The 56,103-nt window shown below is 66.7% G+C and carries 55 protein-coding genes, 1 tRNA gene and 1 pseudogene (1 of these 57 only partly in view); 20 read left to right on the top strand and 37 right to left on the bottom strand.

All coding sequences use genetic code 11. The features are described 5' to 3' along the window. Nucleotides 1-153: the 3' portion of a hypothetical protein gene (locus ACT3UE_RS07100; protein ID WP_444553554.1), read on the top strand. 21 nt of this gene lie to the left of the window's left edge; only the last 153 of its 174 coding nucleotides appear in the window; its start codon lies beyond the left edge, outside the window; the stop codon is at nt 151-153. 33 nt (nt 154-186) lie between these two features. Here ACT3UE_RS07100 and ACT3UE_RS07095 read toward each other — a convergent pair whose 3' ends face one another. After that, nucleotides 187-1,317, bottom strand: a complete 1,131-nt coding sequence (locus ACT3UE_RS07095) for an FAD-dependent monooxygenase (protein ID WP_444553555.1) — start codon at nt 1,315-1,317, stop codon at nt 187-189. 301 nt (nt 1,318-1,618) lie between these two features. Continuing rightward, entirely contained in the window at nt 1,619-3,289 is a 1,671-nt protein-coding gene (locus tag ACT3UE_RS07090; protein ID WP_444553556.1) for an APC family permease, read from the bottom strand. A 250-nt stretch (nt 3,290-3,539) separates the two neighbouring features. Here ACT3UE_RS07090 and ACT3UE_RS07085 point away from each other — a divergent pair. Next, nucleotides 3,540-3,941 (top strand): annotated as a pseudogene (locus tag ACT3UE_RS07085) (mycothiol transferase); the annotation flags it as partial. Nucleotides 3,942-4,037: 96 nt separating this feature from the next. Here ACT3UE_RS07085 and ACT3UE_RS07080 read toward each other — a convergent pair. The 7 genes from ACT3UE_RS07080 to ACT3UE_RS07050 all read right to left on the bottom strand — a co-directional run bounded on the left by ACT3UE_RS07080 (nt 4,038) and on the right by ACT3UE_RS07050 (nt 12,012). Further along, nucleotides 4,038-4,499 carry an NUDIX hydrolase gene (locus ACT3UE_RS07080; protein ID WP_444553557.1) on the bottom strand — a complete coding sequence of 154 codons (462 nt, stop codon included), beginning with the start codon at nt 4,497-4,499 and terminating at the stop codon, nt 4,038-4,040. Nucleotides 4,500-4,546: 47 nt separating this feature from the next. Continuing rightward, entirely contained in the window at nt 4,547-6,298 is a 1,752-nt protein-coding gene (locus ACT3UE_RS07075) for a DEAD/DEAH box helicase (protein ID WP_444553611.1), read from the bottom strand. Nucleotides 6,299-6,514: 216 nt separating this feature from the next. Next, nucleotides 6,515-6,826, bottom strand: a complete 312-nt coding sequence (locus tag ACT3UE_RS07070) for a DUF3039 domain-containing protein (RefSeq protein WP_444553558.1) — start codon at nt 6,824-6,826, stop codon at nt 6,515-6,517. Between the two features lie 28 nt (nt 6,827-6,854). Next, entirely contained in the window at nt 6,855-8,429 is a 1,575-nt protein-coding gene (locus ACT3UE_RS07065; protein ID WP_444561565.1) for a transporter, read from the bottom strand. After that, the gene (locus ACT3UE_RS07060) at nt 8,411-9,190 is read right to left on the bottom strand and encodes an ABC transporter ATP-binding protein (RefSeq protein WP_444553560.1); all 780 of its coding nucleotides are present in this window, start codon (nt 9,188-9,190) and stop codon (nt 8,411-8,413) included. Before ACT3UE_RS07060 ends, ACT3UE_RS07065 begins: the two co-directional genes overlap by 19 nt. Before the next feature lie 113 nt (nt 9,191-9,303). Continuing rightward, the gene (locus ACT3UE_RS07055) at nt 9,304-10,260 is read right to left on the bottom strand and encodes a co-chaperone YbbN (RefSeq protein WP_444553561.1); all 957 of its coding nucleotides are present in this window, start codon (nt 10,258-10,260) and stop codon (nt 9,304-9,306) included. A gap of 60 nt (nt 10,261-10,320) precedes the next feature. Beyond that, the gene (locus ACT3UE_RS07050) at nt 10,321-12,012 is read right to left on the bottom strand and encodes a hypothetical protein (protein ID WP_444553562.1); all 1,692 of its coding nucleotides are present in this window, start codon (nt 12,010-12,012) and stop codon (nt 10,321-10,323) included. Between the two features lie 197 nt (nt 12,013-12,209). Here ACT3UE_RS07050 and ACT3UE_RS07045 point away from each other — a divergent pair, with 197 nt between their 5' ends. Further along, nucleotides 12,210-13,487 (top strand): AI-2E family transporter, encoded by a 1,278-nt coding sequence (locus ACT3UE_RS07045; RefSeq protein WP_444553612.1) that lies wholly within the window; start codon nt 12,210-12,212, stop codon nt 13,485-13,487. Nucleotides 13,488-13,523: 36 nt separating this feature from the next. Here ACT3UE_RS07045 and ACT3UE_RS07040 read toward each other — a convergent pair whose 3' ends face one another. Next, nucleotides 13,524-13,868, bottom strand: a complete 345-nt coding sequence (locus ACT3UE_RS07040; protein WP_444566477.1) for a hypothetical protein — start codon at nt 13,866-13,868, stop codon at nt 13,524-13,526. A gap of 74 nt (nt 13,869-13,942) precedes the next feature. Between ACT3UE_RS07040 and nucS the strand changes: the two genes are divergently transcribed. The 3 genes from nucS to ACT3UE_RS07025 all read left to right on the top strand — a co-directional run bounded on the left by nucS (nt 13,943) and on the right by ACT3UE_RS07025 (nt 16,362). Beyond that, a complete protein-coding gene (gene nucS / locus ACT3UE_RS07035) occupies nt 13,943-14,638 on the top strand; it encodes an endonuclease NucS (protein WP_444553564.1) in 696 nt (231 codons plus the stop codon). A gap of 77 nt (nt 14,639-14,715) precedes the next feature. Continuing rightward, nucleotides 14,716-15,951, top strand: a complete 1,236-nt coding sequence (locus tag ACT3UE_RS07030) for an N-acetylglucosamine-6-phosphate deacetylase (protein ID WP_444566476.1) — start codon at nt 14,716-14,718, stop codon at nt 15,949-15,951. Nucleotides 15,952-16,158: 207 nt separating this feature from the next. Continuing rightward, nucleotides 16,159-16,362: a cold-shock protein gene (locus ACT3UE_RS07025; protein WP_086998333.1), complete on the top strand. Its 204-nt coding sequence runs from the start codon at nt 16,159-16,161 to the stop codon at nt 16,360-16,362. Nucleotides 16,363-16,464: 102 nt separating this feature from the next. Here the strand turns inward: ACT3UE_RS07025 and ACT3UE_RS07020 are convergent, their stop codons facing one another. The 21 genes from ACT3UE_RS07020 to argS form a co-directional block, all read right to left on the bottom strand. Then, nucleotides 16,465-16,896: a DUF2550 domain-containing protein gene (locus ACT3UE_RS07020; protein ID WP_444553566.1), complete on the bottom strand. Its 432-nt coding sequence runs from the start codon at nt 16,894-16,896 to the stop codon at nt 16,465-16,467. Nucleotides 16,897-16,903: 7 nt separating this feature from the next. Then, entirely contained in the window at nt 16,904-17,188 is a 285-nt protein-coding gene (locus tag ACT3UE_RS07015; protein ID WP_444553567.1) for a F0F1 ATP synthase subunit epsilon, read from the bottom strand. A 2-nt stretch (nt 17,189-17,190) separates the two neighbouring features. Continuing rightward, nucleotides 17,191-18,651: a F0F1 ATP synthase subunit beta gene (gene atpD / locus ACT3UE_RS07010; RefSeq protein WP_444553568.1), complete on the bottom strand. Its 1,461-nt coding sequence runs from the start codon at nt 18,649-18,651 to the stop codon at nt 17,191-17,193. Nucleotides 18,652-18,708: 57 nt separating this feature from the next. Continuing rightward, nucleotides 18,709-19,599, bottom strand: a complete 891-nt coding sequence (locus ACT3UE_RS07005) for a F0F1 ATP synthase subunit gamma (protein WP_444553569.1) — start codon at nt 19,597-19,599, stop codon at nt 18,709-18,711. Nucleotides 19,600-19,669: 70 nt separating this feature from the next. Then, nucleotides 19,670-21,304, bottom strand: coding sequence for a F0F1 ATP synthase subunit alpha (gene atpA, locus ACT3UE_RS07000; RefSeq protein WP_444553570.1), 1,635 nt, complete (start codon nt 21,302-21,304; stop codon nt 19,670-19,672). Between the two features lie 112 nt (nt 21,305-21,416). Continuing rightward, nucleotides 21,417-22,232 (bottom strand): F0F1 ATP synthase subunit delta, encoded by an 816-nt coding sequence (locus ACT3UE_RS06995; RefSeq protein ID WP_444553571.1) that lies wholly within the window; start codon nt 22,230-22,232, stop codon nt 21,417-21,419. After that, nucleotides 22,232-22,783 (bottom strand): F0F1 ATP synthase subunit B, encoded by a 552-nt coding sequence (locus ACT3UE_RS06990; RefSeq protein ID WP_444561566.1) that lies wholly within the window; start codon nt 22,781-22,783, stop codon nt 22,232-22,234. The genes ACT3UE_RS06995 and ACT3UE_RS06990 overlap by 1 nt, the downstream gene beginning before the upstream one ends. A 55-nt stretch (nt 22,784-22,838) precedes the next feature. After that, nucleotides 22,839-23,057: an ATP synthase F0 subunit C gene (gene atpE / locus ACT3UE_RS06985; RefSeq protein ID WP_086998932.1), complete on the bottom strand. Its 219-nt coding sequence runs from the start codon at nt 23,055-23,057 to the stop codon at nt 22,839-22,841. A 69-nt stretch (nt 23,058-23,126) separates the two neighbouring features. Continuing rightward, nucleotides 23,127-23,933: a F0F1 ATP synthase subunit A gene (gene atpB / locus ACT3UE_RS06980; protein WP_444553573.1), complete on the bottom strand. Its 807-nt coding sequence runs from the start codon at nt 23,931-23,933 to the stop codon at nt 23,127-23,129. Between the two features lie 327 nt (nt 23,934-24,260). Further along, nucleotides 24,261-24,743: a hypothetical protein gene (locus tag ACT3UE_RS06975; protein WP_444553574.1), complete on the bottom strand. Its 483-nt coding sequence runs from the start codon at nt 24,741-24,743 to the stop codon at nt 24,261-24,263. Nucleotides 24,744-24,887: 144 nt separating this feature from the next. Beyond that, nucleotides 24,888-25,895: a UDP-phosphate glycosyltransferase gene (locus ACT3UE_RS06970; protein WP_444553575.1), complete on the bottom strand. Its 1,008-nt coding sequence runs from the start codon at nt 25,893-25,895 to the stop codon at nt 24,888-24,890. Continuing rightward, nucleotides 25,895-27,715, bottom strand: coding sequence for a polysaccharide biosynthesis protein (locus ACT3UE_RS06965; RefSeq protein WP_444566475.1), 1,821 nt, complete (start codon nt 27,713-27,715; stop codon nt 25,895-25,897). The genes ACT3UE_RS06970 and ACT3UE_RS06965 overlap by 1 nt, the downstream gene beginning before the upstream one ends. A 112-nt stretch (nt 27,716-27,827) precedes the next feature. Further along, complete coding sequence (locus tag ACT3UE_RS06960) at nt 27,828-28,661, bottom strand: L-threonylcarbamoyladenylate synthase (protein WP_444553577.1); 834 nt, start codon at nt 28,659-28,661, stop codon at nt 27,828-27,830. After that, on the bottom strand, nt 28,645-29,550 hold the full coding sequence (gene prmC, locus ACT3UE_RS06955; protein WP_444553578.1) for a peptide chain release factor N(5)-glutamine methyltransferase: 906 nt from the start codon (nt 29,548-29,550) through the stop codon (nt 28,645-28,647). Before prmC ends, ACT3UE_RS06960 begins: the two co-directional genes overlap by 17 nt. Before the next feature lie 7 nt (nt 29,551-29,557). After that, on the bottom strand, nt 29,558-30,640 hold the full coding sequence (gene prfA, locus ACT3UE_RS06950; protein ID WP_444553579.1) for a peptide chain release factor 1: 1,083 nt from the start codon (nt 30,638-30,640) through the stop codon (nt 29,558-29,560). Between the two features lie 151 nt (nt 30,641-30,791). Beyond that, nucleotides 30,792-32,948, bottom strand: coding sequence for a transcription termination factor Rho (gene rho, locus ACT3UE_RS06945; protein WP_444553580.1), 2,157 nt, complete (start codon nt 32,946-32,948; stop codon nt 30,792-30,794). Nucleotides 32,949-33,263: 315 nt separating this feature from the next. After that, nucleotides 33,264-34,280, bottom strand: a complete 1,017-nt coding sequence (thrB, locus tag ACT3UE_RS06940; RefSeq protein WP_444553581.1) for a homoserine kinase — start codon at nt 34,278-34,280, stop codon at nt 33,264-33,266. A gap of 3 nt (nt 34,281-34,283) precedes the next feature. Further along, complete coding sequence (thrC, locus tag ACT3UE_RS06935) at nt 34,284-35,384, bottom strand: threonine synthase (protein WP_444561567.1); 1,101 nt, start codon at nt 35,382-35,384, stop codon at nt 34,284-34,286. Next, nucleotides 35,385-36,692 carry a homoserine dehydrogenase gene (locus tag ACT3UE_RS06930; RefSeq protein ID WP_444553583.1) on the bottom strand — a complete coding sequence of 436 codons (1,308 nt, stop codon included), beginning with the start codon at nt 36,690-36,692 and terminating at the stop codon, nt 35,385-35,387. It abuts the gene before it with no gap. 7 nt (nt 36,693-36,699) lie between these two features. Next, entirely contained in the window at nt 36,700-38,118 is a 1,419-nt protein-coding gene (gene lysA / locus ACT3UE_RS06925; protein WP_444553584.1) for a diaminopimelate decarboxylase, read from the bottom strand. 2 nt (nt 38,119-38,120) lie between these two features. Beyond that, nucleotides 38,121-39,764, bottom strand: a complete 1,644-nt coding sequence (gene argS, locus ACT3UE_RS06920) for an arginine--tRNA ligase (RefSeq protein ID WP_444553585.1) — start codon at nt 39,762-39,764, stop codon at nt 38,121-38,123. A 116-nt stretch (nt 39,765-39,880) separates the two neighbouring features. Between argS and ACT3UE_RS06915 the strand changes: the two genes are divergently transcribed. From ACT3UE_RS06915 to ACT3UE_RS06885, 7 genes are all read left to right on the top strand, one after another. Beyond that, nucleotides 39,881-40,651: a DUF4129 domain-containing protein gene (locus ACT3UE_RS06915; RefSeq protein ID WP_444553586.1), complete on the top strand. Its 771-nt coding sequence runs from the start codon at nt 39,881-39,883 to the stop codon at nt 40,649-40,651. Then, a complete protein-coding gene (locus tag ACT3UE_RS06910) occupies nt 40,648-41,145 on the top strand; it encodes a hypothetical protein (protein WP_444553587.1) in 498 nt (165 codons plus the stop codon). Before ACT3UE_RS06915 ends, ACT3UE_RS06910 begins: the two co-directional genes overlap by 4 nt. Next, on the top strand, nt 41,142-42,146 hold the full coding sequence (locus ACT3UE_RS06905) for an AAA family ATPase (protein ID WP_444553588.1): 1,005 nt from the start codon (nt 41,142-41,144) through the stop codon (nt 42,144-42,146). The genes ACT3UE_RS06910 and ACT3UE_RS06905 overlap by 4 nt, the downstream gene beginning before the upstream one ends. After that, a complete protein-coding gene (locus tag ACT3UE_RS06900) occupies nt 42,143-43,528 on the top strand; it encodes a DUF58 domain-containing protein (RefSeq protein WP_444566474.1) in 1,386 nt (461 codons plus the stop codon). The genes ACT3UE_RS06905 and ACT3UE_RS06900 overlap by 4 nt, the downstream gene beginning before the upstream one ends. Then, nucleotides 43,525-44,124, top strand: coding sequence for a hypothetical protein (locus ACT3UE_RS06895; RefSeq protein ID WP_444553590.1), 600 nt, complete (start codon nt 43,525-43,527; stop codon nt 44,122-44,124). Before ACT3UE_RS06900 ends, ACT3UE_RS06895 begins: the two co-directional genes overlap by 4 nt. An 86-nt stretch (nt 44,125-44,210) precedes the next feature. Then, nucleotides 44,211-44,283, top strand: a tRNA-Arg gene (locus tag ACT3UE_RS06890). A gap of 217 nt (nt 44,284-44,500) precedes the next feature. Then, entirely contained in the window at nt 44,501-45,307 is an 807-nt protein-coding gene (locus ACT3UE_RS06885; RefSeq protein WP_444553591.1) for a hypothetical protein, read from the top strand. A gap of 100 nt (nt 45,308-45,407) precedes the next feature. Here ACT3UE_RS06885 and ACT3UE_RS06880 read toward each other — a convergent pair whose 3' ends face one another. Beyond that, entirely contained in the window at nt 45,408-45,863 is a 456-nt protein-coding gene (locus tag ACT3UE_RS06880; RefSeq protein WP_444553592.1) for a universal stress protein, read from the bottom strand. A gap of 228 nt (nt 45,864-46,091) precedes the next feature. Further along, entirely contained in the window at nt 46,092-46,982 is an 891-nt protein-coding gene (locus ACT3UE_RS06875; RefSeq protein WP_444553593.1) for a LysR family transcriptional regulator, read from the bottom strand. A gap of 70 nt (nt 46,983-47,052) precedes the next feature. Between ACT3UE_RS06875 and ACT3UE_RS06870 the strand changes: the two genes are divergently transcribed. Then, nucleotides 47,053-48,093, top strand: a complete 1,041-nt coding sequence (locus ACT3UE_RS06870) for a YeiH family protein (RefSeq protein ID WP_444561568.1) — start codon at nt 47,053-47,055, stop codon at nt 48,091-48,093. Nucleotides 48,094-48,166: 73 nt separating this feature from the next. Here ACT3UE_RS06870 and ACT3UE_RS06865 read toward each other — a convergent pair whose 3' ends face one another. Beyond that, nucleotides 48,167-49,171 (bottom strand): ABC transporter substrate-binding protein, encoded by a 1,005-nt coding sequence (locus ACT3UE_RS06865; protein ID WP_444553595.1) that lies wholly within the window; start codon nt 49,169-49,171, stop codon nt 48,167-48,169. 364 nt (nt 49,172-49,535) lie between these two features. On the opposite strand from ACT3UE_RS06865, the gene ACT3UE_RS06860 reads away from it, so the two are divergent. From ACT3UE_RS06860 to ACT3UE_RS06840, 5 genes are all read left to right on the top strand, one after another. Continuing rightward, on the top strand, nt 49,536-50,171 hold the full coding sequence (locus tag ACT3UE_RS06860) for a biotin transporter BioY (protein ID WP_444553596.1): 636 nt from the start codon (nt 49,536-49,538) through the stop codon (nt 50,169-50,171). 61 nt (nt 50,172-50,232) lie between these two features. Continuing rightward, nucleotides 50,233-50,919 (top strand): energy-coupling factor ABC transporter ATP-binding protein, encoded by a 687-nt coding sequence (locus ACT3UE_RS06855; RefSeq protein WP_444561569.1) that lies wholly within the window; start codon nt 50,233-50,235, stop codon nt 50,917-50,919. Beyond that, the gene (locus ACT3UE_RS06850; protein ID WP_444553598.1) at nt 50,913-51,509 is read left to right on the top strand and encodes an energy-coupling factor transporter transmembrane component T family protein; all 597 of its coding nucleotides are present in this window, start codon (nt 50,913-50,915) and stop codon (nt 51,507-51,509) included. The genes ACT3UE_RS06855 and ACT3UE_RS06850 overlap by 7 nt, the downstream gene beginning before the upstream one ends. Next, nucleotides 51,506-51,835, top strand: coding sequence for a CHY zinc finger protein (locus ACT3UE_RS06845; RefSeq protein ID WP_444553599.1), 330 nt, complete (start codon nt 51,506-51,508; stop codon nt 51,833-51,835). Before ACT3UE_RS06850 ends, ACT3UE_RS06845 begins: the two co-directional genes overlap by 4 nt. A gap of 62 nt (nt 51,836-51,897) precedes the next feature. After that, nucleotides 51,898-52,596 carry a DJ-1/PfpI family protein gene (locus ACT3UE_RS06840; RefSeq protein ID WP_444553600.1) on the top strand — a complete coding sequence of 233 codons (699 nt, stop codon included), beginning with the start codon at nt 51,898-51,900 and terminating at the stop codon, nt 52,594-52,596. A 28-nt stretch (nt 52,597-52,624) separates the two neighbouring features. Here the strand turns inward: ACT3UE_RS06840 and ACT3UE_RS06835 are convergent, their stop codons facing one another. Continuing rightward, nucleotides 52,625-53,056, bottom strand: coding sequence for a VOC family protein (locus ACT3UE_RS06835; protein WP_444553601.1), 432 nt, complete (start codon nt 53,054-53,056; stop codon nt 52,625-52,627). A gap of 91 nt (nt 53,057-53,147) precedes the next feature. Continuing rightward, complete coding sequence (locus ACT3UE_RS06830; protein WP_444561570.1) at nt 53,148-54,362, bottom strand: amidohydrolase family protein; 1,215 nt, start codon at nt 54,360-54,362, stop codon at nt 53,148-53,150. A 326-nt stretch (nt 54,363-54,688) separates the two neighbouring features. On the opposite strand from ACT3UE_RS06830, the gene ACT3UE_RS06825 reads away from it, so the two are divergent. Further along, the gene (locus tag ACT3UE_RS06825; RefSeq protein WP_444553603.1) at nt 54,689-55,087 is read left to right on the top strand and encodes a hypothetical protein; all 399 of its coding nucleotides are present in this window, start codon (nt 54,689-54,691) and stop codon (nt 55,085-55,087) included. A gap of 410 nt (nt 55,088-55,497) precedes the next feature. Here the strand turns inward: ACT3UE_RS06825 and ACT3UE_RS06820 are convergent, their stop codons facing one another. Beyond that, nucleotides 55,498-56,040: a GNAT family N-acetyltransferase gene (locus ACT3UE_RS06820; RefSeq protein ID WP_444566473.1), complete on the bottom strand. Its 543-nt coding sequence runs from the start codon at nt 56,038-56,040 to the stop codon at nt 55,498-55,500. Between the last annotated feature and the right edge of the window lie 63 nt (nt 56,041-56,103).

Genomic DNA, 56,103 nt, shown 5'->3' with positions numbered 1-56,103 from the left:
CCGGTTTCCGGGGCGAAGAACGATCAGACCGCTCGTATGTTCCTGAAGTACCTGCGGGACCAGGATCCCGACCACGCATCGACCCAGCGCCGCAGGAAGCGGCAGCGGCAGCGTTTCTACCGCAGGGTCAAGGGGTGGTTCACTTCCGACTGAATTCCTGGGATCCATTCGAAGGCTTGGTCCGGGTCAGCCGGTCGTCCGTTCCAGCAGACTCCGGCCAAATCCCTGGCCGGACCTGACCATCCGTTGGGCGGTCCCGAGTCGCTGTTTTTCATAGGCGTTCAGGACCTTCCTGCCCCGTGGACCCACCACACCGCGTTGGGTGAGTGCGCCCAGGGTCTCGGCATCCGCCAACCCGGTATCGAAGCCTGCCCCGGTCATGGGTGAAGGCACATGCGCCGCGTCCCCGATGATCGCGATCCGTCCATGCATCAGTCGTCGGGGAACATATTCGGCGATCGGTGTGGCGATGATCCTGCGTTGCTTCACGCTATGGCGAACGATCCGGCCCCATGGCTCCGGCCAATGCGCGGACCGCTCGTGGATGTCCTGGTACTTCGAGGCCGCGATCCGCTCATTGACCAGTGAGTACTGGGAGACGTCGTCCACCAGGGCTCCGGTCTCACGCAAGTAGTCGTTGCTGGTGGGGTCGTACCACTGCCAGAAATATCTCCGGGGTTCGCCGTTGGTCTTCGTCTCCCCGACGATCATGACCCCGTCCCCGTGGGGCAGGGTAATCATGTCCATGTGGTTGCGGCCTTCGGCCCACCCGGGAGCCGCGTCGTAGGGGGCCTTTCCGGTCCAGATCATGTAGCCGGCATAGCTGGCATCGGGGTGTGCCGGGTCGACGCTGCGGCGTACCAGGCTGCGGTGCCCGTCAGCCCCCAGGAGAATATCCGCCACATGGACCTTGCCGTTGGCATCCGAAGCCCACGCGGTTTCGGCGTCTTGGCCGATATCGACGACTTCGCTCTCATAGTGGATTGATACCCCCGGTTCCAAGGCAGCAGCATCTGCCAACCTGCGCCGGACGGTCGCCCAGCCCTCGGGTCCAGGGGCACCTGCCGAGGCGATCGAGGCAATGGAGGGCATCGCTGTCCCCGATCCGTCGCGCCGCCGGCTGGTTTCCCCCATCCCGCCCCAGAGACGGAGCCCGGTGCCACCCTGACGTTCCTCTTCGGCCCGTTCGAGGACGTCCACCGCCAGCCCCGATCGGGCCAGTGAGATGGCCAGCGCCAATCCGGCCAATGAGGCCCCCACGACCAGGGCCGTCCCACGTGCAGGGATCGGTCCGGGAATGGTCTGTGCTTGACTCACGGTCCCTCCTCCCTTCCCCAGGAATGTCACTGGGCCCTCAACACCGCCGTGACGTCCGGAAGGTCCCTTCCACATCGGGGGCCGGTGATGGGCACAACACCTTGGATTCGACTAGTCTATGCCGCCCTACCATCGCCATCGAGGGGGTTCGCAACGGGCGCATCCCGCCACTACCGGCTGGACGGAACCCGCTGTTTGGCCTACTCCGGAGGCCAAGGCGGTCGAATGCGGCAACCCCGCCCGGGTGGACTGTCAAGCAGGTCCGCGCAGATCTACTCGTGTGCGAGGCATAGCGCGGGATTCAGCCGCTCGTCGTCTTTTCGTTGCCGTCCTCGGGGTCCTCGAGGTGCGTGCGGTAGACGTTGTCCACGACTTCCTGGGGTGACAAGCGCCGCGTCACGGCTACCCAGAACACGATCGCCGTCAGCACCAGGGCTCCGAGTTCCCCCCACCCGAAGGTCAGCAGATCCAGCGAACCGTCCCCGTAGTGCCCGATCCAGCTCAGCAACGCCAGTCCGGCCATCCACAACAGCATCCACCCTCCGGATTTCATCTGCAGTGGCGGGATCTTGCTGCGATCGCTGAATACGTAGTGCAGGACCAGGACGATGTAGCCGATCAGCACCGCCACGAAGAGCTTCCAGTTCGTATCCCAGCCCGTCCAGTACACGATCAGGTTCGCGCAGAGGAATCCGAGGAACGGGAGCACGTCCCCTCCTGGAAGGCGGTAGGGACGCTCCTGGTCAGGGAGTTGACGGGGCAGGGCCGCCACGGTGACCGGACCGCTGCCGAAGGACAGCACCGTTCCGGTCGTGATGAAACCGACCAGCTTCGCCCAGGAAGGGAACGGGAGGAACATGAAGCAAGCGACGACGAACATCACGATGAGCCCGACCCAGGGAACCCCCCGCTTATTGAGCTTTTGCAAGCCCGACGGGGCATTGCCTGCCCGGGCCTGGGAGTAGGAAAGACGCGGCGACAGTGCCGTGTAGATCAGGCCCGTGTCGGCAGGAGAGACCACCGCATCGACGTAGAGGATGACGCCGAGCCACATCGCTCCCAGGACGATTGCGATTTGCGCCCAGGGGCCCGCGTCGTTGGTGAATGACAGGCCCGACCAGCCGTTGTCGAGCAGGCTGTCCGGCACGGCCCCGATGAAGGCGATCTGCAGCAGCACGTAGATGATGCCGGTGATCACGATCGAACCGATCAGTGCAAAGGGGACGTTCTTTTGCGGATTCGTCGTTTCGCCGGCGAATTCGACCCCTTGCCGGAATCCCAGGTAGGAAAACACGATGCCGGCGGCAGGAAGTGCCGCGAAGATCGGCCCCACCCCTTCGGGCATGAAGCCACCGAACCGGGCTTCGTGGAAATGTCCCGGGTGGAAGGCCAGGATGCCGAGCACGACAATGACCAGCAGGATCACGGCGAGCTTCCACCAGACGAGGATGTTGTTGAACCGGGCGAAGAGTTTGACGCCGAACATGTTGATGACACAGAACAAGGCCACCAATACGACGCTGACAGCGATGCCGCCGCCGGTGAGCACGAGGGTCCCCTCCACATCGTGCATGAGCCATGGCAGATAGCTGGAGGCGTATTGAACCGCCGCCAGGACCTCGATCGGAACCGTGGCCGCAACCGCCAGCCAGGTGATCCACCCGCTGGTGTAGCTGGCGAAGGAACCGAAGGAGTAATGCGGGAATCGGATGACACCGCCGGCGACCGGGAACATGACGCCGAGCTCTGCATAGTTCAGGGCGACGATGATGATCATGATGGCCCCGAGGATCCACGAGATGATCGCCGCCGGGCCGACCAAAGATGCCGCCTCGAAGGCACCGAACAACCATCCGGAACCGATGATGGAACCAACCCCGGTGAAGAGCAGACCGATCTTGCCGATATCTGGTTTCAGGCCCCGGTCCAGTTCGACCTTGACCTTGGTGGGAGGTGACGTTGGTGAAGACATCTTCGGCTTCTTCTGTCGAGCACGATCTACATCATGCGGTCAAATGGCTCGGTGAGGCGGGTCACTTTCGTAGTATCTGCCTACTGATTTCGGGTGTCAACAACAACCGTGGGGAACGTTCGCTTTTCTTGTGATGACACGGTCCGCGTGTTTCCGGCGGTGAGTGTAACGTCGAGGCACGGACCAGGTTCCCCCTCTCGACGTTCCCGAACGCACCGATCCGCCCTTCGCTGACACCGAGCGAAGTGCCGTGGAAGTGTGGCTGGATTTCCATCGAGCGACCTCGAAGACCGAATGCGCCGGGCTCAGCGCGAAGCAGCTGGGACGGCAAGCCGTTGCGCCCTCGCCCTTGAGCCTGCGTGGTCTGCTGCGCCATCTCACGGAGGTCGAGCGGTATTGGTTCGCCGAGGTCTTCTCCGGCCACGAATCCGCGGATCTCCACTGCACCGGGGACGACCCCGACGGGGACCACCACGGCTTCGATCCGCTGGCGGAGAACGCGGACGAGGAAGTCCGCCGCGAAGTCTCCCACCTGGACGACGCCATCACGACCAGCCGTGAGATCGCGCGGGCCCACGAATCCCTGGATGAGGTCTCGGTTCGTCGCCGGGATGGCCAGCCCGTGACACTGCGCTGGATCTTCCTGCATCTCATCGAGGAATACGCCCGACATAACGGACACGCCGACCTGCTCCGTGAGTGCCTGGATGGGGCCACCGGGGAATGGAGCGCATCCTCGGTACGTCTCTCAGGGCGTATCGAAGCCGAACGTCGTCAGGGCCGGCAGACCCGCCGCCAGGCGTTCAAAGACGTACCGTTCATGGGGAACGACTGGATGTGGAAGGTCGTCGAGAGAGAACCAGCACAGATCGGCGGCCTTGTCCGGCTCCATCAGCCGGGGTCTTCCCTGCCATTGCTCGCAACCGAAGAAGAAATCCACCCGTGGTTCCTCCGCCACCCCGGGTCCAGGCCCGCGGTGCATCGTGGTCAGCGGAACCAGTTGCCCGGAGTCGAGGGAGACCCCCAGTTCCTCGCGGGCTTCGCGCACTGCCGCCTGGACGGCGGATTCCCCCGCTTCGACATGACCGGCAGCAGCGGCGGCCCAGCATCCGTCCATGTATCCGGTACCTTGCCGCAACTGCAGCAAGACCTGATCGGCACGACGAAAAACAACGTAGCTGGCAGGGACCAGACGAGGACCTTCAGACATCGAAGTTTTTCTCCTGACCAAAGCGCCCGTGGAACCTTGCGTGTCTCTCAGCGTTTGCCGACGAACCAGCCCTGCAACTTATCCAGCCGACGGTTGAGCTGGTCCGCGTTGGCTTGGGCCACTGCCGGCCCGCCACACACTTCCCGCAGCTTGTTGTGGACCACCCCGTGGGGTGTTCCGGTGCGGGCCGCCCACGCGGAGACGTTCTTGGAGAGCTGGCTGCGCAGTTCGGTCAGTCGACGGTGGTCGGTGACCGAGGGATCCTCGACCGGGGCGGCGGGCGCCCCTTGTTTGCGACCGCGCCGGGTCACTTGTTCCTGCTGGCGTTGGCGCAACAGCGCCCCGACCTGTTCGGCGTCCAGCAGCCCGGGGATCCCCAGGAAGTCCTGTTCGTCCTCGGAGCCGAGCATGGCCCCGGTCCCGAATTCGCCTCCGTCGTAGAGGACACGATCGAAGGAGGCATGGGAGTCCAGTGCCTCGAACTTCTGTTTATTCAGTTCATCGGAGGCTTTTTCCTCGCGGTTGGCCTCGTCCATGAGGTCGTCCTCGGGAATGAAGTCCGGGTCATCCACATGCTTTTCGGGTCGGTCCAGGGCGTGGTCCCGTTCGAGCTCCATCTGGTTGGCCAGCGCCATCAGGATCGGAACGGACGGCAGGAACATCGAGGCCACTTCCCCGCGCTTGCGCGAACGGACATAACGTCCCACCGCCTGGGCGAAGAACAGCGGGGTCGAGGTGGAGGTGGCGTAGACCCCCACGGCCAGCCGCGGGACGTCGACGCCCTCGGAGACCATGCGCACCGCGACCATCCACCGGTCGTTGCTTTCGGTGAAGTCCTCGATCTTGGCGGAGGCCTTCGCGTCATCGGAGAGGATCGTGGTGACCTTTTCCCCGGTGATCTTCTTCAGCTGCGCGGCATAGGCCTTGGCATCGGCGTGGTCGGTGGCGATGACCAGTCCGCCGGCGTCGGGGACGGTATGGCGTACTTCGGTCAGCCGGCGGTCGGCTGCGGCGAGGACCGAGGGGATCCATTCGCCTTCGGGGTTCAGTGCCGTCCGCCAGGCGTGCGCGGTGACGTCCTTGGTGAACCCCTCCCCCAGCTGGGCCTCCATTTCCTCCCCCGCCGAGGTGCGCCAACGCATCTGGCCGGAATAGGCCATGAAGATGACCGGTCGAACCACGTGGTCCTTCAGCGCGTCGCCGTACCCGTAGGTGTAGTCGGCCTTGGAGCGGCGGATGCCCTCGGCGTCCTCGATGTACTCGACGAAGGGGATGGCCGCCGTATCGGAGCGGAAGGGGGTTCCGGTCAACGCCAGCCGGCGGGCCGCCGGTTCAAAGGCCTCACGGATGCCGTCGCCCCAGCTCAGGGCGTCGCCGCCGTGGTGGATTTCGTCGAGGATCACCAGGGTGCGGGCCGCCTCGGTCTTGGCCCTATGCAGCAGCGGCTTGCTGGCCACCTGGGCGTAGGTGACGACCACCCCGATGAAGTCGGCGCCATGCCGGCCGTCGGCATTCTTGAAGTTCGGGTCCAGGGCCAGCCCGATCCGGGCGGCGGCATCGGCCCACTGGCTCTTGAGGTGCTCGGTCGGGGCGACGACCGTGATCCGGTTGATCGTTCCGGCTTCGACCAGCATCGCCGCCACACGCAGGGCGAAGGTCGTCTTGCCGGCCCCGGGGGTGGCGACGGCGAGGAAGTCCTTGCTCGTGGTGGCGAAGTACTTCTCCAGCGCTTCGGCCTGCCATTGGCGCAGCTTCGTGGCCGTTCCCCATGCCGCCCGCTCCGGATACGCCGGTGGCATGGACTCGCCCAGACTGAACAGGGCATCGCCCACGGCCAACCTCCTCAAGTGCTCGGTGGCAGGTGAAATCGGCCGCGATCGGCCGAAAAGAAAAAACCATCTTATGGCGGGCGGCTCCCGGGCCGTCCCACCGACACGGGAGCCCACCTGATCGGTGCGTCACCATGCCTTGCCGTCACCTGCCGAGGGCAGGCGCGGGCTTCACGCGGCGAAGGACTACTTCTTGTCGTCCTTGCCGCCGCCGTCCTTCGGGGCACGGATGCCTTCGTAGACTTCCTTGCACTCCGGGCAGACCGGAAACTTATTCGGGTCCCGTCCCGGGACCCAGACCTTGCCACACAGGGCGATCACCGGTTCGCCGGTCAGCGCCGACTCCATGATCTTTTCCTTCCGCACATAGTGCGCGAAACGCTCGCTGTCACCGGGCTCGAGGTGCTCACGCAGCTCTTCGCGCTCGATGGTCGCGGTGCCGCCGCCCTGGCCCGGGTCGTTGGGGTCGTTTTCAAACGGGTCTGCAGGCATCGTCATGCCCCCAGTCTACCAACTCCTTGCGGGCCTAACGGTTCAGTACGGTCGCCTGCATCAGTTCCGGGGTCCTGGAATCGAACCAGCGTCCACCGATCCGTAGTCCCCCCATCAGCATCAGGGCCCCGAAAACGACGCCGGTGACCAGCACGAGCCAGGCGTAGAGCTCCTGCCCGGTGACCAGGAAGACGATATGCAGAATGATTTCGGGCAGCATCAGCACGATCGTGGACCCGAACGTCGCCAGCTGGGTGACGGCCATGCGGGCCCCGGTGCCCGGGGGCGTCTTCATCGGGTTGTCCCCGGGCAGCGGGACCGCATAGGTGTAGCGGGCGGAGGCGATGCTCGAGACCGCCCAGCCGGTTCCCAGGGCCCCGAGCGAGAGCCCGAGGATGGCGGGCAGCAGTTCCGTTTCCCCCAGCAGCGCCGCCGGCAGGATCGCCGCGAGCAGCACGGTCGGCACGGCGAAGACCGCCGAGGCGGCCACCCGTCCCAGCCGATCGTCGAATCCGCGCAGTCCGGTGAGCACATGCAGTGAGAACGCGGTGTTGTCATAGGAGATATCCGCCGAAATGCTGAAGGCCAACAGCACGGCGATGATCGGTGCCAGATAAAGCATGGCGGTGTAGTCGCCGCCCTGGGAGGACCAGAACCAGATCAGCAACGGGACCAGCGGAACGAAGATGATGCTCATCGCATAGCGGGGGTCCTTCATCCAGTAGGTCAGGCACCGTGAGGCCACGGCACCCCACGGGGTGGCCGGGAACAGCCGGAAGGCGACACCGAGCCCGGAGACGGCGCGGCTCCCGCCCGATTGTTGCGGCGGGGTTTCCAGGGCCCGGAAGAGTACTGATTTCCAGGCCAGGATGATCACCACCAGATAGACCAGCGAGAGCACCAGCCTGGCGGCCGCCAGCCCCCAGGCCCCAACGGCCACGTCCCCCGGGACGGCGGCGAAGGAACCCAACGGCGTCCAGGCCAGCACCGCTGAGATGTCGGGCAGCCAGCCCAGTCCCGCCTCGAGCCCCTCGGTCGCCGTCTGGAGGATGGGCCCGAGCATGATCAGCGGCACGAACAGCAGGATCATTCCCAGCTCGCGGAATCGCCGGTTGGACGTCAGCGCCGTGGCGGCGGTGACGGCCAGCCGGGAGAGGGCCAGCGCATTCAGCGCCGCCAGGACGCCGCAGAGGATGCCGACCAGGGCCAGTCCTGCATTGGCCCGCCAGGCCAGCCCCTGACCGGCGAAGAGCAGCAGCATCACCAGGCCGGGGACCCCGATGAAACCGCTCAGCAGCAGGCCGATCACCAGTTGCCGCGGCGGGATGGGGTAGACCGAGAACCGTGAGGGATCAAGCGTCAGGTCGACTCCCGAGAGCAGTACCGGGATGACCGCCCACCCCAGGGTGATCAACGAGACGGCCAGCACCACGACGGTGGTGATCAGTTCGGCGGGCTGGTCGCCCAGGGCGAACATCCCCACGAAGAGCAGCACCGCCAGCCCGAGGCCGTAGATCCCCCCGATGATGACGCCCACGAGTTGCCACGGGCTGCGTTTGAAACCGTTGCGCAGCAGCGCCAACTTCAGTTTCAGGAGGTGTGCAACCACGAGAGCCCACCTCCTTCGGCCCGGCCACCGACCATGTTCACGAAAGTGTCCTCGAGGCTTCCCTCGCCGCGGACCTCGTCCACGGTTCCTGCGGCGAGCAAGTTGCCATCGGAGATGATCGCGACATGGGAGCACATGCGCTGGACCAGGTCCATCACATGGCTGGAGACCACGACGGTCCCTCCGTGCCCGACATAGTCGGCGAGGATGTCCCGAATATTTGCCGCCGATACCGGGTCGACGGCTTCAAAGGGTTCGTCAAGGACCAGCACTCGCGGTGAATGAATCAGCGCGGTGGCAAGGGCAATCTTTTTGGTCATGCCCGCCGAGTAGTCCACCACAAGTTTTCCGCCGGCGTCGGACAGGTCCAAGACCCGCAATAAGTCATCGGTTCGTTCGTCCACCGTGGCAGCATCCATACCGCGGAGCAGACCGGCATAGGTCACCAGCTGGCGCCCGCTGAGCCGGTCAAAGAGCCGCACCCCGTCCGCCAGAACACCGAGCAGTGATTTGGCGCGGCGCGTATCTTTCCAGACGTCCACCCCGTGGACCCATGCTTGTCCTGCATCGGGGCGCAGCATGCCGGTGGCCATGGAGAGCGCGGTCGTCTTCCCGGCGCCGTTAGGCCCGACGAGTCCGTAGAAGGAGCCGGAGGGCACGTCGAGGCTGATCCCGTTCACGGCGATCTTCTGGCCATAGCGCTTGCCCAGGCCACGCAAGCTGATGGCAGGGGCCGTCGACTGATGGAGTTCGGTGTTCATGCTCCGAACCTAACAGTGGGCCCGGGCCAAAGGCATCATCCTCATGGCTGAATCCGCTTCTCAGCCTTCAGGGGGAGGCACGCTTGCCCCGGCCCGGGGGCGGACCAAGCCGGTTAGAACAGGACGCGCGCCAGTTTCTGCCGTGACTTCACGACGCGTTCGTCCTGGGCCCCGACGACGGCATAGAGCGAGACCAGCCGGGCCCTGACGCGTTCGCGGTCTTCCGCGGCAGTGCGCCCCACCAGCGATACGAGCCGGGCGAAGGCATCCTCGACATGGCCGCCGAGGACATCCAGGTCGGCCACGGCGAGCTGTTCGTCGATGCCGTCGGGATGATCGGCGGCCGCCTTGCGGGCCGAATCCAGGTCGGAGAACGCCGTGCGCTGGAGCAGCTCTACATGCTGTAGCCCGGTCTGGGCCTCGTCGTCGTTGGGTTTCTCGGCCAGGGCCTTGCGGTAGGCGGTCACGGCCCCGGCATAATCGCCGGCGTCGATGGCGTCCATCGCCTCCTGGTGCAGCGGCGGGACCGGCTGCTCGGCCTCCGGGGCCCCGAAAGGCGGCACGGTCCCGGTCACCCCGTGCTGGACCCCGAGCTGGAGGAGCTCCTCCAGCAGCGACGCGATCTGCTCGGGGGCCGCATCGCCTTGGAACATGGGGACGGGCTGTCCATTGAGCAGGGCCACCACGGAGGGGACCTGCTGGACCCTGAAGGCCTGGGCGATCGCCGGTTCGCGGTCGGTATCGACCAACGCCAGGACGAGGCGTCCGGCATGGCCGTCGATGATCCTGCGGAGTTTTTCATCCAACTGCACCGAGGCCGCGGAGGACCCGGTGCCCAACGAGACCACGACCGGTGCCGTGTTGGAGACCTGGACCAGCTGGGTGAACTCCTGCTGGTTCACCGCCGCGGTCCACGTCGCCCCCTCGGTGGCCGCCGGTGATGGCCCGGCCGGCGGGGCCGGCATCTGGGCCGGCCCCGGGGCGGACGCGGCCTGCGGGTCCTGGGCGCCGAGTCCTGACAGATCGACGGCGCCACGGCTGGAAGCTGCTGCTGGTTCGGTATTGCTCATGCCCCTACCTTATGGTCTGCCTCGGGTGGGTGCCCAATGGATGGGCGTGGTCCCCGAGGACTACTTCACTTTGGCGGACTGCAGGACGATCTCCCCCGCAATCAGGCGGATCTTGTCCTTGCTGTCGGCGCCGGGGATGTAAAAGACGACGGGTTCGGCCGATTTGGTGACCACACCCTTCTTGGTGCTCTTGGCGTCGGCGAGCTTGGCGCTGGCGTCATCGAGCTTCACCGTGCCGCCCTCTTCCTTCGGGGTGGCCGTCATGGTGCTGTTCAACAGCCCGCTGACCAGGGCCCCGCCATTGGGGGTGGAGAGCACTTCGAGGGATTTCTGATCGACCTTGTGCTCATACTTGATCTTGGCGTTCTTATTGTCCTTGATCTCCTTGGCCTGTCCCTCATGGGTGGCCGAGATGAAGGCGCTTTCGGCGAACTGCCCCTTCTTCTTGGACTTGGAATCGCTGAGGTAGGCCGCCAGGTCCTTGGCGGCCGTGGCCGGAGCGGTCTTCACCGAATCGTCCTTGTTATCCAGGGTCCGCACCGAGGTGTCCCCCACGGCCAGCCCGGGGAACTCCGATCCGGGGAGCATGGAGACCTCGTTGATGAGTTTGTAGTTCGCGCGGGGGTCCTCCTGCTTGAGCACCAGCACCCGGGGGATCTTCGCGTCCTTGGCCTGCGTGACGATCATCGAGGTCCGCGGCCATTTCGTGGTGGTGGTCACTGCTGCCGAACGGACCGGCGCGGCAGCCACGGTCCCGGGGGCGGGGATCTTCAATCCGTCGTTGCGCTGCGAATAATTTGTCTTGCGCAGGGACAGGGCGTCCCCACCGACCCGGGACTTGAGCTTCTTGGCATCCTGGGCCTTGTCGCCGCTGGAGACGGTATCCGCCACGGATTCCAGGATCCGGTCCAACTGGTCCTCCTGCAGCACGGCATGGACATCATCGCCGTCCTGGTCCTGCTCCGTGCTGGATGCCGAAGGGGATGCGGTGGCGGATCCGGTGGCAGCGGAGGCGGGCAGGGCCGGCACCAGGACCAGGGCGGCCGCGGCGACGACCGTCGCGGTGCGCTGGAGCGTCGAGGCGCCGCTTCCGGAGCCGGCGGCCGGGGTCGTTGACCCGCCACCGGTCGGTGCCGAGGCCTCCGGGCCCTTGCCTCGTCCGCCGCGTCCAACCAGGACGGAGGCCAGACCGAAGAGGATCAGCAGTGATCCCACGATGATCAGCGGGATGGAGAACGGTGCGGTGGCGTCGTTCTCCCAGGAAACGGTGATGTCGGTGGGTGCGGCCTTCGTCCCATCGGTGGCCAGCAGCAGCGACCAGTCGCCCTCGTCGGGTGCGGTCCAGCGGTGGACCATATGTGAATCGGCTGATTCGGAGGCAACCCAGAGATCGGAGTTCTTGGGGTTCGGGACCTTGGCCTCGCCCTTCGAGTGCTCGGCCGTCAGCGTCATTGCTTCGTCATCGATCCCCGAAATCGTGTTGTGGGCGGCCTTGCCGACCCAGGCGTCGACGTCGGAACTGCGTCCGAGAGCGGCGGTGAATTCGCCATCGGCTTCGACGGTGACATCGACGGGCCGGTCCTCGATCTCCGCGACGCCGGGCTCGACCACGGTCAGCGGGGCGTCCTTCAGCTCGGTCTGCACGGTCGCCGTCACGGTCTCGGGCGGCGCCCAGAAGGTCCGCTGCCCGATCCCCACCACCAGGGCCAGGGCGCCCAGCAAAATGGAGATCGCAGCAATGAAGATTCGCACGTAATTACACCTAACAAAATGGGGGTCGATGATCGGCCTCGGTCGTGGTCGGGCACAGTTGCAGACCGGCCACACTGCAATGATAACGAATCGGTTACCCCGGCGGTTCCCGGCTGTGTCGCGGAGCACGTGATGTGGTGGATCCGGACGGCCGAACACCCGCCGCATGACGCCGGAAAGGTAGGCTCGGGCTCGTGATGAAAGAGAGCAATGCCACCCCGGACGACGGCGAACAACTCCCCGGCACCGACCGCGGTGCCTTCGAAGCCGCGAGTGCCGACGTCCCGGCTTCCCCGCGCCCGGCGGAGCCGGCAACCGGGGCCCCGCCGGCGGGGAAGCCGACGTTGTTGGGCCGGTTCCTGCACGCCACCGGAATCACCCGCCCGCCGGCCGCGCGCCCCGCCGCCGACCCCGAGGCCGAACCGCTCCTCAACGTCCCGGGCGGACACCATCCGGTCTTCACCGGGTTCATGTTCAGCGTCGGCGTCGGGCTGGCGCTGCTACTGTATTTCATCCTGACCAATGTCGGCTCCCTGCTGGTCTGGATCGCCATTGCCTTGTTCATCGCCCTGGGGCTGGATCCGATCGTCAGGTATCTGGAACGCCACCGGGTCCCCCGCCCGGTGGGCGTGCTGGCGGCGATGCTGTTGTTGGCCGTCATCTTCGGCGGTGCGGTGGGCATCCTCATCCCGACCATCGTCAAGCAGACCACCGCCTTCGTGGAGAAGGCCCCGGACATCGTCGACAGCTTCCTGAACTCGGATTTCTTCACCACCATCGACGAGCAGTTCCAGGTCCGCGAACGCATCACTCAGGAAGTCGATAAGTTCTTCCAGAACACCGACGCCCTCGGTGGGGTCTTCGGCGGGGTGATCGGGGTCGGCGGGGTCGTGGCCCAGGGTCTGTTCGGCACACTCATCGTCCTGGTGCTGGCCATCTACATCCTGGCGGCGTTGCCCGGGTTGAAATCCTGGGCCTACCGCTTGGTCCCGCGGTCCAAGCGCCAGCGCGTGGAGACGCTGTCCGAGCAGATCTCCAACAGCGTGGGCAACTACGTGATGGGCCAGGCCATCGTCGCCCTGCTCAACGCCCTGTATGCCTTCATCATCATGACGATCGTCGGGGTCCCCTATTCCCTGCTGCTGGCCCTGGTCGTCGTCGTCCTGGCATTCATCCCGCTGGTCGGGGCGGTCATCGCCGGGATCCTGGTCTCGCTGATCGCCCTGACGGTCGGCTGGGAGACCGCGGTGGTCTATGCGATCTTCTACTTCGGCTACCTGCAGTTCGAGGCCTATTTCATCTCGCCGCGGGTGATGCAACGCACCGTTGCGGTTCCCGGGGCCGTGGCCGTGATCGCCGTGATCGCCGGCGGGACGCTCATGGGCATCGTCGGTGCCCTGATGGCCATCCCGCTGGCGGCCTCCACGATGCTGCTGATCCGCGAGGTATTCATGGCCCGGCAGGAACGGCGCTAGGACCCCGTCCCGGGGCGGTCCGGTTCCCGGGCCGGATCAGTAGCGGAAGCTGCGGCCGTTCCAGCATTTGAGATGCCAGTGCCGCCGGGAGGCGGCGGAGGCCTCCTCGCCGCTCCAATGGTCCGCCCGCCACGCGACGATATGCTCGACGCCCGGATCGATCGTGCGATGGCATCCCGGGCAGGTGTAGTTCTTCCCGGCCCGGGCCGCAGAGATCCGCCGGACATGCCATTGGCCGTCCGGTGCGCTCTGCACCGAGGGGATCGACAGCCCCGGGCCCCTGAACCCGCCGTCGTCCTCGCTGCGGCGTCGTTCGGCCTGCGCCCACTTATTGGGGCGGGCCTGGCGCTGCGGGCGACGCGGGCGGTTGGAGCGGGGCATGTTCGCGATCGTATCGCTTTCCATCGGCGCAGCGGGAATGCCCACCGGGGGGAACGGACGGTAGAGTGCTGGATGTGCGTTTAGTGATAGCTCGTTGCTCAGTCGATTACCTGGGCCGTCTGCGTGCCCATCTGCCGTTGGCGACCCGCCTGCTCATGGTCAAGGCCGACGGCTCCGTCCTCATCCATTCGGACGGCGGTTCATATAAGCCGCTGAACTGGATGAGCCCGCCGGCGACCATGCACATCGCCCCGGCCGATGAGGATGCCGCAGCCGAGGGCGTCGTGGAGACCTGGCGCGTCCAGCACTCCAAGGTCGATGACCACCTGGTCATCAGGATCCATGAGGTCCTGCACGATTCCAGCCATGAGCTCGGGACCGATCCCGGGCTGATCAAGGACGGGGTCGAAGCAGATCTGCAGCGCCTGCTGGCCGAGCAGATCCATACCCTGGGCGAGGGCTTCAAGCTCGTGCGCCGCGAATACATGACGGCGATCGGGCCGGTGGACATCCTGGCCCGGGACGCCGAGGGCTCCACCGTGGCGATCGAGCTCAAACGCCGCGGCGATATCGATGGCGTCGAGCAGCTCACCCGCTATCTGGAGCTGATGAACCGCGATCCGCTGCTGGCCCCGGTCCGGGGGGTCTTCGCTGCCCAGCAGATCAAACCCCAGGCACGCACCCTGGCCACCGATCGCGGCATCGAATGCCTGACCCTGGATTACGACGCCATGCGCGGGGTCGACGACAGCGCCTCCCGCCTGTTCTGACCCGCTGGTCCCCGGCCCGCCGCTTCACCCGGGAAACCCTTCTAGGTCGCCCGCCGGGCAGAAACTATGCTGGGGTCATGACATCCACCGAAGAACCCACCCGGCTGTCCCTGCGCGGCCGTGCCGTCACCGGAGGCGCCATCCTCGATGACGCCGTGATCGCCTTCGAAGCCGATCGCATCGTCTTCGTCGGCACCCCCGAGGAATTCTCCCGGTGGCCGCAGTCCGCCTCCCATCCCGACGTGCAGCTGCCGGCGGGGGCGACCATCATGCCCGGATTGGTCGATGTGCACTGCCATGGAGCCGCCGGAGGGGACTTCCCCAGCGGGGACGCCGAGGCCGCGGCCCGTTCCATCGAGTTCCTCCATGCCGCCGGGACGACGACGCTGCTCGCCTCGCTGGTCACCGCCACCCGCGCCGATCTGCTCTCCGCCGCCTCCGTGCTGGCCGATTTCGCCGAACGTGAGCTCATCGCCGGCATCCATTCCGAGGGCCCGTTCCTGTCCACGGTGCGCTGCGGCGCCCAGGACCCGTCCCTGCTCTCGGCCCCCGACCCGGCCTTCGTGGACGAACTGGTCGCCGCGGCCCGCGGCCAGCTGCGCACCATGACCTACGCCCCCGAGCTGGCCGGTTCCGATCCCCTGGTGGAGCAACTGGTCTCCCACGGGGTCCTGCCCTCGCTGGGACACACCAACGCCGATGCGCCCACCGTCACCGCCTCGCTCGATGTGGCCGTGGAGGAACTCTCCTCGGCAGGCTTCGACGGCTATACCGAACGCGCCACCGTGACGCACCTGTTCAACGGCATGCCCCCGATGCACCACCGCTCCCCCGGTCCGGTGGCCGCCTGCCTCGAGGCCGCCGCGGCCGGCAAGGTCGTGGTGGAGCTGATCGCCGACGGAGTGCATCTGGATCCGGCGATCGTCCGGGCGATGTTCGTCCTGCTCGGCGCCGAATCCATCGTGCTGGTCACCGACTCCATGGCCGCCACCGGTTTGCCCGACGGGCAGTACACCCTGGGCCCGCAGGACGTGGTGGTCGCCGATGGGGCGGCCCGGCTGGCCGAGGGCAACTCGCTGGCCGGAGGCACCGCCACCATGTTGGACGTGGTCCGCAGCACCGTCGAGGCGGGGGTTCCGTTGGAGCAGGCAGTGCTTTCGGCCTCCTCGGTCCCCGCCGAACTGGTGGGCCTGACCGACGAGGTCGGTGCCCTGGGCATCGGTTTCAGCGCCGACGCCGTCATCGTCGACCGGCACTTCAGGCTCCTCCGCGTCTACCGCGACGGGGTCGAGCTGGCGCCCCATCACGGGTAATCACCCGCCACATGGGCTTTTACCGTTGAATACGCCACATTGATGTGTGATGATCAACTCAGTCTTTGTGTTGGTCATGTACATGCCCGCAAAGCAGGTTGCGGGTGTGAAGTACCGCCGGCCACGTCGGCATCTTCCCACTTCGGTACCGTCCGGACGCGGCAAGACGCCGTGTGCGGTTAGTTTCACATCAATGAGGAGATATACATGGCGCAGGGCACCGTGAAGTGGTTCAACGCTGAAAAGGGCTTCGGCTTCATCACGCCGGACGAGGCTGACGGCGATGTGTTCGTCCACTACTCGGAAATCCAGAGCAACGGCTTCCGCACGCTGGAGGAAAACCAGCGGGTCGAGTTCGAGATCGGTCAGGGAGCCAAGGGCCCCCAGGCCACGGGAGTCACCGGAATCTAGAGGGCCCTCCGGCCGCACCGCCGGGAGTCCACGAAAAAAGCCATGGCGCGCATCCCCTCATCCAGGGGGTGCGCGCCATGGCCATGTCCAGGGGTGGTCGCTTCAGCGCCACGTCCCGACCCCGGCCACCGGGCCGGCTTCGATCCAACTGCGCAGGCCCGTATAGGAGCCGTAATCCATCGCCAACAGGATCGGGATCCCCCCGGCAACCAGATCCACGACGACGGCGCCGGGCTGGACCCTGATGCGTTCCTCACCTTCGGACTCCCGCCACCCGATCAGTTCCAGCGACGTCCTGGCGTAGCGGTGCAGGGGCACCGGGGTCACCGAGAACAACCGGAGGAATTCCAGGTCGGTCCCCGTATAACGACAAACCCCCATCATCCACTTCCCGGAGGTCGTGGAGATGGAGGCGTCGAAAGTCCCCAGGGCGCGCCGCAACTGATGGCGACGCACCCCCATGGCACCCAACATCATCAACAGCAGGAGCAGGGCCGCAGCCAGGATGATGACGGGAATGCCGATGTCGTTCAAGGGCGGACTATCGGTTTCCTACCGCGACGGCATCGTCGAGCTGCGCATTGTCAGCCACGATGACAACCCGGTCATGGTCGACCGAGAAGAAACCGCCGTCGGCCTGGACCGTGAACCGCTCGCCATTGGAGGGCACGATGGCCAACTCACCGGCTGCGAGAACCGCCAGGACCGGGCTGTGCCCGGGCATGACGCCGATCTCGCCATCGCTGGTGCGGGCCTTGACCAGTTCCGCTGCCCCGGACCACACGAAGTGGTCCGCGGCAACGATTTCGACTTCGAGTTCGGCCATGGCTACTTGCTCTTGCCCTGGATCTCGGCCCACTGGCGCTCGACGTCGTCCAGACCGCCGATGTTGAAGAACGCCTGTTCGGCAATGTGGTCCAGGTCGCCGTCGCAGATGGCCTTGAAGCCCTCGATGGTGTCCTTGATGGACACGGTCGAGCCGTCGACACCGGTGAACTGCTTGGCGGTGTAGGTGTTCTGCGACAGGAACTGCTGGATGCGACGGGCCCGGGAGACGACGATCTTGTCTTCCTCGGAGAGCTCGTCGACACCCAGGATCGCGATGATGTCCTGGAGTTCCTTGTTCTTCTGCAGGATCGACTTGACCCGCACGGCCGTGTCGTAGTGCTCCTGGCCCACATACTGCGGGTCCAGGATGCGGGACGTGGAGGTCAGCGGGTCGATGGCCGGGTACAGGCCACGGGAGGCGATTTCACGGGAGAGTTCCGTGGTCGCATCCAAGTGCGCGAACGTCGTGGCCGGCGCCGGGTCGGTGTAGTCGTCCGCGGGGACGTAGATGGCCTGCATCGAGGTGATGGAGTGGCCCTTCGTGGAGGTGATGCGCTCCTGGAGGGTACCCATCTCATCCGCCAGGTTGGGCTGGTAGCCCACGGCCGAGGGCATGCGGCCCAGCAGGGTCGACACCTCGGAACCTGCCTGCGTGAAGCGGTAGATGTTGTCGATGAACAGCAGCACGTCCTGGTTCTGCACATCGCGGAAGTACTCCGCCATGGTCAGGGCCGACAGCGCCACGCGCAGCCGGGTTCCCGGCGGCTCGTCCATCTGGCCGAAGACCAGGGCGGTATCCTTCAGGACCCCTGATTCTTCCATTTCAACCCAGAGGTCGTTGCCCTCACGGGTCCGCTCGCCGACACCGGCGAAGACCGAGGTACCGCCGAAGTTGCGGGCCACACGGGTGATCATTTCCTGGATCAGCACGGTCTTGCCGACACCGGCACCACCGAACAGACCGATCTTGCCGCCCTGGATGTAGGGGGTGAGCAAGTCAATGGACTTGATGCCGGTCTCGAGGATCTCCGTGGAGGCTTCCAGTGTCGCGAAGGCCGGGGCCTCGCGGTGGATGGGCCAGCGTTCGGTGATCTCCAGATCGGAGGCCGGAACGTCGAGCGGTTCGCCGAGCACGTTGAAGATGTGTCCCTTGACGACGTCGCCGACGGGCACGGAGATCGAGGAGCCGGTGTCCTGGACGACGGCGCCGCGGACGAGCCCGTCGGTGGCCTGCAGCGAGATCGCGCGGACCAGGTCGTCGCCAAGGTACTGGCTGGTTTCGAAGGTGACCGTGTGGGTCTCGCCGTTAAGCGTGATATCTGCGGTCAGGGCGTTGTACAGGGCGGGAAGGGCATCGGCCGGGAATTCGACGTCGACGACCGGGCCAGTGACGCGCGCGATGCGCCCGGTTGCTCCCGGGGCTGCGGCGGCGGTTCCCTGCTCGTTTAGTTGGGCAGTCATCTCTCTCACTTCGCTTGTATCTCTAGAGCGTGGGGGTAAATGGTGATCGGCCGGCTGCTACGCGCTGAGCGCGTCGGCACCTGCCACGATTTCCGACAGTTCCTGGGTGATCTCCGCCTGACGGGCGTTGTTCCGAAGTCGCGTGTACTTCTTGATCAACTCGTTGGCGTTGTCCCCGGCTGCCTTCATCGCGCGCTGGCGGGCAGCCAGTTCCGATGCGGCCGCCTGCAGCATGGCTGCAAAGATGCGGGATTCGATGTAGCGCGGCAGGAGTGCGTCCAGAACCTGTTCCGGTTCCGGTTCGTACTCGTACAGCGGCAGCAGATCGCTCTCGCGTTGCACTTCCTCCTCCACGACTTCCAGGGGCAGTAGACGGATGACCGTCGGCTCCTGGAGGACCATGGACTTGAACTGCGTGAAGACGACGTGGATCTCCTCCACACCGCCTTCCTCGTACGGGGTGTTGAAGGCCTCCAGCAGCGCCTCGCCGATCTCCTGGGCCGTTTCGAACTTCGGAGCGTCGGTGTCCCCGGTCCACACCCGCGCATAGTCGCGGTTGCGGAAGTCGAAGTACGCCTGGGCCTTGCGGCCGACGATGTAGGTGCTGATTTCCTTGCCTTCACCGTGCAGCAGTTCGATGAGCGATTCTGCCTGCTTGATCGCACTGACCGAATAGGCACCGGCCAAGCCGCGATCGGACGTCATCACCAACACGGCCGAGCGGCGGACTTGTTCCGGCTCGGTGGTCAGCGGGTGTTCGACCTCGGACTGGGACGCGACGGCAGAAACGGCACGGGTGATCGCACGGGCGTATGGCATTGAAGCCGAAACGCGGCTGCGTGCCTTGCCGATGCGGGAAGTGGCGATCAGTTCCATCGCCTTGAAGATCTTGCCCATCGACGAGGTCGAGGCGATCTTCTGGCGGTAGACCCGAATCTGGGCTCCCATGTTTATCCTTTCCTAGTCCGTGGCGGTGGTGCCACGACCCGCGGGTCGCGGCACCACCTCACGGAGAACGTCAGCGTTTCTGCTTGACGATCTTTTCCTGGTCGACGTTCTCTTCACCCAGGGCGTCATGCTCCTCGTGCCCGGGGCCAACCAACTGCTCCCCGTCGCCGAAGAAGCCCTTCTTGAACTCCTCGATGCCGGTGTTCAGCGCCTCGAACGTGGAGTCCTCCAACTTGCCCGTCTGGGTGATGGTGGTCAGCACGTCGGTGCGGTTGCGCAGGTACTCGAGGAATTCCTTCTCGAAGCGGCGGACATCCTCGACCGGGACGGCGTCCAGGTGGCCGTTCGTGCCGGCCCAAACCGAAGCAACCTGCTCGGCGACCGGGTACGGGGCGTACTGGCCCTGCTTGAGCAGTTCCATCAGGCGGGCGCCACGGGTCAGCTGCTGCTTGGTCGCGGCATCCAGGTCCGAGGCGAACATGGCGAAGGCCTGCATGTCCCGGTACTGGGCCAGTTCCAGCTTCAGCGTGCCGGAGACCTTCTTCATCGCCTTCGTCTGCGCCGAACCACCCACGCGGGACACCGAGATGCCCACGTCGACGGCCGGACGCTGGTTGGCGTTGAAGAGGTCCGACTGCAGGAAGATCTGTCCGTCGGTGATGGAGATGACGTTGGTCGGGATGTAGGCCGACACGTCGTTCGCCTTGGTTTCGATGATCGGCAGACCGGTCATCGAGCCGGCGCCGAGCTCGTCGGAGAGCTTGGCGCAACGTTCCAGCAGGCGGGAGTGCAGGTAGAACACGTCACCCGGGTAGGCCTCGCGTCCCGGCGGACGACGCAGCAGCAGGGAGACGGCACGGTAGGCTTCGGCCTGCTTGGACAGGTCATCGAAGACGACCAGAACGTGCTTGCCGCCGTACATCCAGTGCTGGCCGATGGCCGAGCCGGCGTACGGTGCCAGGTACTTGAAGCCTGCGGGGTCCGAGGCCGGGGAGGCCACGATGGTGGTGTACTCCATGGCGCCGTGCTCTTCGAGCGACTGGCGGACCGCGGCGATCGTGGAGGCCTTCTGGCCGATGGCCACGTAGATGCAGCGCACCTGCTTGGAGACATCCCCGGAGGCCCAGTTGTCCTTCTGGTTGATGATCGTGTCGACGGCCAGGGCGGTCTTGCCCGTCTGGCGGTCACCGATGATCAGCTGACGCTGGCCACGACCCACGGGGATCATGGCGTCGATCGCCTTCATGCCCGTCTGCATCGGCTCACCGACCGACTGGCGCTGCGTCACACCGGGAGCCTGAAGCTCCAGCGGGCGGCGGCCCTCGGGGACGATGTCGCCCATGTCATCGATGGGTTGGCCCAGCGGGTCGACCACGCGACCCAAGAAGTTATCGCCCACGGGCACGGAGAGGATCTCACCGGTGCGGTGGACTTCCTGGCCTTCTTCAATGCCTGCGAAGTCACCCAGGACGACGACGCCGATATCACGGGTGTCGAGGTTCTGTGCCAGACCCAGCGTGCCGTCTTCGAAACGAAGAAGCTCGTTGGCCATTACGGAGGGAAGACCCTCCACCTTTGCGATGCCGTCACTAGCCGTGGTCACGCGACCGACCTCGACGCGCTCCGCGCTGCCCGGGTCATAGGACGCGGCGAAGTCTGTCAAGGCGTTGCGGACGTCATCGGCGTTGATGGTCAAATCGGCCATCTGCAGTCCCTGCTCTCCTAGATTGTGGTTTCCGACCTGTGTTGCTGGTGGAAACCGGGGTTTGTTTCAGTCTGTGGTGTCGGCGGCAAGCCGCCCTCCCGCTGGGGGAGGGCTAGCCGGCCAACCGACGACGGAGTTCCGCGAGCCGGGTGGCTGCGGTTGCGTCAACAACCTCGTCACCGACGACTACCCGGATACCTCCAACTAGTGATGGATCCACTGCGGCGTTGATCTTCAGATCGCGTCCGTAGAGCTTATTGAGCCCTGCCTGCAGTCGGTTGAACTGTTCGTCAGTCAACGGACGGGTGGCGCTGACTTGCGCAATCCACCGCTGCTGGCGCTTGGCCACCAACTCCACGAACTTCTCCACGAGTGCCGCCGGCTTCAGGCCCCGGGGGGACTGGACTGCCTGGGCGATCAGGACTCGTGCGACCTCGCCGGCCTGCGGGGACACCTTTAGCGCAAGTTTGCGCTTGGCATCGTCCGAGGCCTGCGGGTCATCGAGCGCACGCTGCAGATCATGACTGGACCCCACAACCCTGATGAAGCCGAAAAGGTCTTCCTCCAAGGCTTCGAGACCGGCTGGTCCCTCTGCTTGGCGCTCAGCCACGCTAATGGCCGCCGTGGCGGCCAGCGTTTCGAGTGCATCTCCGATGTCACGTGCCGAGCCCCACCGGGAACCGGCGAGGCCGGCCACGATGGATTCGGCCTCCGCGGAGACCTTGCCCCGCAGTAGCCGGGACGTCAGTGCGGTCTTTTCCTCGGTGCTGCGCGCCGGATCGGTCAAGGCACGGCGCAAGCCGGCATTGGAATCCATAATGCTCAACACGCCGAAGAGGTCCTCGGCGAGCGGCAGCCCGACCGTGGGCAGTTTCGCCTCAAGGTCGGACTGGGCCGCTGCCAGGGACTGGCTCGATACACCTGCCATTAGTTCGATGCACCTGCGCTTTGCTCGTTTTCGAGGTCGCTCAGGAAGCGGTCAACCACGCGGGCCGAGCGTGCATCGTCGTCGAGGGACTCGCCCACGATGCGGCTGGCCAGCTGGGTTGCCAGCGTTCCGACTTCTCCGCGGAGGGAGACGACGGCTGCCTGGCGTTCAGCTTCGATCTGGACCTGTGCCTGATCGGTGATGCGTGCGGACTCGGCCGCCGCCTTCTCCTTCAGGTCGGCCAGGATCTTGGACCCCTCAGCACGGGCCTCCTCGCGAATGCGATTGGCTTCCGTGCGGGCGTCCAGCAGCTGCTGCCGGTACTCTTCGAGGGCTGCGTTGGCTTCTGCCTGTGCGGCTTCTGCCTTAGCAATCCCGCCCTCGATGGCTGTTGAGCGTTCCTTGTACGTCTTCTCGAATGCCGGAACGGCAAACTTGTTGACGATGTACAGCAGAACGAGGAACGTCACCAGCGTCAGTGCGATTTCCCACACATTGGGGAAGAGGGGGTTGACTTTCCCCTCAGCCGCGCTAAGTGCTGCGTAGATCATGTTTCACCCGTCTTTCTTAGACTCTAACCTTCGGTTCCGAATACGGAGCCGAAGTTTAGACGCGGCCCCAGATGAAGGCGAAGACGAGGCCCAGGATGGCCAGGGCTTCCGTCAGCGCCAGGCCGAGGAAGGCGATCGGCTGCAGCACGCGCTGTGCCTCGGGCTGACGTGCGACGCCATTGATGTACGCGGCGAAGACGAGGCCCACGCCGATGGCACCGCCGATTGCGGAGAGGCCGTAGCCGATGGCGTTGAGGCTGCCGTAGATGTCCATTTGGTTCCTTTCAGAATGCCGGTTGGCAGGGTGTTGGATACAGGATGTTCCCCCGAGAGGGAATGGTTCTTAGTGTTCTTCGACCAACGCGCCTTGAATGTAGATGGCTGTCAGCAGGACGAAGACGTAGGCCTGGAGGGCCATGATGAGGACTTCGAAGAGGCCCATGGCCACGCCGCCAGCAAAGGTCAGCACGCCCAGACCCTTGAGGAAGGCACCGCCCTCCACGAGCATGAAGGACGTACCGGCAGCGGCAAGCATCACGATCAGGTGACCGGAAAGCATGGTGGCAAACAAACGCAGACTGTGCGTCAGCGGGCGGACGAAGAAGTTAGAGATGATCTCGATGACGATGATCAACGGCAGGATCGCCTTGGGGACTCCCGAAGGGACCACGGACAGCTTCAGGTAGGCAATCCCGTGTTTCTTGAAGCCGAGGAAGATCCAGTACACATAGACGATGCCGGCCAGTGCATAGGCGGTGCCCACATGCGATGTGGTGGGCAGTTGGAAGATCGGCACGACACCGAAGAGGTTGTTCACCAAGATGAAGAAGAACAGGCTCATCAGCAGCGGGACGTAGGGCTTGAAGTCCTTTTCGCCGATGATGTCCTTGCCGACCGAGTTACGGACGAAGTTGTACGAGACCTCACCGAGGAACTGGAATTTACCCGGAACGATCTTGCCGCGCCGAGAAGTAGCCATGAAGAACCAGGAAATGAGAACGACGGAGAGGATGACCAGCAGCATCTGCTTGCCGAAGCCACTGCCGTAATCGGCTCCCCACGGGATGATTTCGGGAAGGTGCATGTCCTCTAGGCCGGGGGCTTTGAACCCACCTTCTGCGGGGGCCGCCGGAAGCGCAAGCGCGATCAACGCGGTTCCTCTCTGCTGTGTCCGTCATGGGGCAATAGCGTTGGAAAGCCGTTCAGGTTTCCCAACGGATGAAGTTTTTTGGTTCTTACTCGTCCGCACCAGAAATCGGCCCGGAAGCACGATCTTTTCTGTGGAGGACTGCCAGGTAATATCCAGCGGCGGCTCCAAGAAGGGCACCTACCAACCAGATCCAGCGGGCATGCAACAAGAAGTCCAACAGCCACCCTATCAAACCCCACGCGATGATCCCGCCAACGATGTAGTTGACGTTCTCCCGGAAGGGTGAGATCCCTCCGCCCTGGGGGCGGTCGCCGTTCGGTGGGGACATCAGGCCCCACCCGCTCCGGCGTCCGTGGCGGGAATCGGGTCGTTGTACAACTGCAGGCGCAGCTTGGAGAAGGCGTGCAACTCCACTGCCTGCCAGATGACCACGGCGGAGACGACGCCGACCAGAAGCCAGGTCCCGTCCGTCCAGGCCGGCAGGCCCAGGCCGAAGGCCAACCCGCCAAGCAGGAGGACCTTCACCACGTAGCCGATCATGAACGCCCCGAAGGCCGCGGAAGGATTACGCCGACCCACCAGATGTCCGATGGCCAGGCTGATGCCGAAGAAGATGATGACCACGACGACCGATCCCAGTGCGCTGCCCGCCGCTGCCGGCCCGGCGACCACCCAGGCCACGAGGGCCAGGAGGACGGCGGCAAGACCGGTGACGATCGAACAGGTACGCAGGATCGCCAGCCAGGGAGACGCGGTCTCCCCCGACTCCTTGACGACGCCGACGCCGCCCGAGCCAGTCGCCTGTGGCATGTACATCCCATCCTTGTCGCTCCTCCCCCCGACCGGTCGAAACCCGTCGCGAAGGGGTGGGGCAGCAGTTCAACTTTTTGTGTTTCCGCTGGAAACCTCGTCCGATTCTACACGAGATAGAAAAGTATTCTGAACCGGGGGTCGCTAGGCCGCGACGCTGCGACGCAAGCGCCCGATCCAGACCGGACTGGAGAGGTAGGCCAGCACGATCGCCAGGATGAAAATGCCCCAGAGGTACTGTCCCCAACCCACCGACTGCACGGCCATCATGGCACCGCCGGCACAGAGCGCGGTGGCCCCGGCCACCATCAGCGCCGAGGCGGGGTGGCTGAGTCCGACGTCGGTCAGACGCTGGTAGACGTGTTGGCGGTGGGCGGCATACCACCGTTCCCCGCCGCGGATCCGCGCCAGCAGGGTGTAACCGGTATCCGCCAGGTAGATGGCCACCGGGCCCAGCAGATAGCCGGCTTCCATCCCGTTCAGGAAGGCCGCGGCGCCCAGTGCCGCCAGCGTTCCGCCCAGCAGGTAGCTGCCCACGTCCCCGAGGAAGACGTGCCCCCGCCCCAGGTTCCAGGGCAGGAAGGAGGCGAAGGCGGCGGCGACGACCAGGGAGGGGGCGATGAGCCAGGCCTGGTCATCGATCGCCCCGGCCCCGGCGAAGAAGAGACCGACCACCAGCCCGTGCAGGCCGCTGATCCCGTTGATGCCGTCCATGAAGTTGGCGACGTTGATGTAGGCGCCCAGGGCCAGCGCCCCGACGAGGATCCACCACCAGGAGCTGCCGGTGAGGATGACCATCGCCGTGGTGCCGACGGCACCGATGATCAGTTGCAGGGAGAACCGCCAGCCCACCGAAACCCCGCGGTAGTCCTCGACCCAGCCCAGGACGGCCGCGGCCAGGGCGACCCCGGCCACCACGGGAAGCAGGCCCCCCGAGGCGTTGTCCGCGGTGGCCCAGATGATCGCGAAGCCGGCCATGATGGCCACGGTGATGGTCAACCCCAATCCGCGCACCGCGGTGATGGTGTGCGAGGAGCGGTCGTTGGGCACGTCGATGACCCCCAGGCGCTGTAGCAGCGGGATGAGGGCGAAAGGCAGCAGGACACCGGCGACGAATGCGACGGCGATGGCCACGATGGCGGTTCCGGCCACTACACGGCGTCCTGGGCGTCGTGGCCGGGACCATCGGTGAGGCCCTGGCGGTGCTTCCACTCCCCCAGGTCCATGACGGCGGGATCCAGGACGTCGATATGGGCATGGGAGATCTTCGGGTGCAGCGGGCGTTCATCGCCTTCGCCTTCCCCGATGAGGTCCTCGTGCAGCTTCTCCCCCGGGCGCAGTCCGGTGATTTCGATTTCCACGTCCTTGCCGCTGAGCTGGATCATGTGCTCGGCGACGTCAAGGATGCGTACCGCCTTGCCCATGTCCAGGATCATCACTTCCCCGCCCCGGCCGATCGCCCCGGCCTGGATGACCAGTTGGCAGGCTTCGGGGATGGTCATGAAGAACCGGGTGGCCTCCGGGTCGGTGACGGTGACCGGGCCCCCCTTGAGGATCTGATCGGTGAACAGCGGCAGCACCGAACCACGACTGCCCAGCACGTTGCCGAACCTGACCGAGACGTATTTGCAGCCGGTCTGCTCGCCCATCCAGGCGGTGAGCTTCTCGGCGACCCGTTTGGAGTGCCCCAGCGCGGTGGTGGGGTTGGCCGCCTTGTCGGTGGAGATGTTCACGTAGGTGTCCACGTTGGCCCCCCGGGCCGCGTTGAGCACGTTCAGGCTGCCCAGCACGTTGGTCTTCCAGGCTTCCTCCGGATACTGCTCCAACAACGAGACGTGTTTGAGTGCGGCGGTGTGGAAGACGACCTCCGGCTTGCGGTCCACGAAGATCCCGGTCAGGGTCTCGGCGTCGCGGATATCGGCCAGCACCGTATCCTGCCCGTTGAGCAGGCCCCGGCCGGTCAAGGAGATCTGGGTGGTCTGCAACCCGGTTTCATCACGGTCGAGCATGATCAGTTCGGCCGGTTGGTACATGCTGATCTGTCGGCACAGTTCGGAGCCGATGGAACCGCCGGCCCCGGTGACCAGCACGCGTTTGCCCGTGACGTACCCGGCGATCTCGTCGACGTGGATATCCACCGGGTGGCGACCGATCAGATCCTCGATGTCGACTTCGCGGAAGGAGAATTCATGGCCTCCGGTGAGCATGTCGCGCAGCGGCGGGACGACCAGGACCTTCAGCCCCAGTGAGTGCCCCAGATCGCTGATCTCCCGGATCGCCACGGCATCCATGTTCGCCATGGCCAGCAGGATCACGGTGGCCCGGGTGCGGCGGACCACGTCGGGGATGTCTTCCCGGCGGCCCAGCACCGGCACGGAGGAGATGCGCAGATGCTTCTTGGACGGGTCGTCGTCGATCAGTCCCACCGGTTGCCAGGGCGAGAGCCGGTCGTTGCTCATCCGGGTCACGATGGAGGTGCCGACGAAGCCGGCCCCGTAGATCAGTGTGCGTTCGGCGTGGTCCCCGGGTTTGGTCTTGCTCTCGACATGCATGCGTTTGACGTAGCGGATCGCCGCCATGAAGATGCAGGCGAAGGGGAAGGCAATCAGGCCGATGCCGCGGGCGATCTGCATCGGGATGCCCGCGAAGAGCAGCACGATGGTCAGGATCACCGAGACCGTGACGGTGACGATGACCAGCAGTTTGGCTTCGTGGAAGGACCCGAAGCTGTACCGTCCCCGATAGAGCGACAGGGCGGTCCCGACCACCAGCTGGCTGACGATGGCCACCGCCGCGATGATGGCGACGCCGTCGATCTTGGCCGGGTCGAAGGTCATTTCGTAGCGCAGGATCATGGCGATGATGATCGCGATGACCCAGGCCACGGCATCCAGCAGGAATTGTGAACCGAGCCAGAGGATCCGGTCGCTGCTGGCGGTCTTGGGTAGATCGGGGCTTTGCCTGGTGCTCATATGTTCGCGACGCTCAGGTCTGTGCTCCTCGTCAATGGTCCGGTCTCCCGGCAGGTGCCACGGTGGGTGGCACCTTGGATCTTGGGTCCTGCATGCGGTTGGTTCCGCGGTCCTAGCTGGTGGTCGGCGGCGGGCCGTCGGCCTGGACGTCGGAAACACCAGGGTCGGCCGGGGCCGATTCCGGCGTCCCGGAGGCCTCGGCGTCGTCGTCGTCCTTCAGTTCTACACCAGAACCTTCGGGTTCGGCTTGAGGGTTGGCCGCGTCGGGCATGGCCTCGTCGATACCGAGCAGCGACGGGACGCGTTCGCGTAGTTCCTCCAGGCCCAGGGCGCCCTGGCGCACCACGCGCAGGACCTCGCCGGTGCAGTCGACGATGGTCGAGGGCAGGGCAGAGGCCTCCGCGTCCTCCAGCGGCTCGGGACGTGGCCCGCCGTCGAGGTAGACGGCGACCGATTCGGCCAGCATCTGCTCGGCTTCGGCCGCCGTCGTCGCGGCCGGCTGGCCGGAACGGTTGGCGCTGGAAACCGCCAACGGGCCGGTCTCCTTGAGCAGATCCCGGGCGATCCGGTCATCGGGGATGCGCAAGGCCACGGTGCCCCGGGTGTCGCCCAGATCCCAGGACAAGCTCGGCTGGCTGCGCAGGATCAACGTCAGGGCGCCGGGCCAGAAGAAATTCGCCAGCAGCCGGGCATCGTCGGGGATCTCGGCAGCGAGCCCGTCCATGGTCCCCACCCGGGCGATGAGCACCGGTGGCGGCATGTTCCGTCCCCGGCCCTTGGCGGCCAGCAGGGTGGCCACCGCCTGGGCGGAGAAGGCGTCGGCGGCGATCCCGTAGACGGTGTCCGTGGGCATCACGACGCACTGTTTGGCCGTAATGGCCTCCTGGGCGGCGGCGATGGCCTCGGAGCGGGTGGGTTCGGTGGTGCAGTCAAAGCGTTCGGTCACGGGGTCCATTCTTCCATGTCGATCCGGCGGGGACGGCGGTTTCGGCCAGGTAGGCGGCGGTCACCCGGTCGGCGTCGTTGAGGTCGCGGTGGCCGTGGATCCCCTGCCACCGACCACTTTCGGCGAAGAGTCCTTGCATCGGTCCGGCCTGGACCTCCGCGTGTTCCAGGGCCAGATAGCCTCCGGGGGCCAGCAGGCGGACCCCGGCGGCGATGACCGCGCGCGGCAGATCCAGTCCGTCGGGCCCTCCCCCGTAGAGCGCCAGCTCCGGATCGTGGTCGCGGACTTCAGGGTCCCGCGGGATGGCGCCGGGAGGGATGTAGGGGGGATTGGACACCACCAGGTCGAAGGTCCCGTGGTGCCGGGCCAAAGCGGTGCGCAGGTCCTCGGCGACCAACGTGACGCCGTGGGGGGCGGTGTTGCGCAGCGCCCACGGGTAGGCCTGCTCGCTGATTTCGACCGCGAAGACCTCCGCGCCGGGAACCTCGCTGGCCACCGCGGCGGCGATGGCCCCGGAACCGGTCCCCAGATCCACGACCCGTACGCCGCCCTGCCCGGCCAGGACCTCCCGGGCCCGGTCGATCGCCAGTTGGGCCAGCAGTTCCGTTTCCGGACGCGGGATGAACACCCCGGGTCCGACGGCCAGCTCCAGATGACGGAAATAGGCCACCCCGGTCAGATGCTGCAGCGGGATCCGTTGGGCCCTGCGGGCCACCAGCTCCTGGAATCCCTCGGGGGCCGGGGCCCCCGCCAGGGCCAGGGCCAGGACGCGGCCCCGGGAGACGGACAGCAGATGCGCGGCCAGCAGTTCCGCGTCGGCGCGCGGGGAGGAGACCCCGGCCTCGCGCAGTTCTCCCACCGCCGTGCGCAGTGCCTGCTCCAGTTCCACCGCGGGCCTACTTCTGGTCGTCGCCGATGGCGTCCAGGCGGTCCTGTTCGTCCATTTCGATGCAGGAGTTGATCAGCGGGTCCAGTTCCCCGTTCATCACGTGGTCCAGGTTGTAGGCCTTATATCCGGTGCGGTGGTCGGCGATCCGGTTTTCCGGGTAGTTGTAGGTGCGGATGCGCTCGGACCGGTCCATGGTGCGCACCTGGGACTTGCGGACCTCGGAGTTCTCCGCGTCGATCTGCTCCTGCTGATGGGCCAGCAGCCTGGACCGCAGCACGCGCATGGCCGCTTCACGGTTCTGGATCTGGGACTTCTCGTTCTGCATGGCCACCACGATCCCGGTGGGCAGGTGCGTCAGGCGCACTGCCGAGTCGGTGGTGTTCACGCTCTGGCCGCCGGGGCCCGAGGACCGGTACACGTCGACCTTCAGGTCGTTGGGGTGCAGATCCACCTCCTCCGGCTCGTCGACCTCGGGCAGCACCAGCACGCCCGCGGCCGAGGTGTGGATCCGCCCCTGGGATTCGGTGACCGGCACCCGTTGCACGCGGTGCACCCCGCCCTCGAACTTCAGGTGGGCGTAGACGCCTTCAGCAGGATCGTTGGACTTTCCCTTGATGGCCATCTGGGCGTCCTTATAGCCACCGAGATCCGATTCGTTGGAGGAGATCAGTTCGGTCTTCCACCCCCGGTGCTCCGCATAGCGGGTGTACATGCGCAGCAGGTCCGCGGCGAACAGTGCCGCCTCGTCGCCGCCTTCACCACCCTTGACCTCCAGGATCACATCACGGGAGTCGTTGGGGTCCCGCGGGATCAGCAGACGGCGCAGCTTCTCCTCCGCGGCCGGCAGTTCGGCCTCCAGGCTGGCGACCTCTTCGGCGAACTCTGCGTCCTCCTCGGCCATCTCCCGGGCCGCTTCCAGGTCCTCGGTGATCTGGACGTAGCGCTTATGCGCCTCGACGATCCCGTTGAGCTGGGCACTGCGGCGTCCGAGCTTCCGGGCCACCGCCTGGTCCTGGTAGACGGCGGGGTCGCTGAGCCTGGCCTGCAGTTCGGCGTGCTCGTCGAGCAGGCCCTGGATGGACTCGAACATGGCTGTACTTCTTTCTCGGCACCACGGGTGGTTGCGGTTTCCACGCGGATACCAGTCTAGGGACGAACGGGCCGTCTCCCGGCCTTAACGCATAACGCCCGGCCCGGTCCACGCCTTCAGGGGCGGGACCGGATCCGGGCGGTACGGGTAGCTAGGAGTCGGACTTGGACCCGAGGGTCGTCTTGGACACCAGCATCAGGAATTCCGCGTTGGACTGCGTTTCGCGGATCTTGGAGGTGAGGACCTCCAACGCCTGCTGCGTCTCCAGCCCGGAGAGCACCCGGCGCAGACGCCACATGATCTTGATCTCTTCGGGAGAAAGCAGGTTCTCTTCGCGGCGGGTGCTGGATTCGCGCACATCCACTGCCGGGAAGATCCGCTTGTCCGCCAACTGGCGGGACAGGCGCAACTCCATGTTGCCGGTGCCCTTGAACTCCTCGAAGATGACCTCGTCCATCTTGGAGCCGGTCTCCACCAGTGCGGTGGCCAGGATGGTCAGCGAGCCACCGTTCTCGATGTTGCGGGCGGCACCGAAGAAGCGCTTCGGCGGGTACAGGGCCGCCGAGTCGACACCACCGGAAAGGATCCGGCCCGAGGCCGGGGCGCTGAGGTTGTAGGCACGGCCCAGACGGGTCATCGAGTCCAGCAGGACCACGACGTCCATGCCCATTTCCACCAGGCGCTTGGCCCGTTCGATGGCCAGTTCCGCGACCGTGGTGTGGTCGTCGGCGGGACGGTCGAAGGTCGAGGCAACGACCTCGCCCTTGACCGTGCGCTGCATGTCGGTGACTTCTTCGGGACGCTCGTCCACGAGCACCATCATGAGGTGGACCTCGGGGTTGTTCACCGTGATCGCGTTGGCGATGGACTGCAGGATCAGGGTCTTGCCGGCCTTCGGCGGCGAGACGATCAGGCCACGCTGGCCCTTGCCGATCGGGGCGACCAGGTCGATGACGCGCGGTCCGACGAGCTTGGCGTCGGTTTCCATGCGCAGACGCTCGGAGGGGTAGAGCGGGACGAGCTTGTTGAACTCGACACGGTCCTTGTTCTCCTCGACCGGCTTGCCGTTCACGTTCGTCAGCTTCACCAGGGCATTGAACTTCGCCCGCTGGTTGCCCGAGTTGTTGTTCTCGCCATCGCGGGGGGCCCGGATGGCTCCGACGACCGCGTCGCCCTTGCGCAGGTTGTGGCGCTTGACCTGGTTCAGCGAGACGTAGACGTCGCTGGGCCCGGGCAGGTAGCCGGAGGTGCGCACGAAGGCGTAGTTCTCCAGCACGTCCAGGATCCCGGCCACCGGCAGCAGGACATCGTCCTCGGTGACCTCGGTGTCGTCCACCTCGGGCTGGTTGCGGTTGCGTCCGCGACGGTTGTTCCGGTCGTTCCGGTCGTTGCGGTCGTTGCGATTGCGGTTCCGGTCGCGGCGGTTGTTGCGTCCACCGCGGTCGTTGGAATCGTTGTCGCGACGGTGGTCGTTGTCCCGCTGGTTGTCCCGGCGGTTGTTCTCCCGCTGGTTGTCACGCTGGTTGCTGTGGTCGCGCTGGTTGTCCTGCTGGTTGTCCCGGCGGTTGCCGTGATCGCGCTGATTGTCCTGCTGGTCGTTGCGACCCGAGTCGTTCTGCTGGCCCTTCTGGCCCTCGTCGCGGTTTCCATCGCGGGAGTCATGGGAGTTGCCGGACTCGTTGTTGTCGCGGCGGTTACGCGAACGACGGTTGCGCGAACGGTCGTTGCCCCGGTCCTGGCGGTCGTCGTTGCCGCCGGAGGACTGGGCGCCCTCCTGCTGCTGGCCACCGTCCTGGCTTGAACCGGAGTTGGCGTCGTTGCCCTCGGTGGTCTCGGAGGTACGGCGCGCACCACGGCTGCGGCGCTGGTTGGAGCCGGAATCGTTGGAGGTCTCGGCCTCGGCGTCGGGAGCGGAGGCGACCTGCTTCGAGTCGGTCGACTCGGTAGCGGTGCTCTGCCCATCGCTGCTGGCTCGACGGCTGCGGCCACGGCCACGGGCCGGGCGATCCTCGGACTCGGACTGCGGGGCGGCCTCGGCCGGCGCCTTCTCGGCGGTCTTCGCCTTCTGGGCGGGGGCCTGTGTTGCTGCGGCCTTGGCTGGCTTGTCGCGGTCGGCGACGGAGCCGCCACGCTGGTGGTTCGAGATGGCGGTGACGAGATCACCCTTGCGCATCCGCGATCCGCCGGTGATCCCCAGTTGTGACGCCAGTGCCTGGAGCTGGGCGAGCTTGAGCCCGGCCAGTCCTGCGCTCTGTGGTGCCGTCGACGTTTCTTCCACGCCTGCGGTCAGGCTGGTGGTATCGGTCACGAAGGTTCCTTCCCCCTCGTCGGGCGGATCATATCGGAACGATCCGCTGGGTTGTCTTCCGGTACTCCGCTTCAGATGCGGGCCGGCTGCCGGGCATATCGGCAAACGCCGATGCTGCCCTGAAGCATTCATCCTGTGTGGTGGCCGCCGGTTCCCCGGCAATCGGGGCACGGCCAGCATGAAAGCCGCACGCGGTCTGCTTCGGGTCGACACAGGGGAACCAAATAAGTGGAGTTCGCGAAGTGCACGATCCGTGCGTTCCCCGATCCCGATGGTGACCAAACGTCTCCGTCGCGAATACCGGGGGTATTACCGCTAGTGCGACTCCACTCTAACACCCGTGAGGTCTATCCCGGGCATCAGGACACGCCACGTCACCGCGGCGGCCCTCGATCCGGGATCCCGGGTGACGGTCGGCGCGGCGGCGATGAGTTCGGCGACGGCATCGGCTTCCCGGGCCGAGACGGCCAGGATGAGCACCGTGGGCCCGGCGCCGGAAACCACTGCCGCATGCCCCGCGGACCGCAGCCGGGAGATCAGTTCGGCCGAGGCGGGCATCGCCGGGGCCCGCTGGTCCTGGTGGAGCCGGTCCTCGGTGGCCGCCAGCAGCAGCTCCGGGTGCCCGGCCAGGGCATGGACCAGCAGACCCACATGGGCTCCATTGGCCGCGGCCACCGCGTGCGGCACGGTGTCCGGCAGCAGCGAGCGGGCCGTCCGGGTGGAGAGTTCGGTATCGGGGATCGCCACCACCGGCACGATCGACGGGTCCAGCTCCAGTGCCGTGCTGCGGGCCCCGTGTTCGTCCTGCAGCGACAGCGTCAGGGCCCCCTCGACGGCCGGGGCGACGTTATCGGGGTGGCCCTCCAACCGGGCTGCGGCCGCGAACAGTGGTTCGCGGCCGGTCACCTCGCGGCGCAGGGCCTCGGGCAGCAGGGCGTCGGCGGCAGCCAGCCCCGAGACGATCGCCGCCGCCGAGGAACCCAGCCCCCGTCCGTGCGGGATCACATTATGGGCGTGCAGCCGCAGTCCGGCAGGTCCGGCCCCGGCGTCGGCCCACCGGGCAAGGATGGTGCGGGCGACCAGATGGTGGGCATCGGTGGGCAGGCAGCCGGCACCCTCCCCCTCGACCTCGACCTTGACCCCGGTTTCCGCCGTCGTGGTCACCGTCAACGTGTCGCGCAGACCCAATGCCAGCCCGAGGCAGTCATAGCCGGGACCCAGGTTGGCGGTGGTCCCGGGCACCGACACCGTCACCCGTTGGCCGGGGGCCACGACCGGGCCGTGGACCCTGGCCTGGGGGACGGGGATGCCCGCGGGATTCGTGCGGCCCATGCTTCAGGCCAGGCCGAGGGCGTCGGCCACTGCCACGACGTCGAAGTCCACCTTGGTGGGGGCGACGTCGGATCCGTCCGCGTTGCGCAAGGCCCATTGCGGGTCCTTGAGCCCGTGGCCGGTGACCGTGATGACGATCTTCCTACCGGCCGGGACGTCCCCGGCGGCATGGTGCTTGAGCAGTCCGGCGACCCCCGCAGCGGATGCCGGTTCCACGAACACCCCTTCCTTGGCCGAAAGCCAGCGGTGGGCCTCGAGGATCTCCTCGTCGCTGACGGCGTCGATCATGCCGCCGGATTCATCACGGGCGGCTTCGGCCTGGGCCCAGGAGGCAGGGTTGCCGATCCGGATGGCGGTGGCGATCGTATCGGGTTCGGTGATCGGGTGGCCGGCGACGATCGGTGCCGAGCCGGCGGCCTGGAACCCCCACATGATCGGGCGTTTGGTGGCCACGGGGGCCAGCTGGCCGGCACTGGCGGATTCGTAGGGCTCGGAATACTCCTGGTAGCCCTTCCAGTAGGCGGTGATGTTCCCCGCATTGCCCACCGGCAACAGGTGGTAGTCCGGGGCGTCCCCCAGGAAATCCACGATCTCGAAGGCCCCGGTCTTCTGGCCTTCGATCCGGGCCGGGTTCACCGAGTTCACCAGGAAGACCGGGTAGTTCTCGCTCAGCTTCCGGGCCACCTCCAGGCAGTTGTCGAAGTTGCCGTTGACCTGCAGCAGTTCGGCACCGTGGGCGATGGCCTGGGAGAGCTTGCCCATGGCGATCTTGCCGTCGGGGACCAGCACGGCGCATTTGATGCCCGCCTGGGTGGCGTAGGCGGCGGCCGAGGCCGAGGTGTTGCCGGTGGAGGCGCAGACGACGGCCTCGGCGCCGGAGGCGATCGCCGCGGTGATGGCCATGGTCATGCCTCGGTCCTTGAAGGAGCCGGTGGGGTTCATCCCCTCGACCTTCAGGTACACCTCGGATCCGGTGAGTTCGGACAACGCCGGGGCGAAGACCAGCGGGGTGCCCCCCTCCCCCAGGGTGATGACCCGGGTGGAATCGTCCACGGGCAGTCGGGATGCGTATTCGCGGATGACTCCGCGCCACTGGTGGGCCACTTAGTTTCCTTCGACTCGGAGTACGGACGTCACGGCGGTGACGACGCTGAGTTCCTTGATGTCCGCCACGGTCGCGGCCAGGGCTGCTTCGCTGCCGCGGTGGGTGACGAAGCGCAGCGACGCCGAGCCGGGGGCATCCCCTTCGACGTCCTCGGGACTCTGGCGCATGGTTTCGATGGAGACCTTGTGGTCGGTGAAGATCTTCGCGATCTTGGCCAGGACGCCGGTCTTGTCGCTGACCTGCAGGCCGATGCTGTAGCTGGTGCGTACCGCTTCGATGGGCAGGGCCTTGATCTGGCCGACGGTGGCCTCGGTGCGTCCCGGACCGCCCAGGACGACGCGACGGGCCGCGGAGACGACATCACCGACGATGGCCGAGGCGGTGGGACGGCCGCCGGCCCCCTGGCCGTAGAACATCAGTTCCCCGGCATTGTCGGCCTCGACGAACACGGCATTGAAGGCCCCGTGCACCGCGGCCAGCGGGTGCACGCGCGGGATCAGCGTCGGGTGGACCCGGACGCCGACCCCTTCGGGGCCGCTGCCGTTGCCCAGGCGTTCGGCGATGGCCAGCAACTTGATGACCATTCCCTGTTCGCGGGCGGCGGCCACGTCCTCGGCGGTGACGGAGGTGATGCCTTCGCAGTCCACATCGTCCAGGTCGAAGGGCGCGTGGAAGGACAGAGTCGCCAGGATCGCCGCCTTCGAGGCGGCGTCGTGGCCTTCGATGTCCGCCGTCGGATCGGCTTCGGCGTAGCCGAGCTCCTTGGCCTTGGCCAGGGCGTCGTCGAAGGCCGCGCCGGAGGTGTCCATGGCGTCGAGGATGTAGTTGGTGGTGCCGTTGACGATGCCCATGACCTTGGTGATCCGGTCACCCGCCAAGGAATCGCGGATGGGCCGCAGGATCGGGATGGCCCCGGCCACGGCTGCCTCGTAGGAGAGTTGGACTCCGGCCTCGTTGGCCCGGGCCGAGAGCCCCGGCAGGTCCTTGGCCAGCAGCGCCTTGTTCCCGGTGACCACCGTGGCTCCGGCATCGATGGCCCGGCGGATCAGGGAGGCGGCCGGTTCCAGGCCGCCCATGAGCTCGATGACGATATCCGCGGAGTCCACCAGTGCCTCGGCATCGGTGGTGAACAGTCCGGCGGGCAGTTCCACATCGCGCGGTGCCCCGGTGTTGCGCACGGCGATGCCTGCCAGTTCCAGTCCCGCCCCGGTGCGCTCGGAGAGGACTTCGGCGTCGTCCAGCAGGATCCTGGCGACCTGCGCACCGACATTGCCGCAGCCGAGGAGGGCCACCTTGAGTTTCTTCACGTGTTACCTACGCTCCCATGTCACGGGCCAACAAATCGTCTTCGGTTTCCCTGCGGATGATGACGCGGGCGGCACCATCGCGGATGGCGATCACCGCGGGCCGGCCCAGATAGTTGTAGTTGCTGGCCAAAGCCCAGCAATACGCACCGGTTCCGGGGACCGCGAGGAGGTCGCCCGCCGCGACGTCGTCCGGCAGGTAAACATCCCGGACGACTATGTCACCACTTTCACAGTGTTTTCCAACCACCCGGGACATAATCGGTTCGGCCTCCGTCACACGCGAGGCGAGCACGGCACTGTAGTCCGCTTCGTAGAGCACCGGCCGGGCGTTGTCGCTCATCCCGCCGTCCACCGAAACATAGCGACGCGGCAGCGTACCGGCCCCGTCGTCGACCTGGACGGTCTTGCGGACCCCGGTCTCGTAGAGGGTGAAGGTGCTCGGGCCGGCAATGGCCCGTCCGGGTTCGATGGAGATCCGCGGGACCGCCAACCCCAGGGCGGCGGCTTCCTCGGCCACGACGGCGGCCATCGCCCGGGCCAGCTCGGCCGGATCACGGGGGGTGTCGGCCTCGGTGTAGGCGATGCCGTATCCGCCGCCCAGATCCAGTTCGGGCAGCTCCACCCCGTGCCGGTCCCGGATCGCGCCCAGGAAGCCGAGCATGGTGCGGGCGGCGATCTCAAAACCTTCGGCCTCGAAGATCTGCGAGCCGATATGGGCGTGGATGCCCAGCAGATTCACCTCCGGCGCCTCCAGGGCCACCGCCACGGCCGCCGCCGCCGGCGAACTGCCGGTCGCGTCGGGGACCAGGGACAGACCGAACTTCTGGTCCTCGTGGGCGGTGGCAATGAACTCGTGGGTGCTCGCATGGACCCCCGGGGTCAACCGGAGCATCACGTTGGCGGTGGCGCCCTTGCGGCCGGCGAGGGTGATGATGCGGTCGAGCTCATCCAGGCTGTCCACCACGATCCGGCCCAGCCCCAGGTCCAGGGCGGTGTCGATCTCGGTCGCCGATTTGTTGTTCCCGTGCAGCGACAGGTTCGCCGCCGGGACCCCGGCGCGTCGGGCCACCGCCAGTTCCCCGCCCGAGCAGGTGTCCAGACGCAGTCCCTCCTCGGTGATCCAGCGGGCCACCTCGATGCTCAGGAACGCCTTGCCGGCATAGTAGACGTCGACCCCGCCGCAGAGTTCGGCGAAGGCCGCGTCGAAGGCCTCACGGAAGCCGGCGGCCCGGGCCCGGAAGTCATCCTCGTCCAGCACGAACAAGGCGGTGCCGTATCGGCGGGCCAGCTCCGTCACGCGCAGTCCCTGAACCGCCAGTTCGCCGTCATCGGTGCGGGCCACTCCGGAGGCCCATTGGACGCGGTGCAGTGCGTTGATGTCAGTGGGGTAGCTCAACCAGTCGGGAGCCAGATTCGAGGCCGCCACGGCTACATCCTCTCCGGGGCCGAAACGCCCAACAGGTCCAGGCCGTTGGCCAGCACCTGGGTGGTGGCGTCGTTGAGCCACAGCCGGGTGCGGTTGACGTCCTCGACCGGTCCGTCGGCCAACGGGGTGATCCGGGCCGCCGCATACCAGCGGTGGTAGGCCCCGGCCAGGGATTCGAGGTAGCGGGCCACACGGTGCGGCTCCCGGTGTTCCGCGGCACCGACCAGGTGGTGCGGGAACTGCGCCAGCACGGCCAGCAGGTCGTTTTCGGTCTCGTGGGTCAGCAGCGCGGCGTTGAAGGCGCTGCGGTCCACCCCGGCGGCCGCGGCGTTGCGCGAGGCCGCCCGGGACCTGGCATGGGCGTATTGGACGTAGAACACCGGGTTGTCGTTGGACTTCTGCTGCAGCAGATCCAGGTCGATGTCGATGTTCGAGTCCGAGGAATAGCGGGTCAGCGCGTAGCGGGCCGCGTCCACCCCCACCGTGTCCACCAGGTCCTCGAGGGTGACCACGGTGCCGGCCCGTTTGGACATGCGCACGGGTTTGCCCTCGCGCATCAGGTTGACCATCTGGCCGATCATGACCTCGACGCAGTCCGGGTCGTGGCCCAGGGCCGCCGCGGCGGCCTTCAACCGGGCGACGTAGCCGTGGTGGTCGGCGCCGAGCATGTACACGTTCAGGTCGAAGCCCCGTGCCCGCTTGTCCTGGATATAGGCGATGTCCCCGGCGATGTAGGCGGCCTGGCCATCGGACTTGATGACGACCCGGTCCTTGTCGTCCCCGTGTTCGGTCGAGCGCAACCACCAGGCCCCGTCGGCGAAGTACAGGCTTCCGGAGGTCTTCAGCTGTTCCAGCAGCTTCTCGACCGAGCCATCGCGGTGCAGGGAATCCTCGTGGAAGAAGACATCGAAGTCGACGCCGAAGTCGTGAAGGGAGGACTTGATCTCCCCGAACATCATGTCCACGCCGATCGCCCGGAAGCGTTCCTGCGGATCGGCAGCCTGCAGGATCTCCGGCTCGATGGCGAGCACACGCGCGGTGATGTCATCGATGTACTGCCCCGCGTAGCCGTCCTCGGGGGTTGCTTCACCGCGGGCGTTGGCCAGCAGGGACCGGGCAAAGCGGTCGATCTGGGCGCCATGGTCGTTGAAGTAGTACTCACGGGTCACTTCGGCGCCCTGGTTCTGGAAGATTCGGGCCAGCGAGTCCCCGACCGCGGCCCACCGGGTCCCCCCGAGGTGGATCGGTCCCGTCGGGTTCGCCGACACGAATTCAAGGTTGATCCGTTGGCCCGCCAGGCTCGACCCGGCCCCGTACGCGGCCCCTGCCTCGACGATGGATTTGGCCAGCTCACCGGCGGCGGCCGCGTCGAGGGTGATGTTCAGAAATCCCGGTCCGGCGATGTCGACGGAGGCGACCCCGGGGATCGAGACCAGGCGTTCGCGCAGGGCGGCGGCGAATTCGCGCGGGTTCATGCCGGCCTTCTTGCCCAGCTGCAGGGCGATGTTGGTGGCCCAGTCCCCGTGCTCACGGCTCTTGGGTCGTTCCACCCGCACTTCTTCGGGCACGTCGACGGTGAATTCACCGGCAGCGACGGCTTCGCGCAGGCAGGCGGAAATGGCGAGGGAGAGTTCTTCAGGAGTCACCCCCCAAGGATAACGGCCCGGCAGGCCCGCTTCCGACTCGATGACCCCACTGCGCCCGGAGCGCTGCTGCTGGTAGATTCACCCACCAACAGGTCAGCGACGACCAGGGGAACGAAATGGGACGAACCACAAGGCGGATGCCGCGGCCCACCATGGCCTTCATGGTGGTCTTCCTCGGGGCCCTGCTGGTGGTCTTCGGGGCCTCGGCCCTGCCCACCCTGAGCCACGACAGCCCCCCGGGGATCCCCCAGCAGAACGGGGCGCTGAAGGGGGACGCACCCCCGAGCGCGGAACCGGAACTCGAGGGTCCCATCGAAGGGACCGTCGCCCCGCAGAACCGCCCGGACGAGCAGACCATCTCCACGATCGGCCAGACCATCGCCGCCACCCTGTTCGCCGCGACCCTCCTGCTCCTGGTCGTCCTGGTGCTCTCGCTGCGCCGCAAGGACCGGGCCGACGTGGACCCCGAAACCGCCCCCGCCGACCTCATCGCCCGCGAGGCCGCCTTGCGGGCCGAAGTGGCCCAGAGCCTCACCCACGCAGGGGCCTCGCTCGACGGGGCCACCGCGGGTCAGATCCATTCGCGCCTCATTGCCTCCTGGGTCGAGCTCGAACAGCTGGCTGCTTCGGCCGGGCAGGAACGCCGGGGATCCCAGACCCCCACCGAACACGCCGGGGCCATGTTGGCGGCTTTCGGGGTCTCCCGCGCCCCCTTGGCCCGGCTATTGGCCCTGTATGAGCGGGCCAGATACGACGCCGGTACCCCTGGTTGGGAACCCGACCTCGCCCAGGGCCGCCGCGCCGGCGCCGATTTCACCGTGCTGGCCGAGGAAGTCGCCGCGGCCGGGAAACGCCGACCATCCCGACCCGCCAGCGTGGACGCATGAAGCGGCCGGCTGCGGGCCAGCGCGGAAGGACGGTGTGGATCGGCCCGCTCTCCTTCGGCGTCATCGCTCTGGGCTTCTGCCTCTACACCCGCATCGATGCCGGCCATACCGCGGTGTTCACCGCGCTGGGTGTCTGTGTGGGCTATCTGTTCACCATCCTTCCGCTGCTGACGTTCTCCACCCGGATCCCGCTGGATCCCGGACGCCCGGCCAACGGCAACCAGGGCTTCCGTGCCCTGTCCTTCGCCCTGCTTTCCAAACGCCTCAGCAGGCATTCCCCGGCGGCCCGGGGCCTGGAGCACGCGGTGGGGACGGCGGTCCGGTTCGCCGGGGACCCCGAAGCCGTGGGCCCTGCCACCGTCGTGGCGCACCGTGAACTGCAGGCCGGCCGCGACCTCACGTCCCGGCAGGCCACCGCCGCCGCCCACGAAGTCGACCTCTGGTTCTCCCAGGCCCCCCCACTGTCCGCCCTCACGACGAAAGGCCGCTCATGAGCGATCCCGCATCAGGCCCCCAGCAGTTCGATGGCCCCGCCGCCGAAGAAACCACCGCGCGCATCGCCGCCGCGGGCACCGCGGTCCTGGAAGGGGTCGGGCGAGCGGTGATCGGCACCCGCGCCCCGTTGCGACTGGCCCTGGCCGCCGTCCTGGCCGGAGGCCACGTCCTGTTCGAGGACATGCCCGGACTGGGCAAGACGCTGGTGGCCCGGTCCCTGGCCCAGACACTCGGGCTGGGTTTCCGCAGGTTGCAGTGCACTCCCGACCTGCTGCCCTCGGACGTCACCGGCTCCTCGATCTTCGATCCCGTCGAGCGCAGTTTCGACTTCCAGCCCGGTCCCGTCTTCACCGGCCTGCTGCTGGCCGACGAGATCAACCGCACCTCCCCCAAGACCCAATCCGCCCTGCTGGAGGCCATGGCCGAGGGGCAGGTCTCCATCGAAGGCTCCACCCACCGTCTGCCCGTGCCCTTCCATGTCTTCGCCACGTCCAACCCGGTGGAATTCGAAGGCACCTATCCGCTGCCCGAGGCCCAGCTGGACCGCTTCCTGGTCCGGTTGGCCCTGGGGTATCCCACGGCGGGAGCCGAAGCCGACATCGTGGCGAAGCGGTTGGAACGTGGCCTGGTGGAACCGGTCCTGGAGGCGGTGCTCGACCCTCTTGCCCTGCGCACCCTGCAGGAGGACCTGGCCCGGGTTCCTGTCTCGGCGGATATCGTGGCCTACGCGGTGCGTCTGACCGCGGCCAGCCGAGGGTTGGACGAGGTCCAGGTCGGTGCCTCGCCGCGTGGCTCCCAGGCCCTGGTGCTGATGGCTCGGGCCATGGCGGCACTGGACGGGCGGGCCTATGTGGTTCCCGAGGACCTCAAGGAGGTGGCCGTCCCGGTCCTGGCCCACCGGCTGGTGCTTTCCCCGGCGGCCTGGGCCCGGGGAGCGGATCCCGTGGGGCTCATCGACGAAATCACCGGGTCCGTCGAGGTCCCGGCCACCGCACCGTGAGCCCCGGCTCCGGCTCCCAGCCGACGACGACCGAACCCCCCGTATCCCGGTTGGTGGACGCCCGCCGGCAACCTGCGGTGGCGGGTCCTGCCGCCAGATCCCCGCAATGGGGGGTGGCCGTACTACTGGCCCTGCTCTTCGGCGTCGGGGCCGCCATCGCCCGCCGCCCCGATGTCGCGGTCCTGGGGGCCCTCTTCGCCCTGATCGCCGTGTCGACCCCGCGCCGGTTCGGCAACCGGCATGTCCCGACGCTGGAGTTCGATCGGTCCGTCCACGCCCAGGTCACTGGCGGGACCCGACGGCGGATCCTGTTCCGCGACGCGGGCCCCGACCCCCGGACCGTCCCCGCCCTGATGGTGGTGCGGGCGGTGGCCCCGGGAGGAAGGGAATCGGCGCTGATCGCCACGACGGCGGAAACACCCGGCTTGGGGATCCGGGTCCCCCGGGGCGGACGACGTGATCTGTTGGCCTACCGGGTGTCCGCCTTCAGCCCCGATCTGGGCATCTGTCGCCACGAGTCGCAGACCGGCAAACTCACCGCCATGCTCCAGCCCTCCCCCGATCCGGTGCGGCGCCTGCCCACCCCCTCGGCGCTGCGGGCCCATGCAGGGAGCCACCACGCCAGGCTCCGTGGTGGGGGAACCGAATTACGGGACGTGGGGCCGCTCAGGCCCGGAGATGACCGCCGGCATATCGACTGGCGGGCCACGGCCCGCAACACGGAGGCCTCGGGCATGCCGCTGGTCCGCCGCTATCTGGCACCGGCCGATGCCGGGGTCACCCTGGCCATCGATGCCCGCGTTGATTTCCCGGCCCGGGTCGCCGCCTGGATCGACCCTTCGTTGGATGCCCTGCGCATGGTCACCAGCCTCCAGCTCACGCGCAGCGCCGCCGGTTCCCTGGCTGCGGCCTATCTGGCTCGCGGTGATCGGGTCGGGATGCTGGACGCCGTCGGATTCTCCTCCCCGGTCCGTCCCGCCGGTGGACACCGCCAGCTGGAACTGCTGCGTCGGCGATTCGCGGCGCTGGCGGTCTCCTCCAGCAGCATCCTCCCCAGCCGGCTCCCGACACCGGCGCCCGGGACACTGGTCTATTTCTTCTCCCCGCTGCTGGACCACGACGTCGCTTCCATCCCGGCACGCTGGGCCCGGGCCGGACACGTCGTCGCCGTGGTCGACACCCTGCCCGACCCCGATGCCACCGATCTCCCGTTTTCCGAAGCACAGGCCCTGACCCTGCTCATGGCCACCCGTGGCGCGGTGCGGGCCGAGCTGGCCGCCGAAGGCATCGAGGTGCTCCCGGCGACGGTCCTGCGTGAATCCGTGGAACGCTGGGGATTGGCCCGGTCACGCGCCAACTCCCTGCCCGGCGGTGGCCGATGAACGCGTTGTTGCGCCGGCCCCGCCCCGAGCGCCGGCCCGCGTCACTGGAACCGTTGGCCCTGGGGACGTACCCGGCCTCGCTGCTGGCCCTCATTGCGGCCGGACTGCTCCTGGCCGGCTGCCTGCCCGCCGCGGTGCTCAATGCCCAGGGGCGGGACCCGGTGTCACTGGGCTCCGGGGTGGCCGTCGCGGTGGCCGTCGCGGCGTTGATCCTGCGCTGGCCCCAGCACGTCACGGCCCTGATCGCCTTGCTGCTGTTGGGGGCCGCCTATCTGCAGGTCAGCACGGTGGGTTGGTGGACGTTGCCGTTGTATGTGCTGGCCGCCCATGGCATCTACGTGCTGCTGGCCCTGTCCGCACTGGCTCCCCGCTCGGCCCGCTTCACCCGGCAGGCGCTCCTCGAAGCAGCTCGGGCCGCGGCGGCGCCGCAGCTGGCCGCCCAACTACTCAGCCTCGTCGTACTCCTGCTCTCCTGGTGGGCCGCCCCGGCCGCCGGAACCCTGGGAGCCGTCGCCGGCATCGTCTCGGCCGGGATCCTGATGGCCGGCGCCTGGACGGCGTCGCGGGTGGCCCGGCGCCCGGAGAATCCTAACTAGGCCCTCCGGACGCTCCGGGTTGCACGGGGGGCTCCGGTTCCTGCTAAGCTCTTTGAGGTTCCCCGCCGCGCAGCAATCTGCGGCACGCCCTCGTAGCTCAGGGGATAGAGCGTCTGCCTCCGGAGCAGAAGGTCGAAGGTTCGAATCCTTTCGAGGGCACATTCATCTGGGCACCCAAGATCAGGTCCCCGGCTTCGGCCGGGGACCTTTTTCGTGTCGGAACTTTGCGCCATGCTCCGGGGACGTGTTTCGCCCCGTTGTCATCCATCGGATAGGTTAATCCAAGCGGCACGGATTCCGTTGCCCATCGATCTGGGGGCCGATCACGATTTCAAGGCTTCTTCCCATCACTTGCACCCATCCGACGGAGGAGCACATGTCCAGGAAACCGCTTTATCTCACCCTCCCGCTGGCCGCCGCCCTGGCCCTGTCCGGCTGCTCCGCTTCGGGCTCCGCCTCGGAGGACTCCCCCGCGGCCGCCTCGCCCTCGTCCAGTGCCGCCGAGGCCTCGTCGTCCGCCCGCACCGTCGACGCAGGATCCTCCACGGCACCGGCCTCGCCGGAGGCCAGCTCCAGGGCCGGGAACAATGCAGCCCTTTCCGATGCCCAACTCAAGAAGGCGGTGACCGCCTACTTCGACGGGAAGACCGGCGTGCAGATCATGTCGGGCGAAACGCTGCGCGCCCAGGCCGGGGCGGCCGGAGCCATGGTTGAGGGGATGAAGATCTCTCCCGAGAAGTGCAACTCCGCCCAGGGAATCGACATCGAAGAGGAATTGAAGAAGAACAACATCGCGGTCGGCACCTACCCCAATCCCGACAACCCGATGCAGACCTTCACCCTCACCGTCATGTCCGCCGGTGACCCGGCTCAGACCCAAGCCAAGTTCGACGAGGGGGTCGACGCGCTGGATGACTGCAAGAACATGGACGTCGAGGTCATGGGCATCAAGACCACGATGAAGATGCAGGAGGCCACGGTGAAGACGGACGCCCCGTCGGCCCTGGCCCTCCAGACCGTCACCACCGTCCAGGACACCAAGATCCCCGGAACCAATGTCTCGTTGCTCGACGACGGGATCCAGGTACAGCTCCAGATCCAGGGCGAGGAGTCCGATCAGGAGTCCCTGCAGCACATCGCCGATGAGGCCCAGCGGGTCCTCGACACCCTGAAATCGGCCTGATCAACGCCGCAGGACGACGCCGTCCGCTCCCCTGATGCTGCGGGCCTCGGAACGATTCCGTGGCCCGCTGCCAGGCCTCCGCCAGCCGGGGTCGCGCGGCCTATTTCTTCTTCGCTTTCCCCTTGCTCCTGCCCTCCGGGTTCGGGACGACGACGAAGGGGCATTTGGAATGGGCGACGCAGTGCTGGCTCACGGACCCCAGCAGCATCCCGGCGAAGGCACCGTGCCCCCGCGTGCCCAGGACCAGCAGCTGCGCCGATCCCGAGGCCGCGACGAGCACTTCCGCCGGGGGCCCGTGTTCGATCCGCTGGATCACCCCGGCGTCACCGCCGACGGTCTCCTGCACGGTTTCATCCAGCATCTTCCGCGCATTCTCCTTGACCTCCGCGCGGCTTTCGGCATACGGGGGCATGTAGCCGAAGGAATAGGGGACGGACCAGACCGCGACCGCCTCGACGGGGGCTTCGTAGCGCCGACCGTATTCGACCGCCCATTCCAAGGCGATCCTGGAGTCCTCGGATCCGTCGACCCCCACCACCACTGGATTCGTTGCCATGCGTTGCTCACCTCTTCCGGTACGCCGCGAAGCGCACCTTTGACGAACAAGCCCGCACCGGACTGCCTTGTCGGCGGCGCCCAATTCAGGTCGCCACGCGAGCGGGTCGGTGACCCCAAAGCGGAGCAGGCCAGGGAGTCCGGGGCCCGCCAACCTGGCCGGACGACACCGTCCACCCGTGCTCACCGTAGCAGGACGGACTCCGGGGCCGGGAAGCCCCGCAGGCCTTTAGGCGGCGGCGATCGCCACGAGTTCCGCGATCGGGCCGGCCAAACGCTGCGGCCCCATCCACACGGCGGTCAGGGGGCGCTTGGGCGTCTCTCCTTCGAGGGGAACCCGCAGCAGCGAGCCGGAAGCCAACTGCTCACGGAGCGCGAGTTCGCTGAGTGCCGCCGGCCCCGCACCGGAGGCCACGGCCAGGCGCACGGCGGCATTGCTGTGCAGCACCTGCGCCGGCTCCGCTGCCGCCCGACCGGCCAGGAGCTGCTCCAGCGCCTCCCTGGTCCCCGAACCGCGCTCACGCACCACCAGCGGCGTCCGGGCCAGCTCCTGCAATCCCAGGACGCCGTGCCGCTCCGCCCACGGATGCTCGGGACCCACCACGACGGCCAACTCGTCCTCCTGGACCACCGCGGCACTGATCCCCACCGGCAGATGAGGGGTCTCCACGAACCCCAGTTGCAGCGTCCCGCCTTGGACCTTGGAGATCACCTGGGCCGAATTCAGGACCTGGAGCTGTACTCGTACCTCGGGCAGCTGACGGCGCAATTCGGCCAACCAGGCCGGCAACAGGTTCTCCGCCACGGTCTGGCTGGCCCCGACCCGCAATTCGACCGGTCCGGCGGCCTTCCGGGCCCCCAGCACGCCCATGAAATGCCGGGACTGCTCCAGCAGCGTCCGGGAGGCTTCGGCCAATTCCACCCCACGGGCGGTGGGAACCGAGCCCCGGGGACCGCGCTGCAGCAGCGGGGCCCCGGCCGTGGCCTCGAGCCGGGAGACCAACCGGCTGGCATTGGACTGCGCCATGCCCATGCTGCGCGCCCCGGCACCGACGCTGCCTTCATCCACCACGGCGACCAGGAGTTCGAGTGCATGCAGATCCGGCCAGTTCAAACCCATGCGCCCATGATATGACCCCATGCCGAACCGATGGCTACCGCCGGTGGGCGCGGCGTGAAAACCTCAGTTCATGAGCACCGATACCGATACACGTCCAGGCGTCGCGACCCGCGGCAGCCATCTCCTGCAACACTTCGCCCCCGGCCTGCTGGTGTGCGCGGTCGCCACCGCCCTGTCCATGACGCTGAGCCACTTGTTGCCGGGGGTTAGCGCCCTGATCATCGCCATCGTGCTGGGTATCGCGACCACGAACCTGCTGCGGCTGCCCGAGCGCACCGCCCCGGGCATCAACTTCGCCGCGAAGAAGCTCCTGCGGTTGGGCATCGTCTTCCTGGGCCTGCAGCTGGTCATCGGCGACATCGTCTCCTTGGGCGCACCGATGCTGGTGGTCATCGTCTGCATCGTCGCCGGCGGGATCTTCGGCACCCTGCTGATGGGCCGGCTGATGAAGATGCGTCCGGGGCAGGTGCTGCTGATCGCCTGCGGCTTCTCCATCTGCGGCGCCGCAGCCGTCGCCGGGGTCGAAGGGGTCGCGGACTCCGAGGAAGAGGATGTCGTGACCGCCGTCGCCCTGGTGGTCATCTTCGGCACGCTGATGATCCCGCTGGTCCCCCTGCTCGGGCAGATCCTCGGGCTCAGCCCGGAAATCAACGGACTCTGGGCCGGCGGTTCCATCCACGAGATCGCCCAGGTCGTCGCCGCCGGCGGCATCATCGGCGGTGGTGCGCTCGCCGTGGCCGTCATCGTCAAGCTCGCCCGGGTCCTGCTGCTGGCCCCCGTCGTCGCCGTGTTGAGCATCCGCCAGCGCCGCAACGGCAATATCGCTGCTGCCGACGGCAAGCGCCCGCCCATCGTCCCGCTGTTCATCATCGGCTTCCTGGCCATGATCGCGTTGCGCTCCACCGTCGACCTGCCCGGCGGGGTGCTCGAAGCCGGCAAGTTCGCCCAGACCGCTTTGCTGTCCGCGGCGATGTTCGGTCTCGGCTGCGGGGTGAAGGTCCGCAACCTGGTGCAGGTGGGCATCCGCCCCTTCATCCTGGCGGCGGCGTCGACCGTCCTGGTCTCCTGCATCGCCCTCGGCGGGATCATGCTCGTCCACCTCGGCAGCTGAGTCCGCCGAACCCTCCCGCGGTGTCCGTTGGCCTGACCAACGGACACCGCGGGATCAGTGATTCGGCCAGGGTCTACTTCTCGTAGACCTCCGCGGCCTCATCGAGCATTTCTTGTGGAATCTCCACTCCAGCCTTCTCCGCCGCGGCCGTGTTCACGTACAGATCAACGTCCTCGAGGGTCTCCACGGGCATTTCGGCCGGGTCATCGCCGTCCTGGAGGATCCTCACGGCCATCTCGGCGGTCTGCACACCGAGCTTCTCGTAGTCGATGCCGTAGGCGACGGTGGCTCCTCGCTTGACCGAAGCACCATCGGCAGTGACCACGGGGACCTTCTTGGACTGGGCTGCTTGCAGCAAGCCCTCCAACGCCGAAACCACGGCATTGTCGTTGGGCACATAAAACGCATCGACATCGAGCGAAGCGGCGGCCTGTTGGACCTCGGAAGAGGCGGAAATGGAGGATTCCTTCACCTTGAGGTCGAGTTCGGCAGCGGCCTCCTTCACCCATTCCACCTGGATCGTCGAGTTGACCTCACCGGAGGAATAGACGATCCCCACCGTTTCGGCTTCCGGGTCCAGCTTCTTGAGGAGTTCGAGTTGTTCCTTGATGGGGCCCCTGTTCGAGGTACCTGTGACGTTGGCGCCCGGGGCTTCGTTGCTCGACACAAGTTTGGCTTCCTCAGCATCGGTGACCGCTGAGAAGAGTATCGGAACATCATTGATGGCCTGGGCAGCAGCCTGCGCCGTGGGCGTCGCGACAGCCAGCACCAGGTCCAAATCGTCACCGGCGAACTGGTTCATGATCGCGGTATTGGTGGACTGGTCCCCTTGTGGGTTCTGGAAGTCGTAGCTGACCTTGTCCCCCGTATAGCCGGCGTCTTCCATGCCCTTCTTGAAGCCCTTGACGACGGCATCCAACGACGGATGCGATTGGATCTGGGACATGCCGATCTTCACGGGCTCAATCTCACCGTCGGCTCCCCCGGCGCCCTCATCACCTGTCGATCCGCAAGCGGTAGCGAGCAGGGCGGTGGCCATCAGACCTGCGGCGAGCTTGCCGGCGCGATGGATTCTCATACTGTGTTCCTCTCCCGGGTCACGAGTCGATGACTGGTCAACATCGGCCTGACGCCGCTCAGGGCCAGTCATCCGCTGCAGGTCATTCGACATCTTCTTGACTCTTTGGCGACTCAAGATCACCTGACCCTACCTGTGAACCAGCTCACAGCACCTATGTGACTTCTGCACTCATGGACGCCACCCCGCGTTCTGTCATCCACTGAAGACGAAGCATGCCCCAAGCCACCACCAGTGACGGAAGTGTCCGCGGGAAAGGCTGGCCCGGGTTGTTTGATGGCCGGCAACGACGCTAAGCTGAACGGCGTTCAAATGAACGTCGTTCAAGTTTGTGGGGCCGGGTCTCCGGCCCGAGAGGGAGCCCATGAAACCCCGTCGTCTCGAGGCCACCGATCTGGCCCGTATCGCCGTCTTCACCGCCATCGTCGCCGTGTTGGGCCTGCCGGGCGGACTCTCCGTCTTCGGCTCCGTCCCGATCACCGCCCAGACCCTGGGGGTGATGCTCGCCGGGGCCGTCCTGGGCCCCTGGCGCGGAGCCCTGTCAATGGTGGTCCTGCTCATCCTGGTGGCCATCGGGCTGCCATTGCTCTCGGGGGGCCGCGGCGGGCTGGGGGTCTTCGTGGGACCCTCCGCCGGGTACCTATTGGGTTGGGTCGTCGGGGCCTTCGTGATCGGGCTGATCGTCCATGGCGGGCCACGGCTGACCCGGTGGCGCACGATCCTCGGGGTGCTCGTGGGCGGCATCGTGGTCATCTATGCCTTCGGAATCCCCATCCAGTCGCTGGTCACCCGTCTGCCCCTGGGCCCGACGGCGCTGCAAAGTCTCGTCTTCCTGCCGGGAGACCTCCTGAAGGCGGCCATCGCCGCAGCCATCACCATGACCTTGGCCCGGGCCTACCCACGGGCCTTCCGCCGGCAGGAGGCCGGTAGCCAGATCCCCGTCACCGCCTCCGCCCAGGTTACTTCGGACGGCGAGCGCCCCGCCGAGAGCATCCGGTGACGTTCCGGCCGCCGATCGCCGCCATCGCCCCTGCAGCGGTGGTGCTTTTCGAGGTCTGGCGATGAATTCCATCTCGTTGGACCAGGTGGGCGTGCGCCTGGGCGAAACGACTGCGCTTGAAGGAATCTCGTTGAATTTGGGGGCCCGCAGGATCGCCATCATCGGGGAGAACGGTTCGGGTAAATCGACCCTCGCCCGGGTCATCGGTGGGCTGGTGGCCCCGTCCTCGGGGTCCCTGCGCGTCCACGGTGTGGACCCGGTGAGGCAGAAACGTGAGTTGCGGCGGCTGGTGGCCTTTGTCTTCAGCAACCCCGATGCCCAGATCATCATGCCTACCGTCGGTGAGGATGTGGCGTTTTCGCTGCGTTCCGAGAAGCTTTCCCAGCCGGAAGAAGAGGCGCGGGTGAGCGGGGCACTCGCCGCATTTGGTCTATCCGAGTTGGCTGGACGTTCCGCCCATGAACTCTCCGGCGGCCAGAAACAGCTCCTGGCCCTGTGTGGGGCCTTCGTGCGACGCCCCGATCTGGTCATTGCCGATGAGCCCACGGCACTGCTGGATACCCGTAACTCCCGCACGGTGGCGGATCACTTGTTCCTCGGCGGTGACCACCAACTGGTGCTGGTCACCCATGATCCACGATTGGCCCTGCGCTGCGATACGGCCGTCCTGGTGGGCTCGGGCCGGATCCATGCCGTCGGGGATCCCGTCGAGGTGCTGGCCACCTATGAACGGTCCCTGGCATGCTGAGCCTCTACCGTCCGGGCCACGGCCTGCTGCACCGCCTGCCCACCGGACGCAAGGCCCTGTTGCTGATGCTGGTGGTGCTGGGATTGTCCTTCCTGCCGTCGACGTACTGGGCCGCCGGGCTGGCCTGGGTCGTGGCCGTACTCGGCTACCTCCTCGGAGGTCTGGGACTGTCCGAACTCTGGCGCCAACTGATCGCCGTGCGCTGGCTGATCGGCATCACGCTGCTCGCCCAGCTGATCTTCATGCCCCTTGAGGCAGCGGCCGCCAATTCCTCTCGCGTCGTCGCCGCCATCCTCCTGGCGGGGTTGCTGGTGCTGACCACCCGGCTGACCGACCTGTTGGCCGCCGTCGAACGGGGCCTGGCCCCGTTGGCCCGGCTGGGGATCGACCCCGAACGGATGGCCCTGCTGCTGGCAGTGACGATCACGACGGTCCCGGTATTGGCCCGTCTGGGCGCCGGGGTGCGCGAGGCCCAACGGGCCCGTGGCGCCCGCGGCGGCCTGGCCACCTTCGTGGTCCCGTTCCTGGTGGTCTCGCTCAAGCATGCCGATGAACTCGGCGAGGCGCTCTCGGCCCGGGGTGTGCAATGACCCGGCCCCGGGTTCTCGGCCACGTCATCGACGCACAAACCCGCTGCACGCACTACTCAACCGTCCTGGATGTGATCGCCATCCGGTTCTACTGCTGCGGGGAGTACTACCCGTGCCGCCTCTGCCATGACCAGGTCCCCGCCCAACACAAGGCACGGCGTTGGCCGGTCGCCGAACACGACGCGCGGGCCGTGATGTGTGGGGTGTGTGATCACCAACTGGGCATCATCGAGTACCTGGCCCGGGCCGACTGCCCCTGCTGCGGCGCACGGTTCAACCCGGGCTGCAAGCTCCACTCCGACCTCTACTTCGTTCCTGCGCCCTGAGTTTCCGCTGCCGGAGGGCCACTGCCCTCGAATTACCGGCCGGCGGATGGCATCATCGGGACATGGATCGCCCCTTCAGAATCATCTGCCTGCTGTTCCCCCGGGTCACCCAACTTGATCTCACGGGTCCCGTCCAGGTGTTCTCACTCGCTCCGGACGTCGCCATCGATCTGGTCTGGCGCGACATGGAACCAGTACCCACCGATTCGGGGTTCTCCATCCTGCCCACCAGGACCTTTGCCGACGCCCCGCCGGCGGATCTGTTGATGGTCCCGGGTGGGAACGGGGCCTTCGACCTGATGGACGACGAAGCGGCCCTGGCCTTCATCCGCGACCAGGCACGGTACGCCCGCTACGTGAGCAGCGTCTGCACGGGTGCCTTCGTCCTGGGGGCCGCCGGTCTCCTGGTCGGTAAACGAGCCACCACGCATTGGGCCTCCCGGCCGTTGCTTGAACTTTTCGGTGCCATCCCCCGGGAGGGACGGGTGGTCTGGGACGGAGCACTGGTCACCGGAGGAGGGGTGACCAGCGGCATCGACTTCGGGCTGGAGATCATCGCCACGCTATGGGACGAGGCAACGGCCAGACGGGCCCAACTGATGATCGAGTACGACCCCCATCCACCCTTCGATGCCGGGGCGCCCGGGCGGCCGGGCACGGATCCGGCGGTCGTCGACCAGATCATGGAAAGCAATCAGCGCATCCGGGGGCCGTTGGTCGACGCTGCGGCCGCGCGGCTTCGGGGGCACGACGCCGGCTGATCCCACCGGCCAGACTCCGGTCCCCTGCTCATCGGCCCCGACTCGACATCTGTTGGATCGCCCACCCGTTCCCGTCCGGGTCCGAGAGGAAGATCATTGCGACGTTATCGAGGGGATCTGCGGCCTCCTCTGGGTTCTCCGCCAGGACCTGCACTCCGCTGGTTTCGACCTGGCGTTCCGTGAGGATCCGGTGCGCTCGTTCGATATCGGAGACCACCAGTTGCAGACCCTTCACCGAGCCGGGCGGCATCTCGGGGACCACTCCACCGGTACCGAGCACAATCGAGCAGCCCGACCCCGGAGGCGTCAGTTGAATCACGCGCCGGCCTTCGCCCAGGTCGTAGTCGTGGTCCAGGTGGAACCCGAATTGGTCGCGGTAGAATGCCAAGGACCTGTCGAGGTCGGAAACCGGAAGCACCACCACCTCGAGGGTCCAGTCCATCTCGTTTTGGCTCTCCATGGCCAGAACCTACCAATGCGGTTGCCTCCTGCCAAGGGATGGCCCTCCCCTGTTCCGACGCTCGCAGGCGGAGCAACCGGAGCCGACGACCTCACCGGGAAGCGCCAGGGGGCCCGGAAACGGAGAGCTCCCCGGACCCGTGGAGCACCCGGCCGTCCTTGACGACTGCGGCAATATCGCGGAGGTGCCGCGGTTCGATGTCACCACTCCTCGTCTCCAGCAGGGTGAGGTCTGCAGCCATTCCGGGTTCCACGGTCCCCAGACTCGTGTCTCCGAATGCTGCGGCTGGTTCCGTGGTCAAGGAGGCAAGGATCTCCGGTGCGCCCAAGCCGCAGCGATGCAAAGCCTCGAACTCTCCGGCAGTGTCGTACTCGTCCATGTAGCCGACATCGGTGCCAAACAGGATTCGTCCTCCGGACTCCCAGAAAGTCCTCAAGGCCTGGTCAATGGGATCCGTGTAGGTCGGGGACTTCGTGACGGTGTGGGCGAACATGTGAAGGGTGGGGACCAGCCGCTTGCCCTGGGCGGCACAAGCCAGCAACAACGATTCGGTGCCCTCGGTTTCATCGGGGACGTGGGCGATGACGTCCACCCCGGCGTCCAGCGCCACCTTCAGCCCTTCCCGGTTGGAGGGGTGGGCAAACACCAGAACCCCTTGCTGATGTGCTTCCCCTACCGCGGCGTCCGCCACCTTGGATGTCATGGTCTTGATCCGGTCGGGTTCGACATAGGAACCGGTGAACAGCTTGATGACATGAGCTCCACGGCGAAGCCCCCGCCGGGCCGCTCGGCGAGCCCCGGCGGGGGTCCGTGGAGCCGGCAAGGCCCATCGCAAGAACCACGACACCGATTCCCTGGTATAGAACGGGACCCCGCGGGCAGGATGGATCGGTTCCGTCGCGGTATGAATGGTGGGACCGGTCAGTTCCCCTGCCTCGATACGAGCGATCAGCGGCAGCGTGTTTCGCGAATTGGACCCCAGATCGACCACGCTGGTGAATCCCCGGCTGACCAGCATGTCATCGAGTGCCCGTTGCAATGCCCCCGTCTCACTCCGTCTCGCTCGGGACCAGACGCCGTCGATGAAATGTACGTGGCAGTTCCAGAAACCCGCAGCAAGCACCCGCCCATCGGCGTCAAGAACCGGCCCCTCGACCGGCTCGGGATTCTCTGCTCTCGGCCGCACCGCATGGATCCGCCCGGAACGCTCCACGACGTCGCAGCCCTGGATCATAGCCGCCCCGGGATGCGCCCCCACCGTGACGTTCGTGATGAGCAGGTCAGCGCCCGCCGTGCCTCGTGCCATCCCAACCATCCCTCTCGTCCCCCTCGGACTTTCCGGACTCGTCATCGGTCAAGACAGCCCCGGGAACGCCAGGGGTCTTCGATCCGACGCCGCTCCCCCGACCTCGCCCACCCCACACGCTATAAGCCCTCCGGACTATTCCACATTCCAGCGCAGGCATGGGGCTTCCGCCCACGCATTCCCCCGACATTCCCGGTGGTTAGGGGGACGGGCCGCCGGATTGGAAGGTGTTGCCTGTGGCCCCTACGGTAAGGGGTCAATGGACGGCGCCGGGCAGTCATCCAAGACCCCCGCATGCGCAGGCCTCAGGTGAAAAGGAGAAGATCATGGGGATCAGGAAGAAACCGGTCTGGGTACTGGTGGTCGTTGCTGTGCTGTTGTTGGCATTGGGCGGTGTCGGAGGATTCCTGGCCCGTGGAAACAGTGCAACGCCAGACCCCACTGGCGAATCCTGGCGGCTCGATTATGCCTGCCCGATGGCCGAGCACCTCGAAAAGACGAAAGGCTCGGTTGAGGATTGGGAGGGGCCGGGTCTTGTGGATCCGGACCTTGATCGCGTCGCCGTCGTCGGGGCTGCCGTCGGCGGAATGACCGGAGGAGCCTCCACCGGGAACGAGGACCTGAAGCCCGTGGGTGCCAACCTCGTCAGGGGTATTTCCACGCTGCAACACGAGAAGATCGTGGAGGGACTCGACCAAGTGACGTCGTTATGCGCCAAGCGGTAATGATTTCTCGTGCCCGCGGCGAGGAGTCCCCTCGAACATGCGGGGAACTCGAGGGGCAGGGGCCGCGAACCTGACTGCCCCGGCGCACGGATACCCATCCCGGCTTACGTTCGAAAAGGTCGGGTTCCCGGGGCTCGACAGGCCCGCGAGCTGCTGGAAGAGTCGCGGGCGTGGAGATATTCAGTGCAACCGTCTGACTACCAGTCAGCGACCTGTCGGGCGCCGTGCAGTGGTATCAGCGGGTTTTCGAGCTCCAGGAGCCGGATCTTGAACCCGCGGATGGTGTCGTGGAGTTCAGGGTCGGACCTGTCCGGCTACAGCTTGGTGAGGAAACCACCACGCGCTCCGGGGCCGAGGTGGTGACACGCGTCGGCGTCGACAGCGCGGGCCGCGAACATGACCGGCTGGCATCATCGGGCGTGGACGTGGGGGTGCTGGAACACGCCGCGGTATCTCACCTCGGTGATCCCGGAGTCTCCCAGGGACGGTGTTTTCGACGCACCATCGGCCACCAACCCGGCCCGTTCGTAGAACCTGCGCCCCCGGTCATTGGCCTCGAGAACCCACAGGGTCACGCTGTCGTGCCCGGAGGCCCCCAGTTGATCGAGAGCGGTTGACCACAGCCGCCAGCCGATCCCCTGTCCTACATATTCGGGCAGCAGATAGATCGAGGTGACCTCCCCCGTGGTTGCCGAGGCGTCCACGTCACGGCTCGTCCCGGCATGGACCAGGCCCACGGCCTCGCTTCCCCAAAAGGCCAGATACGGTGCGGGGATGGCTTCATCGTCGAGCAGCCTCTGCCAGGCCAGCGCGCGCCGGTGAACGCTCAGCGAATCCAGATATCCATCCGGCAGCAGACCCCGGTAGGCCCACCGCCAGGCCCTGACATGCACCGTGGCCAACTGCTGGACGTCACCGGCCGAGACCGCCGGTCCGATCCTCAGGGTGGGCATCTGCCCAGCCTTGCACATCCCTCGGTCACCGCGTTCTCCCAGCACCCGTCGATGGGGCCCTGC

This window comes from Arthrobacter sp. 179, from assembly GCF_052379645.1.
GTDB lineage: Bacteria > Actinomycetota > Actinomycetes > Actinomycetales > Micrococcaceae > Arthrobacter_H.
The sequence above is the reverse complement of the archived record's forward strand: the minus strand, read 5'-3'. Positions and strand labels throughout refer to the sequence as shown.

Bases quoted from the DNA above. Each gene is read 5' to 3' on its own strand.
- ACT3UE_RS07060 (WP_444553560.1), bottom strand. From the start codon at position 9,190: ATGAACACCGAACTCCATCAGTCGACGGCCCCTGCCATCAGCTTGCGT.
- ACT3UE_RS07070 (WP_444553558.1), bottom strand. From the start codon at position 6,826: ATGACGATGCCTGCAGACCCGTTTGAAAACGACCCCAACGACCCGGGC.
- ACT3UE_RS07005 (WP_444553569.1), bottom strand. From the start codon at position 19,599: ATGGGAGCCCAGATTCGGGTCTACCGCCAGAAGATCGCCTCGACCTCG.
- ACT3UE_RS06820 (WP_444566473.1), bottom strand. From the start codon at position 56,040: ATGCCCACCCTGAGGATCGGACCGGCGGTCTCGGCCGGTGACGTCCAG.
- ACT3UE_RS07030 (WP_444566476.1), top strand. From the start codon at position 14,716: ATGACATCCACCGAAGAACCCACCCGGCTGTCCCTGCGCGGCCGTGCC.
- ACT3UE_RS06850 (WP_444553598.1), top strand. From the start codon at position 50,913: ATGCTGAGCCTCTACCGTCCGGGCCACGGCCTGCTGCACCGCCTGCCC.
- ACT3UE_RS06965 (WP_444566475.1), bottom strand. From the start codon at position 27,715: ATGAGCACCAGGCAAAGCCCCGATCTACCCAAGACCGCCAGCAGCGAC.
- ACT3UE_RS06855 (WP_444561569.1), top strand. From the start codon at position 50,233: ATGAATTCCATCTCGTTGGACCAGGTGGGCGTGCGCCTGGGCGAAACG.
- atpA (WP_444553570.1), bottom strand. From the start codon at position 21,304: ATGGCCGATTTGACCATCAACGCCGATGACGTCCGCAACGCCTTGACA.
- ACT3UE_RS06845 (WP_444553599.1), top strand. From the start codon at position 51,506: ATGACCCGGCCCCGGGTTCTCGGCCACGTCATCGACGCACAAACCCGC.
- ACT3UE_RS06905 (WP_444553588.1), top strand. From the start codon at position 41,142: ATGAGCGATCCCGCATCAGGCCCCCAGCAGTTCGATGGCCCCGCCGCC.
- thrB (WP_444553581.1), bottom strand. From the start codon at position 34,280: ATGGGCCGCACGAATCCCGCGGGCATCCCCGTCCCCCAGGCCAGGGTC.
- ACT3UE_RS06860 (WP_444553596.1), top strand. From the start codon at position 49,536: ATGAAACCCCGTCGTCTCGAGGCCACCGATCTGGCCCGTATCGCCGTC.
- ACT3UE_RS07015 (WP_444553567.1), bottom strand. From the start codon at position 17,188: ATGGCCGAACTCGAAGTCGAAATCGTTGCCGCGGACCACTTCGTGTGG.
- ACT3UE_RS06910 (WP_444553587.1), top strand. From the start codon at position 40,648: ATGAAGCGGCCGGCTGCGGGCCAGCGCGGAAGGACGGTGTGGATCGGC.
- ACT3UE_RS06915 (WP_444553586.1), top strand. From the start codon at position 39,881: ATGGGACGAACCACAAGGCGGATGCCGCGGCCCACCATGGCCTTCATG.
- ACT3UE_RS07040 (WP_444566477.1), bottom strand. From the start codon at position 13,868: ATGCCCCGCTCCAACCGCCCGCGTCGCCCGCAGCGCCAGGCCCGCCCC.
- ACT3UE_RS07075 (WP_444553611.1), bottom strand. From the start codon at position 6,298: ATGCCACCGGCGTATCCGGAGCGGGCGGCATGGGGAACGGCCACGAAG.
- ACT3UE_RS06840 (WP_444553600.1), top strand. From the start codon at position 51,898: ATGGATCGCCCCTTCAGAATCATCTGCCTGCTGTTCCCCCGGGTCACC.
- ACT3UE_RS06870 (WP_444561568.1), top strand. From the start codon at position 47,053: ATGAGCACCGATACCGATACACGTCCAGGCGTCGCGACCCGCGGCAGC.
- ACT3UE_RS06995 (WP_444553571.1), bottom strand. From the start codon at position 22,232: ATGGCAGGTGTATCGAGCCAGTCCCTGGCAGCGGCCCAGTCCGACCTT.
- ACT3UE_RS06875 (WP_444553593.1), bottom strand. From the start codon at position 46,982: ATGGGTTTGAACTGGCCGGATCTGCATGCACTCGAACTCCTGGTCGCC.
- ACT3UE_RS06975 (WP_444553574.1), bottom strand. From the start codon at position 24,743: ATGCCACAGGCGACTGGCTCGGGCGGCGTCGGCGTCGTCAAGGAGTCG.
- atpD (WP_444553568.1), bottom strand. From the start codon at position 18,651: ATGACTGCCCAACTAAACGAGCAGGGAACCGCCGCCGCAGCCCCGGGA.
- prfA (WP_444553579.1), bottom strand. From the start codon at position 30,640: ATGTTCGAGTCCATCCAGGGCCTGCTCGACGAGCACGCCGAACTGCAG.
- ACT3UE_RS06825 (WP_444553603.1), top strand. From the start codon at position 54,689: ATGGGGATCAGGAAGAAACCGGTCTGGGTACTGGTGGTCGTTGCTGTG.
- ACT3UE_RS06835 (WP_444553601.1), bottom strand. From the start codon at position 53,056: ATGGAGAGCCAAAACGAGATGGACTGGACCCTCGAGGTGGTGGTGCTT.
- ACT3UE_RS07045 (WP_444553612.1), top strand. From the start codon at position 12,210: ATGAAAGAGAGCAATGCCACCCCGGACGACGGCGAACAACTCCCCGGC.
- ACT3UE_RS06990 (WP_444561566.1), bottom strand. From the start codon at position 22,783: ATGATCTACGCAGCACTTAGCGCGGCTGAGGGGAAAGTCAACCCCCTC.
- ACT3UE_RS06880 (WP_444553592.1), bottom strand. From the start codon at position 45,863: ATGGCAACGAATCCAGTGGTGGTGGGGGTCGACGGATCCGAGGACTCC.
- ACT3UE_RS06830 (WP_444561570.1), bottom strand. From the start codon at position 54,362: ATGGCACGAGGCACGGCGGGCGCTGACCTGCTCATCACGAACGTCACG.
- ACT3UE_RS06895 (WP_444553590.1), top strand. From the start codon at position 43,525: ATGAACGCGTTGTTGCGCCGGCCCCGCCCCGAGCGCCGGCCCGCGTCA.
- ACT3UE_RS07090 (WP_444553556.1), bottom strand. From the start codon at position 3,289: ATGTCTTCACCAACGTCACCTCCCACCAAGGTCAAGGTCGAACTGGAC.
- ACT3UE_RS06865 (WP_444553595.1), bottom strand. From the start codon at position 49,171: ATGAGAATCCATCGCGCCGGCAAGCTCGCCGCAGGTCTGATGGCCACC.
- atpE (WP_086998932.1), bottom strand. From the start codon at position 23,057: ATGGACATCTACGGCAGCCTCAACGCCATCGGCTACGGCCTCTCCGCA.
- ACT3UE_RS07025 (WP_086998333.1), top strand. From the start codon at position 16,159: ATGGCGCAGGGCACCGTGAAGTGGTTCAACGCTGAAAAGGGCTTCGGC.
- ACT3UE_RS07080 (WP_444553557.1), bottom strand. From the start codon at position 4,499: ATGTCTGAAGGTCCTCGTCTGGTCCCTGCCAGCTACGTTGTTTTTCGT.
- ACT3UE_RS06885 (WP_444553591.1), top strand. From the start codon at position 44,501: ATGTCCAGGAAACCGCTTTATCTCACCCTCCCGCTGGCCGCCGCCCTG.
- ACT3UE_RS07055 (WP_444553561.1), bottom strand. From the start codon at position 10,260: ATGAGCAATACCGAACCAGCAGCAGCTTCCAGCCGTGGCGCCGTCGAT.